General features: G+C 74.7%; 50 protein-coding genes (1 of these 50 only partly in view). 25 read left to right on the top strand and 25 right to left on the bottom strand.

Features of this window, described 5'->3' with window-relative positions; translation table 11 throughout:
- On the bottom strand, window positions 1–406 hold the 5' portion of the coding sequence (locus PUR61_RS42090; RefSeq protein ID WP_329885249.1) for an SAM-dependent methyltransferase. The gene continues 341 nt to the left of window position 1, outside the view; the window shows 406 of its 747 coding nt (coding positions 1–406); the start codon lies at window positions 404–406; its stop codon lies beyond the left edge, outside the window.
- 24 nt (window positions 407–430) lie between these two features.
- Window positions 431–1,570, bottom strand: coding sequence for a glycosyltransferase (locus PUR61_RS42085; protein WP_443035333.1), 1,140 nt, complete (start codon window positions 1,568–1,570; stop codon window positions 431–433).
- A gap of 57 nt (window positions 1,571–1,627) precedes the next feature.
- On the opposite strand from PUR61_RS42085, the gene PUR61_RS42080 reads away from it, so the two are divergent.
- Complete coding sequence (locus tag PUR61_RS42080; protein WP_329885247.1) at window positions 1,628–2,398, top strand: glutamate racemase; 771 nt, start codon at window positions 1,628–1,630, stop codon at window positions 2,396–2,398.
- Between the two features lie 99 nt (window positions 2,399–2,497).
- Here the strand turns inward: PUR61_RS42080 and PUR61_RS42075 are convergent, their stop codons facing one another.
- Window positions 2,498–3,691: a polysaccharide deacetylase family protein gene (locus PUR61_RS42075; RefSeq protein WP_329885246.1), complete on the bottom strand. Its 1,194-nt coding sequence runs from the start codon at window positions 3,689–3,691 to the stop codon at window positions 2,498–2,500.
- 588 nt (window positions 3,692–4,279) lie between these two features.
- On the opposite strand from PUR61_RS42075, the gene PUR61_RS42070 reads away from it, so the two are divergent.
- The 6 genes from PUR61_RS42070 (at window position 4,280) to PUR61_RS42045 (ending at window position 8,818) form a co-directional block, all read left to right on the top strand.
- Window positions 4,280–4,552: a hypothetical protein gene (locus tag PUR61_RS42070; RefSeq protein ID WP_329885245.1), complete on the top strand. Its 273-nt coding sequence runs from the start codon at window positions 4,280–4,282 to the stop codon at window positions 4,550–4,552.
- A gap of 232 nt (window positions 4,553–4,784) precedes the next feature.
- Window positions 4,785–5,627: a polysaccharide deacetylase family protein gene (locus PUR61_RS42065; protein ID WP_329885244.1), complete on the top strand. Its 843-nt coding sequence runs from the start codon at window positions 4,785–4,787 to the stop codon at window positions 5,625–5,627.
- Window positions 5,620–6,804 carry a glycosyltransferase family 4 protein gene (locus PUR61_RS42060; protein ID WP_329885243.1) on the top strand — a complete coding sequence of 395 codons (1,185 nt, stop codon included), beginning with the start codon at window positions 5,620–5,622 and terminating at the stop codon, window positions 6,802–6,804. The genes PUR61_RS42065 and PUR61_RS42060 overlap by 8 nt, the downstream gene beginning before the upstream one ends.
- A gap of 41 nt (window positions 6,805–6,845) precedes the next feature.
- Window positions 6,846–7,640 carry a sugar transferase gene (locus tag PUR61_RS42055; RefSeq protein ID WP_329885242.1) on the top strand — a complete coding sequence of 265 codons (795 nt, stop codon included), beginning with the start codon at window positions 6,846–6,848 and terminating at the stop codon, window positions 7,638–7,640.
- A 26-nt stretch (window positions 7,641–7,666) separates the two neighbouring features.
- Entirely contained in the window at window positions 7,667–8,299 is a 633-nt protein-coding gene (locus tag PUR61_RS42050) for a NeuD/PglB/VioB family sugar acetyltransferase (RefSeq protein ID WP_329885241.1), read from the top strand.
- A 30-nt stretch (window positions 8,300–8,329) separates the two neighbouring features.
- Window positions 8,330–8,818, top strand: a complete 489-nt coding sequence (locus PUR61_RS42045) for an NUDIX hydrolase (protein WP_329885240.1) — start codon at window positions 8,330–8,332, stop codon at window positions 8,816–8,818.
- Window positions 8,819–8,865: 47 nt separating this feature from the next.
- Here the strand turns inward: PUR61_RS42045 and PUR61_RS42040 are convergent, their stop codons facing one another.
- A complete protein-coding gene (locus PUR61_RS42040; protein WP_329885239.1) occupies window positions 8,866–9,795 on the bottom strand; it encodes an NAD-dependent epimerase/dehydratase family protein in 930 nt (309 codons plus the stop codon).
- Between the two features lie 246 nt (window positions 9,796–10,041).
- Complete coding sequence (locus tag PUR61_RS42035; RefSeq protein WP_329885238.1) at window positions 10,042–10,581, bottom strand: PTS-dependent dihydroxyacetone kinase phosphotransferase subunit DhaM; 540 nt, start codon at window positions 10,579–10,581, stop codon at window positions 10,042–10,044.
- Window positions 10,582–10,844: 263 nt separating this feature from the next.
- On the opposite strand from PUR61_RS42035, the gene PUR61_RS42030 reads away from it, so the two are divergent.
- The 3 genes from PUR61_RS42030 to PUR61_RS42020 all read left to right on the top strand — a co-directional run bounded on the left by PUR61_RS42030 (window position 10,845) and on the right by PUR61_RS42020 (window position 13,944).
- Entirely contained in the window at window positions 10,845–11,072 is a 228-nt protein-coding gene (locus tag PUR61_RS42030) for a DUF397 domain-containing protein (RefSeq protein ID WP_380363265.1), read from the top strand.
- A gap of 776 nt (window positions 11,073–11,848) precedes the next feature.
- Entirely contained in the window at window positions 11,849–12,343 is a 495-nt protein-coding gene (locus PUR61_RS42025; RefSeq protein ID WP_329885237.1) for a hypothetical protein, read from the top strand.
- A 374-nt stretch (window positions 12,344–12,717) separates the two neighbouring features.
- Entirely contained in the window at window positions 12,718–13,944 is a 1,227-nt protein-coding gene (locus tag PUR61_RS42020; protein WP_329885236.1) for an acyl-CoA dehydrogenase family protein, read from the top strand.
- An 18-nt stretch (window positions 13,945–13,962) separates the two neighbouring features.
- Here PUR61_RS42020 and PUR61_RS42015 read toward each other — a convergent pair whose 3' ends face one another.
- Window positions 13,963–15,177 (bottom strand): aminoglycoside phosphotransferase family protein, encoded by a 1,215-nt coding sequence (locus PUR61_RS42015; RefSeq protein ID WP_329885235.1) that lies wholly within the window; start codon window positions 15,175–15,177, stop codon window positions 13,963–13,965.
- A gap of 475 nt (window positions 15,178–15,652) precedes the next feature.
- Between PUR61_RS42015 and PUR61_RS42010 the strand changes: the two genes are divergently transcribed.
- Window positions 15,653–17,140 carry a DNA-binding protein NsdB gene (locus PUR61_RS42010; RefSeq protein ID WP_329885234.1) on the top strand — a complete coding sequence of 496 codons (1,488 nt, stop codon included), beginning with the start codon at window positions 15,653–15,655 and terminating at the stop codon, window positions 17,138–17,140.
- Window positions 17,141–17,351: 211 nt separating this feature from the next.
- On the opposite strand, the gene PUR61_RS42005 is transcribed toward PUR61_RS42010, so the two are convergent.
- Window positions 17,352–17,891 (bottom strand): hypothetical protein, encoded by a 540-nt coding sequence (locus PUR61_RS42005; protein WP_329885233.1) that lies wholly within the window; start codon window positions 17,889–17,891, stop codon window positions 17,352–17,354.
- Window positions 17,892–18,174: 283 nt separating this feature from the next.
- Here PUR61_RS42005 and PUR61_RS42000 point away from each other — a divergent pair, with 283 nt between their 5' ends.
- Complete coding sequence (locus PUR61_RS42000) at window positions 18,175–19,698, top strand: HEAT repeat domain-containing protein (protein ID WP_329885232.1); 1,524 nt, start codon at window positions 18,175–18,177, stop codon at window positions 19,696–19,698.
- Window positions 19,699–19,839: 141 nt separating this feature from the next.
- On the opposite strand, the gene PUR61_RS41995 is transcribed toward PUR61_RS42000, so the two are convergent.
- Together PUR61_RS41995 and PUR61_RS41990 are read right to left on the bottom strand one after the other, a co-directional pair.
- A complete protein-coding gene (locus tag PUR61_RS41995; protein ID WP_443035338.1) occupies window positions 19,840–20,685 on the bottom strand; it encodes an undecaprenyl-diphosphate phosphatase in 846 nt (281 codons plus the stop codon).
- Between the two features lie 294 nt (window positions 20,686–20,979).
- Complete coding sequence (locus tag PUR61_RS41990; RefSeq protein ID WP_329885230.1) at window positions 20,980–21,675, bottom strand: class I SAM-dependent methyltransferase; 696 nt, start codon at window positions 21,673–21,675, stop codon at window positions 20,980–20,982.
- Window positions 21,676–21,918: 243 nt separating this feature from the next.
- On the opposite strand from PUR61_RS41990, the gene PUR61_RS41985 reads away from it, so the two are divergent.
- A complete protein-coding gene (locus PUR61_RS41985; protein WP_329885283.1) occupies window positions 21,919–22,419 on the top strand; it encodes a DUF4396 domain-containing protein in 501 nt (166 codons plus the stop codon).
- 117 nt (window positions 22,420–22,536) lie between these two features.
- Here PUR61_RS41985 and PUR61_RS41980 read toward each other — a convergent pair whose 3' ends face one another.
- Window positions 22,537–23,070: a PadR family transcriptional regulator gene (locus PUR61_RS41980; RefSeq protein WP_329885229.1), complete on the bottom strand. Its 534-nt coding sequence runs from the start codon at window positions 23,068–23,070 to the stop codon at window positions 22,537–22,539.
- Window positions 23,071–23,177: 107 nt separating this feature from the next.
- Between PUR61_RS41980 and PUR61_RS41975 the strand changes: the two genes are divergently transcribed.
- A complete protein-coding gene (locus PUR61_RS41975) occupies window positions 23,178–23,948 on the top strand; it encodes an alpha/beta fold hydrolase (RefSeq protein ID WP_329885228.1) in 771 nt (256 codons plus the stop codon).
- A 37-nt stretch (window positions 23,949–23,985) separates the two neighbouring features.
- Complete coding sequence (locus PUR61_RS41970; protein ID WP_329885227.1) at window positions 23,986–24,912, top strand: aminoglycoside phosphotransferase family protein; 927 nt, start codon at window positions 23,986–23,988, stop codon at window positions 24,910–24,912.
- Between the two features lie 109 nt (window positions 24,913–25,021).
- On the opposite strand, the gene PUR61_RS41965 is transcribed toward PUR61_RS41970, so the two are convergent.
- Window positions 25,022–25,969: a helix-turn-helix domain-containing protein gene (locus PUR61_RS41965; protein WP_329885226.1), complete on the bottom strand. Its 948-nt coding sequence runs from the start codon at window positions 25,967–25,969 to the stop codon at window positions 25,022–25,024.
- A gap of 99 nt (window positions 25,970–26,068) precedes the next feature.
- Here PUR61_RS41965 and PUR61_RS41960 point away from each other — a divergent pair, with 99 nt between their 5' ends.
- Window positions 26,069–27,100, top strand: a complete 1,032-nt coding sequence (locus tag PUR61_RS41960) for a saccharopine dehydrogenase family protein (RefSeq protein WP_329885225.1) — start codon at window positions 26,069–26,071, stop codon at window positions 27,098–27,100.
- Window positions 27,101–27,183: 83 nt separating this feature from the next.
- Here the strand turns inward: PUR61_RS41960 and PUR61_RS41955 are convergent, their stop codons facing one another.
- From PUR61_RS41955 to PUR61_RS41935, 5 genes are all read right to left on the bottom strand, one after another.
- Window positions 27,184–28,071 (bottom strand): biotin-dependent carboxyltransferase family protein, encoded by an 888-nt coding sequence (locus PUR61_RS41955; RefSeq protein WP_329885224.1) that lies wholly within the window; start codon window positions 28,069–28,071, stop codon window positions 27,184–27,186.
- Complete coding sequence (pxpB, locus tag PUR61_RS41950) at window positions 28,068–28,865, bottom strand: 5-oxoprolinase subunit PxpB (RefSeq protein ID WP_443035332.1); 798 nt, start codon at window positions 28,863–28,865, stop codon at window positions 28,068–28,070. Before pxpB ends, PUR61_RS41955 begins: the two co-directional genes overlap by 4 nt.
- Window positions 28,862–29,638 carry a LamB/YcsF family protein gene (locus PUR61_RS41945; RefSeq protein WP_329885223.1) on the bottom strand — a complete coding sequence of 259 codons (777 nt, stop codon included), beginning with the start codon at window positions 29,636–29,638 and terminating at the stop codon, window positions 28,862–28,864. Before PUR61_RS41945 ends, pxpB begins: the two co-directional genes overlap by 4 nt.
- Window positions 29,639–29,713: 75 nt before the next feature.
- Window positions 29,714–30,268 (bottom strand): hypothetical protein, encoded by a 555-nt coding sequence (locus PUR61_RS41940; protein WP_329885222.1) that lies wholly within the window; start codon window positions 30,266–30,268, stop codon window positions 29,714–29,716.
- A gap of 231 nt (window positions 30,269–30,499) precedes the next feature.
- Window positions 30,500–31,546, bottom strand: coding sequence for an IPT/TIG domain-containing protein (locus PUR61_RS41935; RefSeq protein ID WP_329885221.1), 1,047 nt, complete (start codon window positions 31,544–31,546; stop codon window positions 30,500–30,502).
- 227 nt (window positions 31,547–31,773) lie between these two features.
- Between PUR61_RS41935 and PUR61_RS41930 the strand changes: the two genes are divergently transcribed.
- The 4 genes from PUR61_RS41930 (at window position 31,774) to PUR61_RS41915 (ending at window position 39,850) form a co-directional block, all read left to right on the top strand.
- Window positions 31,774–33,315: a hypothetical protein gene (locus PUR61_RS41930; protein WP_443035331.1), complete on the top strand. Its 1,542-nt coding sequence runs from the start codon at window positions 31,774–31,776 to the stop codon at window positions 33,313–33,315.
- Between the two features lie 193 nt (window positions 33,316–33,508).
- Window positions 33,509–34,384, top strand: a complete 876-nt coding sequence (locus PUR61_RS41925; protein WP_329885220.1) for a hypothetical protein — start codon at window positions 33,509–33,511, stop codon at window positions 34,382–34,384.
- A gap of 95 nt (window positions 34,385–34,479) precedes the next feature.
- Window positions 34,480–39,066, top strand: coding sequence for a hypothetical protein (locus tag PUR61_RS41920; RefSeq protein WP_329885219.1), 4,587 nt, complete (start codon window positions 34,480–34,482; stop codon window positions 39,064–39,066).
- A 19-nt stretch (window positions 39,067–39,085) separates the two neighbouring features.
- Window positions 39,086–39,850, top strand: a complete 765-nt coding sequence (locus PUR61_RS41915) for a metallophosphoesterase (protein ID WP_329885218.1) — start codon at window positions 39,086–39,088, stop codon at window positions 39,848–39,850.
- On the opposite strand, the gene PUR61_RS41910 is transcribed toward PUR61_RS41915, so the two are convergent.
- The gene (locus PUR61_RS41910) at window positions 39,826–40,269 is read right to left on the bottom strand and encodes a hypothetical protein (RefSeq protein ID WP_329885217.1); all 444 of its coding nucleotides are present in this window, start codon (window positions 40,267–40,269) and stop codon (window positions 39,826–39,828) included. The genes PUR61_RS41915 and PUR61_RS41910 overlap by 25 nt on opposite strands.
- Window positions 40,270–40,478: 209 nt before the next feature.
- On the bottom strand, window positions 40,479–41,174 hold the full coding sequence (locus PUR61_RS41905; RefSeq protein ID WP_329885216.1) for a FadR/GntR family transcriptional regulator: 696 nt from the start codon (window positions 41,172–41,174) through the stop codon (window positions 40,479–40,481).
- 221 nt (window positions 41,175–41,395) lie between these two features.
- On the opposite strand from PUR61_RS41905, the gene PUR61_RS41900 reads away from it, so the two are divergent.
- Together PUR61_RS41900 and PUR61_RS41895 are read left to right on the top strand one after the other, a co-directional pair.
- Window positions 41,396–41,950, top strand: a complete 555-nt coding sequence (locus PUR61_RS41900; protein ID WP_329885215.1) for a gluconokinase — start codon at window positions 41,396–41,398, stop codon at window positions 41,948–41,950.
- Window positions 41,947–43,335, top strand: a complete 1,389-nt coding sequence (locus PUR61_RS41895) for a GntT/GntP/DsdX family permease (RefSeq protein WP_329885214.1) — start codon at window positions 41,947–41,949, stop codon at window positions 43,333–43,335. Before PUR61_RS41900 ends, PUR61_RS41895 begins: the two co-directional genes overlap by 4 nt.
- A 331-nt stretch (window positions 43,336–43,666) precedes the next feature.
- Here PUR61_RS41895 and PUR61_RS41890 read toward each other — a convergent pair whose 3' ends face one another.
- The 5 genes from PUR61_RS41890 to mmuM all read right to left on the bottom strand — a co-directional run bounded on the left by PUR61_RS41890 (window position 43,667) and on the right by mmuM (window position 49,942).
- Window positions 43,667–45,262 (bottom strand): glycerol-3-phosphate dehydrogenase/oxidase, encoded by a 1,596-nt coding sequence (locus PUR61_RS41890; RefSeq protein ID WP_329885213.1) that lies wholly within the window; start codon window positions 45,260–45,262, stop codon window positions 43,667–43,669.
- Window positions 45,263–45,410: 148 nt separating this feature from the next.
- The gene (gene glpK / locus PUR61_RS41885; protein WP_329885212.1) at window positions 45,411–46,937 is read right to left on the bottom strand and encodes a glycerol kinase GlpK; all 1,527 of its coding nucleotides are present in this window, start codon (window positions 46,935–46,937) and stop codon (window positions 45,411–45,413) included.
- A 94-nt stretch (window positions 46,938–47,031) separates the two neighbouring features.
- Window positions 47,032–47,751, bottom strand: a complete 720-nt coding sequence (locus PUR61_RS41880; protein WP_329885211.1) for an MIP/aquaporin family protein — start codon at window positions 47,749–47,751, stop codon at window positions 47,032–47,034.
- 322 nt (window positions 47,752–48,073) lie between these two features.
- Window positions 48,074–48,838, bottom strand: coding sequence for an IclR family transcriptional regulator (locus tag PUR61_RS41875; RefSeq protein ID WP_329885210.1), 765 nt, complete (start codon window positions 48,836–48,838; stop codon window positions 48,074–48,076).
- A gap of 183 nt (window positions 48,839–49,021) precedes the next feature.
- Entirely contained in the window at window positions 49,022–49,942 is a 921-nt protein-coding gene (gene mmuM, locus PUR61_RS41870; RefSeq protein WP_329885209.1) for a homocysteine S-methyltransferase, read from the bottom strand.
- Window positions 49,943–50,096: 154 nt separating this feature from the next.
- Here mmuM and PUR61_RS41865 point away from each other — a divergent pair, with 154 nt between their 5' ends.
- The 3 genes from PUR61_RS41865 (at window position 50,097) to PUR61_RS41855 (ending at window position 53,863) form a co-directional block, all read left to right on the top strand.
- Window positions 50,097–51,101 carry an NUDIX hydrolase gene (locus tag PUR61_RS41865; protein ID WP_329885208.1) on the top strand — a complete coding sequence of 335 codons (1,005 nt, stop codon included), beginning with the start codon at window positions 50,097–50,099 and terminating at the stop codon, window positions 51,099–51,101.
- 40 nt (window positions 51,102–51,141) lie between these two features.
- Window positions 51,142–51,690, top strand: coding sequence for an NUDIX domain-containing protein (locus tag PUR61_RS41860; protein WP_329885207.1), 549 nt, complete (start codon window positions 51,142–51,144; stop codon window positions 51,688–51,690).
- A gap of 136 nt (window positions 51,691–51,826) precedes the next feature.
- Complete coding sequence (locus PUR61_RS41855; RefSeq protein ID WP_329885206.1) at window positions 51,827–53,863, top strand: acetoacetate--CoA ligase; 2,037 nt, start codon at window positions 51,827–51,829, stop codon at window positions 53,861–53,863.
- Window positions 53,864–53,985: 122 nt separating this feature from the next.
- Here the strand turns inward: PUR61_RS41855 and ptsP are convergent, their stop codons facing one another.
- Window positions 53,986–55,656 (bottom strand): phosphoenolpyruvate--protein phosphotransferase, encoded by a 1,671-nt coding sequence (gene ptsP / locus PUR61_RS41850; RefSeq protein ID WP_329885205.1) that lies wholly within the window; start codon window positions 55,654–55,656, stop codon window positions 53,986–53,988.
- A gap of 101 nt (window positions 55,657–55,757) precedes the next feature.
- Window positions 55,758–56,207, bottom strand: a complete 450-nt coding sequence (locus PUR61_RS41845; RefSeq protein WP_329885204.1) for a PTS sugar transporter subunit IIA — start codon at window positions 56,205–56,207, stop codon at window positions 55,758–55,760.
- Between the last annotated feature and the right edge of the window lie 721 nt (window positions 56,208–56,928).

Raw genomic sequence — 56,928 nt, 5'->3', positions numbered from 1 at the left:
CGCCCGGCGCCAGGTGTTCCCGGGCGGCGTCCAGCGTCGGCAGCAGCCCGCCGAACGCATGCGTGGCACCGACGTTCAGCACCAGGTCGAACCCCGCGGGATCGGTGAACTCCCGGGCGTCCAGGTGGTGCAGGCCGAGCCGCCGCTGCACGCCGAGCGCCTCCGCCGTCTGCCGGGCGCGGGTCAGCGCCGCCGCGTCCAGATCCACCCCGACCGCCTCCCAGCCGGTCCGCGCGGTCAGCGTACGGATCAGCCAGCCGCCCTCGCCGCACCCCAGGTCGAGGGCCCGGCCGTGCTCGGTGCGCGCCGTCGCCCGCGCCAGCAGCCGGGCCACCGACTCGTCGGCGACCGGTGCGGCGATCGGGTGGTGGGCATGCGCGAGGCGGGAGATCGTCCGACGGTCCATCCGGCCAGTCTGCCGCAGCCGGGCTCAGTACGTCCGGCCTTTCCAGGCGGCCCCCCTGCCCCGCCAGTGCTGCACCGCCGAGTCCACCGTCATCAGCAGGTAGAGCGCCGCCGTGAACGGCAGCAGCAGGGCAGCCGGCGCGGGCTGCCGGTAGTACCGGAGCATCGGCAGGAAGGTCCCCGTCATCAGCGCCCACGCGGCCCCGCCGACCGCCGCCACCAGCCACGCGCCGGTCGCGAGACCGGCCACGCAGGCGAGGGGCGGCACCAGGTACACCAGCGCCAGACCGAGCACCGTGCCGAGCAGCAAGAGCGGCGAGTGCCGCAGCTGGGCGTACGCGCTGCGCGACACCATCCGCCACAGCTGCGCCAGCCGCGGGTAGGGCCGCACGCTGTCCACCTGCTCGGCCAGGCCCAGCCAGATCCGGCCGCCGGACGCCTTCACCGCCCGCGCCAGCGACACGTCGTCGATCACCGCTCCCCGGATCGCCGCCACGCCGCCCGCCCGCTCCAACGCCTCCCGCCGCACCAGCGAGCAGCCGCCCGCCGCCGCGGCCGTCCGGGAGCCGGGCCGGTTGCTCCACCGGAACGGGTAGAGCTGGGCGAAGAAGTACACGAACGCCGGCACGATCAGCCGTTCCCACCCCGTCTCCACCCGCAACCGGGCCATCTGCGAGACGAGGTCCAGCCGGTTGCTCTCGGCGGCGGCCACGAGCTCGGCCAGCGACTCCGGGCCGTGCGCGATGTCCGCGTCGGTCAGCAGCAGGTACTCGGCGTCCGGCCCGGCCAGTTCGACGCCGTGCCGCAGCGCCCACAGCTTGCCCGTCCACCCCGGCGGCAGCGGGGGAGGCGTGGTCACCGTCAGCTCCAGCCCCTCCGGCGCGGCCAGCCCGGCCGCGAGCCGGCCGGTGCCGTCCGTACTGTGGTCGTCCACCAGGATCACCCGGGCCCGCCCCGGATACTTCTGCGCCAGCAGGCTCGGCAGGCTCACCGGCAGCACCTCCGCCTCGTCCCGGGCCGGCACCACCACCGCGACCTGCGGCCAGCGCGCGGGCGGACGGCGCGGCGGAAGCCGCACGTCGGTACGCCAGAACAACCCGTGGCAGCCCGCCAGCCAGAGCCAGACCAGCAGGGAGAGCGCAGCGATCCACAGCAGGACGGTCACCCGCGCAGTCTGCCGCACCAGGGGCCCGGCGGGGGGCATCGACTAAAGTCTTGACCCGTGAAGATCGCACTGATGGACTCGGGAATCGGCCTGCTGGCCGCCGCCGCCGCGCTACGGACGCTGCGTCCGGACGCCGACCTGGTGCTCTCCTCCGACCCCGCCTCGATGCCCTGGGGCCCGCGTACGCCCGAGGAGGTGACCGCGCTCGCGCTCGGTTGCGCGCGGGCGGTCGCGGCGCACCGGCCGGACGTGCTGGTCGTCGCCTGCAACACCGCCTCGGTCCACGCGCTCGCCGCGCTCCGCGCCGAACTCGAACCCGGCCTCCCGGTCGTCGGCACCGTCCCGGCGATCAAGCCGGCCGCCGCCCTCGGCGGCCCGGTCGCCATCTGGGCGACTCCCGCCACCACCGGCAGTGCCTACCAGCGGAACCTGATCCGCGACTTCGCCGGGGCGGCGGCCGTCACCGAGGTCGCCTGCCCGGGCCTGGCCGACGCGATCGAGCACGGTGACGACGTGGCGATCACCTCCGCGATCGCCGCCGCGGCCGAGCGCACCCCCGCCGGCACCGCCGCGGTCGTCCTCGGCTGCACCCACTACGAGCTGGTCGCCGACCGGATCCGGGACGCCGTCGCCCCGACGGCCGCTCCGGGGCTCACCCTGCACGGCTCGGCCGAGCCCGTCGCCGCCCAGGCCCTGCGCCGCGTCGCCGACCCGACCCGTCAGGGCGCGGGCACCCTCACCGTCCTCCACGCGGGAGCCCCCGCCGTGCTCCCCGCCGCCGCCCTCGGCTACCCCAGGGCCCTCCTGCTCGGGTCCCTGACCGTCTGACCCAGCCGCGCCCGTGCGCAGGACATCGGACGGGCCGACTTCCTGTGCGGGAGGGTGCGCGAGGGTGCGCGAGGGCGGGTGAGGGCGAACGGACGGGCGTCAGGCGGCCTGGCCGCGCCAGCGGCGGTAGGCCGGTTCGAGGCCGGACAGGATCGTGTCGAACCTGCGCGTACTCGTCGTGGAGTCCACCTGGAGACGGCTGATCTGGAGCGGGTGGTTGGGGAGGCGGGGGCCGAGACGGTGGTCGGAGAGGAAACCGAGCCGGTAGCCGAGTTCCTGCAGGACGGTTTCGGCGCGCGGGTCGTGGCCGCCGTCCGGGTAGGCGAATGCGGTCGGCGGCTCGCCGAGCCAGCGGGTGAGGGCCTCGTGGGCGCCGGTGATCTCGGCCCGGACGGTGGCGTCGTCGCAGCGCCCGAGGCACGGGTGCCCCTGGGTGTGGTTGCCGATCGCGACGCCGCCCTCGCGGAGCGCGAGCAGGTCGGCGGGCGTGAGCTGGTCCTGGCCGGGCGGTCGGCGGTCGGCGCTGACCCGCAGTTCCTGGAGGCTGCGCCGGCGGTCCGGGTCCGGCATCGCCTTGAGCCGGCGGAGCAACTGGGAGGGGTGTCCGCAGTCGAGTGACCGGGCGCGCCCGCCGTGCCGGGCGAGGAAGTCGGCCTCGTGCCACCAGAACGGCTTCTCCGTCCCGATCAGTTCGGAGATCACGAAGGCGGCGGCCGGGATGCCGCGCTCGTGGAGGGCGGGCAGCGCGTGGGTGAGGACGCTGCGGTCGGCGTCGTCGAAGGTCACCAGCACGCTGCGGGCGGGCAGCGGACGCCGTTCGGCGACGGCCTGCTGCACGGCGGCCAGCGAGACGGGTGTGGCGAGTCTTCGCAGCCGGTCCAGCTGGGCGCCGAAGGAACGGGGGTCGGTCACGCCGTGGTAGGCCAGCACGGCGAGCCGCTGCGCGGCCCGGGCCCGGAACAGCGGCTGGACGGGCGCGAAGCGGAGCCACGCCCCGCGTGCGTCCGCCGGACAAGCGGCGTCGGCGCCCCGGGCCGGGCGCGGCACCGGGAGGGGGGCGGGCCGTGGCACGGGCCGCAGGCTCCGGCCCGCGGCCGGGCCGGTGAGCGACTGCCCGCCGAGCGGTTGGCCGGTGAACGCCTCACCCGCGAGCGCCTCACCCGCGAGCGCCTCACCCGCGAGCGCCTCACCCGCGAGCGCCTGGCCCGCGCGTGCCTGCCCGGCGACCGGCTGCCCGTCGGTCGGCGAGGTGGTGGCGGGCCCGGTGACCGGAACGGCCACGGGCGTCGGCACGGCTACGGGGCCTGTGGGTTTCCGCCCCACGGATGTCCGCCCGGTGGCCGGGGTGCCGGCCGGCGGCAGCGGTCGCAGGCCCGGGCGGGCCCTGACCGTGGCCGCGGTCCGGGCCATGGAACTGGAGGTCGATGTCGTGGACTGGGACTGCGGCACGGTTCCCCCTCGGTCGCCGATGCGGCGTGGCGGTACCGCCGGAGGACGGAGCCCGGCCTCCGACTCCAGGGCACGGCGGCTCCGCCCCCTGGGTATCTCCGGTCCACGGCGGGGACTCCCAACCCGCACCGCGGACGGCTCCTGGATCGCTCAATGTAATGGAGACAGGTACGGCGCGTTGATGGTTGTACCGGACAGTCCAGGTTTTTTCGGTGATCGGAAACCCGGCGGGAACGAGGCCGGAATGCACGCTCGGGGCGTGCCCCGGACGGTGCACCGGAGTGTGGGGGAACCGACCGGGGACAGCCGGAATGGGAAGCCGCTGCCGGGTGGGGGAGCCGGCCGGCCGGCGCGCGTGATCGTCGCCCAGCGTGTCCGGGAAATGACGTCCTGCGTGCTGCCTCCGCCGCCGCACCGGGGTACCTTGGGCTCATGGCAGACGCGGAACGTGATCACGTCCACCCGCACGGCGCGACCCGGATGGACCGGTTCTGGCACGGAGGCGCGCTGGTCACCCACCAGGTGCCGCTGGCCCTGGTCGGCCTGGCCTGTCTCGCGCTGGGCATCGTGGTGGCCGTCGCGGTTCCGGACAGTGACGGTCCGGCGTGGGCGATGGCGGTGGCGGGCTGCCTCGCGGCCGGCGTCCTGCTGCTCGGCCGGATCGGGTTCGCGCTCTTCCGTCACCGTCGCCGCGCGACCGTCTGATCTTCCCGGGAACGGGCCCGGACAAACCCGATCGCAGAGTGAACGCCCGATCGAGCCCAACCGGTCAGATCGGCCGGTTTCGGCCCATCTGTCAGCTCCTTCTCGCTTCTTTCACAATTCCAGGGCACCAGCCCCACAGTTCCCCCTACTGTGATTCTCGTCCGGGCCGCCGACCGGCCCGGGTGCGAGGCCATTTGCCGACGCCGGGGAGGGTGTCGCAGAGGGGGGAACGATGAGCGGCACCGCCGTGCCCGGAACGGCCCCGGCCACCGGGGGGATCCGGATCCAGGTGAAGCGCCAGCTGGCCCGCCTGGTCGGAGCGAGCCCCGGCGAGGGGGCCACCGTCCTGATCTACCACCGCGTCGGCGGAGGCAGCCCGGACGAGCTGGACGTCACCACCGCGGAGTTCACGGCCCAGGCCGACCTGCTCGCCGAGCTGCCGCCCGGCCGGGTGGTGTCCCTGGACGAGGCGACCGACCGGATCGAGGCCGGGCGCCGCACCCCCGGCGCCGTCCTCACCTTCGACGACGGCTTCGCCGACGTGTACCAGAACGCCTGGCCGCTGCTGCGCGAGCGCCGCCTCCCGTTCACGATCTACCTGGCCAGCGGCCACGTCGGCGGCGAGATGCGCTGGGCGGGCTCGACGGCGAGGACCACCGGCGCCCCCGCCCTCAGCTGGGACCAGTTGCGCGAGATGACCGCCTCCGGACTCTGCACGGTCGCCAACCACACCCGCAGCCACGCCCGCCCCGAACTGCTCTCCACCGGCGAGCTCGACGCCTGCAACGACGACGTCGAGGAACACCTCGGCGTCCGCCCCCGGCACTACGCCTACACCTGGGGCGTGCCCGTCCCCCCCATGGAACCGGCCCTGCGGGCGCGGTTCCGGACCGCCGCGACCGGCGAGGTCGGCCGCAACGTACCCGGCGTCGACCCGGTCCGGCTGCGCCGGGTGCCCGTCCGCCGCACCGACCCCATCGACTTCTTCCGCGCCAAGCTCTACGGCCGGCTGATCCCCGAGCGCGCCTACGCCCGGATCGTCGCCACCGCGAAGGCGGTGGGCGCCCGTGCCTGAGGGCCTGCCCTTCCCGCGCCTGCGCGGCCCCGGTGGCCGCCCGCTGCGCGTCGCGCACCTCACCACCGTCGACATGAGCCTGCACCTCCTGCTCGCCACCGAGCTGAAGGTCGACCTGGAGGCCGGGTTCGCGACCTACGGGATCAGCGCGCCCGGCCCGTACGTCGCCGACCTGGAGGCGATCGGGGTGCGGCACGAGCCGCTGCACGCGCTCACCCGGGCCTGGCAGCCGCGCGCCGACGCCGCCGCCGCCCGCGAGCTGTTCGCCGTGCTGGACCGGATCCACCCGGACGTGCTGCACACCCACAACCCGAAGACCGGTGTGCTCGGTCGCGTGCTGGGCCGGCTCGCCCGCGTCCCGGTGGTCGTCAACACCTGCCACGGGCTCTGGGCGCAGGCCCACGACCCGCTCGCCAAGCGGGCCTTCGTGCTCGGTGCCGAGTCCTTCGCGGCCCGTTTCTCGCACGCCGAGCTGTACCAGAACGGCGAGGACCGCCGTACGCTGGCCCGCGCCGTCCCGGCCCGCCGCTCGCGGGTGGTCGGCAACGGCGTCGACCTCGCCCGGTTCGCCACCGACCCGGGTGACCGCGCCCGCATCCGGGGCCGACTGCGGGCCGAACTTGGCGTCGGACCGGACGAGTTGCTGGTCGGCGGGGTCGGCCGACGGGTCGCCGAGAAGGGCATCCGCGAGTACGCCGAGGCCGCCCGCGCGCTGGCCGGCAAGGCCCGGTTCGTCTGGATCGGACCGGACGACCCGGACAAGCCGGACGCCCTCGGCGCCGAGTCCGGGGTCGACTTCCCGGGCCCGCGCAGCGACATGCCCGCGGTCTACGCCGCCCTGGACGTCTTCGTGCTCCCCTCCTACCGGGAGGGGTTCTCCCGCTCCGCCATGGAGGCCGCCGCCGGCGGCCTGCCGATGGTGCTCAGCGACATTCGCGGCTGCCGCGAGATCGGCACCCACGACGAGCACCTGCTCCTCGCCCCGCCCGGGGACGCCCCGGCCCTCACCCACGCGCTGGACCGCCTCCTCACCGAGCCCGGCCTGCGCGACCGGCTCGGCGCCGCCGTCCGGCGCCGAGCCACGGAGCGCTTCGACCAGCGCGCCGTGGCAGCCGTCTCGCTGGAGACCTACGCGGCCGTCGCCCGCGCCAAGGGACTGCCCTGGACGGTCGGCTGAGCCGGCCCGCCCACCACACCGCATCAGGGGGAAGGACCGTCATGAAGCGAGGGGGGGACCTCGCGGTCACCGTCCTGGCCGGGATCGTCGCGATCCCGCTCGGCCTGGTGATCGCCCTGCTGATCCGCTGCACCATGGGCGGACCGGTGCTCTTCCGGCAGACCAGGACCGGGCTGCGCGGCGAGGAGTTCCAGATCCTCAAGTTCCGCACCATGCGGGACAGGTGGTTCCCCGAGGAGGAGGACGCGCCGCGGATCACCGGGCTCGGCGAGCTGCTCCGCAGGACCAGCCTGGACGAGCTGCCGCAGCTGTGGAACGTCGCGCGCGGCGAGATGGGCGTGATCGGGCCCCGGCCCACGCTGCCCGAGCAGGTCGTCCACTACTCCCGCCGCCAGCGCGGCCGGCTCGACGTCCGCCCCGGCCTCACCGGCTGGGCGCAGGTCCAGGGCCGCAACTCGATCACCTGGCCCCAGCGGATCGAACTCGACCTCTGGTACGTGCAGCACCGATCGCTCCGGCTCGACGTGCGGATCCTCCTGCTCACCGTCAAGGTGCTGCTGCGCCCGGCCGGCATCACCGCGGCCGGCGGGGTCAACCCTGGGTTCCCGGCGCCCACCGAGCCTGCCGAGGCCATCGCGCCCGCCGCGTCCGTCCCCGTCCCCGCCCCCACGCCCGCGTCCCTGCCCGCGTCCGCGCCGGTCCCCGCGCCGGCACCGCCCGCGCACCAGCCGTTCCCCGCCGGTATCGGCCTGCCCCGGCAGGCCACCGGCCCCCGGCGAGCGGTCGCCCAGCGACTGGCCCGGCCCGTCGTCACCGCCGTCGAGGAGGCGTCCTGACGCCGCGACCGGGCAGGATGGCCCGCATGCCTTCCGACACCGCCCGGCCCGGGCTCTGGATCGCCGGCGCCGGGGGCGTCGGCCGCGAGGCGCTGGACACCGCGCTCGCGGCCGGCGTCCCGGTCGCGGGCTTCCTCGACGACCACTCGCACGGCGCCACCGTCCGCGGACTGCCCGTCCGCCGGCCCGCCGACCTGGGACGCGGCGCGCCCTACCTGGTCGGCATCGCCGACCCGGCCGTCCGGCACCGGCTCGCCGCCCTGCTCGACGGGCTGGGCGGCGAGCCGGTGACCCTGGTCCACCCCCGGGCGCTGGTCGCCCCCGAGACGGTACTCGGGCCGGGCTGTCTGGTGATGGGCGGCGCGTACGTCTCCAGCAGCGTCCGGCTCGGCGCGCACAGCCAGGTCCACTACAACGCCACCGTCGGCCACGACACCGTGTGCGGCGAGCGGGTGACGGTCTATCCGGGCGGGAACGTCTCGGGGTCGGTGCTGCTCGCCGACGCCGTCACCGTGGGCTCGAACGCCGTGGTGCTCCAGGGCCGCAGGGTCGGCACGGGCGCCTTCGTCGGCGCGGCGGCGGTGGTGACCAGGGACGTTCCCCCCGGCGAGGTGGTGGCCGGCTCCCCGGCCCGACCGCTGCGGAGAACCGCGCCCTGAGGCCGGGACGGCCCGGATAGGCTACCGGGCATGGCCATTCCCGAGTTCCTCGCCGACCTGCGCGCCGTGGTCGGCACCCGCATGCTCTGGCTCAGCGCCGTCGTCGCGGTCGTGCTGGACGACGACGGCCGGGTGCTGCTCGTCCAGCGTGCCGACGACGGGCGGTGGACGCCGCCCGGCGGCATCCTTGACCCGGGGGAGCAGCCCGCCGACGGCGCGGTCCGCGAGTGCCTGGAGGAGAGCGGCGTGGTCGCCGTCCCCGAGCGGTTGGTCTCGGTCACCGTCTCGCCCGAGGTCACCTACCCCAACGGCGACCTGACGCGGTACCTGGAACTCGTCTTCCACTGCCGGCCGGTGGACGGCGAGGCGCGGATCAACGACGACGAGACGCTCGCGGTCGGCTGGTTCGGGCTGGACGAGCTGCCTCCGATGGAGGAGAAGGAGCTCGGGTGGATCCGCCACTCCCTGGCGGACCGCGCGGCGGCGGTCTTCACCTGGCAGGGCACCGAGCGCGTCTGACGCGGCGGCGGACCCCGAGCGGCGGGTGGCGGAGCGGCGGGCGGCGGCTACAGCGTGCGGAACCAGGCCGCCGTCTGCTCCAGACCCTCGCGCAGCGGCACCGGGCGGACGTCCGGGAAGAGCTCGCGCAGCCGTGCGTTGTCGGCCTGCGAGTCCCGGACGTCACCGGCCCGCGGCTCGGTGTGCGCGACCTCGACCGGGTGGCCGAGCACCGACTCCAGCTCGCCGACCAGCTCCAGCAGCGAGGTGCGGGTGCCGAACGCGAGGTTCACCGGATCGGCGTGCACCACCCGGCGGACGACCGCGTCGCTGATCACCTGGGCGACCGTGCCGACGTAGGTGAAGTCCCGGCTCTGCCCGCCGTCCCCGTGCACGGTCAGCGGGCGTCCGGCCAGTGCGGCGTCGAGGAAGGCCGGCACCACGGCCGCGTAGGCGTGGCCGGCGGGCTGCAGCGGGCCGAACACGTTGAAGAACCGCAGCGGCAGCACGCCCAGCCCGTAGCAGTGGTGGTAGGCCGCGAGGTACGCCTCGGTGGCCAGCTTGCTGACCGCGTACGGGCTCATCGGGGCGGTCCGCATGGTCTCCCGCTTGGGCAGCTCGCGGTTGGCGCCGTAGACGGAGGAGGACGACGCGGCGGCCACGTACGGCCCGCCGGCCCGGCGGGCGGCCTCCAGGACCTCCAGGGTGCCGGTGGCGTTGGCGTGGTGGCTGGCCAGCGGGTCGGCCACCGAGCGCGGGACGGACGGCAGCGCGGCGAGGTGGACCACCGCGTCGGCGCCGGAGAGGGCCTCGTCCAGCAGCGCGCGGTCCAGGACGGTGCCCTCGAAGAGGACCGCCCCCGTCCCGGCGAGGTTGCCCTTGTGACCGGTGGAGAGGTCGTCCACGACCCGTACCTGGCTCACCTCCGGCCGGTCCAGCAGGGCCCGGACCAGGTTGGCCCCGATGAATCCGGCTCCGCCTGTGACGACCACGCGCATGGCTGAGGTTCCCCCCTCCGACCACCGGGCCCGCTCGGCCGGTTCTGCGCCGATGGTAGCCGGGCGGTCACCGGCTGTGGGGTGGAACCCCGAGAACGGCCGGAACCGGCGGAGCGCCGAGAACGGCCGGAACCGGCCGGGACCGGGAACCGCCTGAACCGCTGGATCCGCCGGCGGATCCACCCGGGGCCGCACCGCTCGGGGCCGCCCGGGGCTGCTCGGGACCCCGGTCGGTCGGGGCGGCGCTCAGCCCTTGTGCTGGCGGTAGCCCTCCTCGGCCGCGTCCAGCACGGCCGCGAGGTCGCCCCCGGCCGTGGCGGTGGCCACCGCGGCCACCGCGCCCTCCACGAACGGGGCCTCGGCGAACCGGACGGGGAACGGCAGCCCGTGCTCGTCCGCGTCGGCGAGCAGCGCGCGGACGGTCGCGACCGCACTCCCGAGGTCGGCCAGGATCACCACGCCGTGCCCCTGGTCGACCCGGCGGGTGGCGGCGGCCACCAGCACCGCGCTGATGCCGGGACCGTCGACGAGGTCCCCGCCGGTCGCGGCGACCGGCGCGGGCGAGTCGGAGTCGGCGAGCGAGAGCGCCATGGCGCGGACGGCGGCGGCCAGCTCCTGGCTGTGCGAGACCAGGACGATCCCCACCCGGCCGTGTGCGGGCGGGCGGCCCGGAGCCGGCCGGGGCAGCGGCGTGCGGCCGGGCGGGGTGCGGGGCGCCGGAGGGTGGGCCGAGGGAGCCTCGGAGATGGGGATGACATCGGCGCGGGTGCCGTCCCGGCGGCTCATCGGCTGCTCCTGGGGGAGTGTGGCGGGGCGGGGGCGGTGGGGGCGTTCCACACTCTGGCAGCTCGCCCGCCGCCCGTCCGTGCGGGACACGCCCTAGCACAGCCGGGGCGGTGGCGGGCCCGCTGACAGGCTGTCGGCCCCGGCCGGAGGAGGTCCGGGCATCCCGCTGACCGGGGCGGCGACCGTGACTAGGCTGGGCCCGTCCAGGCCGTCGGGAGGAGAGACCAGTGGTGGCAGCCAACAGCGGGACCGAGGTGGATGCGGTGGAGCCCGTGGAGCTCGGCGTGAACGGGAAGCCGAAGGTGGACTTCGCGGGGGCCACCTGGCTGTGCAGCAGCCAGGGTGTCGGGGACGTCCAGATCGCCTTCGTGGACGGCTACATCGGGATGCGGGACGGCCGCCAGGAGGACGGCCCGGTCCTGGTGTTCACACCGGCCGAGTGGCGGGCCTTCGTGCTCGGTGCGCGGGACGGCGAGTTCGACCTCACCTGAGGTCCGGGCGGTTCCGGCCGGCGGCCGGACCGGTCCGGCCGCCGGGCGCCGCGACCGGGTGTCCGGCCCCTTCGGGGGAGGTCCGGAGCGCGTCCGGTGCCGGCCCGGACCCCCGGGTCGGCACCAAGGTCTCTGCTGGTCATCTTTCTGATCACATTTGAGCGCGCGCCGTCATAATTTCTGTTGACTGTTAGACAAACGCAGCTCAGAGTATGAGCACAGACAGACGCCGTGCCCACCGCCCCCACGCGGCCAGACACGGCGCCTGCTGTGTAACCCGACAGCGCTGCCGGGCTTCCTCCCAGTCATCCCCTGCGCACCGGGGTGCGTCGGCCGGTCCCGGCCCCGAAGGGCCGGCAGTCGCCGGGAGGTGTGGCGCCGGAACCGAGAGCTACTCGGAGACCGGTGCCTGTGCTCGGGACCCGCACGCCCCCACGCGGCGGCGTCCCGAGCAGGTCCACGGGAGCGACGGGCCGGGGCCCCGCGGACCTTGCTTGTGTGCATGGAACTGTTGGCTTGTGTGCTGTGCTGTGTGCGACGACGAAGCTGGGTGCTCGGCACTTCGGCACGACGGTGTGCACAGTGAGGGATACGCGTGTAGGGCCGCGTTGCGACATGCCGTCCCCCCGAAGGGTGAAACCCAGAACGGCTGTCGTGCTGAACCGAACGTAGCCCGGACGGTTGCTCAGAGTCAACATTGGTCTCTGAGCGTGGATCTCCGTCCGGCGCCCCACCCACCCCGTGAGCGTGGTGTGCTTGGCACGTACGATGTTCCCATGTCTTTTCTCCGCCGTCGCTCCGGCCAGCCCACCGGCCCGGACTTCGACGTGCTCGCCATGGATCCGGGCGACTGGCCCGGTGACTTCGGTGCGGCCATGATGACCGGTCCCGACGGCTCCTGCCAGGGGATTTTCCTGCGCTACGACCTGTTCGGCGGCAGAGGACCGGCGATGTTCATCGGCAATCTCCCCGAGGGATCGCCGGCCCGGGACACCGGGGACAGCGTGCCCTTCGAGGTCCGGCAGCTGCTCGCGGCCCTGGAGGACGAGGAACCGGTCGAGTTCGTCTCGGCGGAGGACTTCCCGGTCCTGCTCGGGGACGACCTGCTCATCGTGAAGAAGGTCAAGGTCAGCGAGGGCCGGGTGTTCTGCTCCCAGTTCGGCCGGAGCGACGGAGTGCAGGTCACCATCGCCTCCTGGGACCGACCGATTTCGGACGACCTCTACCAGTTGCTCAAGCCGCTGCCCGCGGACATGTTCCAGCAGGGCTGATCGGTCGCCGGAACCCTGCCCCGGAGGGCAGGGTTCCGATTCCCGTTCGGTGCACCGCCGGGTGGCCCGTTCCGGCCCACGGGCGCTGCTTGACGGTTTCGATCACGGCTTCGTACAGTCGCGAACATGTCGTGCCGTCTTCCGCTGCTGACCCGCCGCAGCTATCTCGACCTGCGGCGTACCGCCAGCGCTGCGTGTCCGGGCTCCTGAGGGGGATTCGTCCCCGAGGCGGCGGGCGGCCGGCCGGGCGGCCGGCGCCGATCCGGGGGCGGGCGTTCCGCTGACCTCCGGGGCCGCCCACCGGTACCGCGCGCCAGTCCGGCGTGCCGCCCGCAGATGCCGAGCCCACGCTGCCGCCCGGAGGCACCAGCACCATGACCACCACCGCTGCCGACCAGTCACCCGCCGCCCAGTCGCCTGTCGCGGCCGCGCTCGCCGGACTGCCCCGGGTCGTCGATCTGCTGGCCGCGCGGGCCGAGGAGCACGACCGCGACGCCACCTTCCCGTACCAGGGCATCGAGGCGGTGCACGAGGCCGGGCTGCTCACGCTGACCGTCGACCGGCGGTACGGCGGCCCCGGCGGCACGCTCGCCGACACCGTCCGGGTGCTGGCCCAACTCGGCCGGGGGGACGCCTCGGTGGCCGTGGTCACCGCGTTCACCCTGCTCCAGCACGCCGAACAGGCGCGAGTGGCGGGCTGGCCGACGGCCGGCTACCGGCGGCTTCTCAACGAGTCCCGACGCGGCCCGGCGCTGGTCAACACCCTGCGCGTGGAGCCCGGCGGCCGGACCGGGGCGCCGCCCGCCACGATCGCCCGGCGGGACGGTGACGGCTGGCTGCTCAGCGGCCGGAAGACCTACTGCACCGGCGCCGAGGCGCTGGCCTGGATGGCGGTGACCGCGCGGACCGACGAACCGGTACCCCGGATCGGCACCTTCCTGGTCCGCGGCGAGAGCGAGGGCCTGGAGATCGACCCGACCTGGGACCAGCTCGGCCTGCGCGCCAGCGCGAGCCACGACGTGGTCCTGGAGGAGGTGCACGTCCCGGCGGAACTCGCGCTGGGCCTCACCCCGCCGAAGGGCGGAACCGTGAAGGGCGGGGCCGCCGCTCCCGGAGCCGCCGCCGAGGCCGTACCGGCCGCCGAACTCAGCCGCGCCTGGCACGATCTGGCGCTCTCCGCGGTGGCCGTCGGGGTCGCCCGCTCCGCCCAGGACTGGCTGGTCCGCTTCCTGCACCAGCGCACTCCGGCCAATCTGACCGAGCCGCTCGGCAGTCTGCCCCGGTACCGTTCCGCGCTGGGGGAGATCGAGGCCCAGTTGATCGGCGCGGAGGAACTCGTCCACGGGCTGGCCCCGCGGGTGGACCGGGCCGAACCGGACGCGGTCGCCCGTACCGGGCCGGCCCATCTGCTGGCCTCCCGGGCCGCCATCTCGGCCGTCCAGCAGGCCGTTTCGCTCACCGGCAACCCGGGGCTGAGCCGGCGTCACCCGTTGGAGCGCTACCTGCGCGACGTGCTGAGCAGCCGGGTCCACCTGGCCCCGGACGAGGCCGTCCTGGAGGCCGCCGGCCGGGCGGCGCTGGAGCGCGGCGCCCGGCCCTGAGCAGGGGGACCGGCCCGCTCAGCGGGTGCCGACGGCCGCCCGGACCGCGCGGCGGGCCAGCGCGGCGTCGTCGTAGAGCCGCCGGATCATGATCCGCTGCTCCTCGCCGGCGCCCGGCACGTCGTAGAGCCGGATCTCCCGCATCAGCACGAGGACCAGGTTGACCAGGAACGCGTCCCGGGCCATCGTGCCGCCGCTCTGGGCGAGTTGGCTGATCTGGCGGCGGGCCGCGGTGTCCCCGGAGAGCACGCTCCACAGCACCGCCAGGTCGTACCCCGGCAGGTACCAGCCGGCCTGCTCCCAGTCGACCAGCACCGGACCGGAGGGCGCCAGCAGCATGTTGCTGAGCAGCGCGTCCCCGTGGCAGAGCTGGAGCGGGACGTGGCCGAGCCCGTGCAGGAGGCCGCGCAGGTCGCCGGCGTCCCGGTCGGTGAGCTGGCCCACCGAGTGGTACCGGGCGATCTCCAACTGGTAGTCCAGCCGTGGCTGGAACACGTCGGTCGGGGGCCGCCAGAGGTTGAGCGTCCGGACGGCGGTGAGCAGCGCCCGGACCTCGCCCGGGGTGGGCGCGTTGACCGGGTGGCGCTCGCGGGCGGCCGGACGGCCGGGAACGCGCTCCATGACGAGCACGCAGCGGTCGTGGTCGGCCGCCACCAGGCGGGGCAGCCGCACCGGCGGTCGGTGCCGGACGAACGCCCGGTAGACCGCGACCTCGTGGTGGAAGTCGCTCACCAGCTGTTCGAAGTGCTCGCTCCGCACGGCCTGCGGGGCCAGGCACTTGGCCACCACCGGCGCGCGGCCGATGGTGCCCGCCACCAGGATGTGGCGGCTCCCCTCACGCAGCACCTGGCGAGGGGTGAACGCGGGGCATATCCGGGCGACACCGGCGAGCGCGGCCCGCACGGCGGGGGTCTGCAGCGCCGCGGGGTCGATCCGTTCCTGGACGCCGGACTGGCCGGGGCGCAGCATCCGGCCGTCGCCGGGGCGGGCGGCGGGGATCCGCGCGCCCGGCGCCCGGGTGCCGACGGGGAGGGCGGAATCCGGCGCCCGCAGGCCCAGCGCGGTCCGGGCGGCCTGGCCCCGCGGGTCCGCGGACCGGCCGTCGGCGCCGCGGGGGGCGGCGGGCCGGGTCGGCGGCACCTGCTTCGGTCCGGGACGGCCGGTGGCTGCGGTGGGGGGGCGCAGCGCCGCGCGGGTCGCGGTCGGCGTCGGGGAGGTCGCTGAGGAGTACATGGGGTGAGGGAAGTTCCTTCCTGTCCGTCTGCGGGTGAGCCCCGCCGGTGCGGGGAGGGCCGGTGCCGCGTGCTTCCTGGCGTGACGGCGGCCCTTGCTCGGTCCGGTGGGTGGCGCGCGGGCTCCGGGCACGGACGCCGGGGTCGGAACCCCGTGCTGCGGCGGTGGACCGGCCGTCCGCACCCTGGGGAATGCGGTCGGCCGGTACTGCCGTGGCCGTGCCCGGCGCCCCCGCGCCACCCGGCCGCGCCACCCCCTCGGGTGAGAACCGGGGACGTTCCGCGACCCGAAGGGGGGAACCCCTCCAGGGCCTGGAACACCGCCCGACCCGGGGGTCGGGGTGGCGCACCTCTACATCACACCCGAATGCCGGTGGTTGGTAATGTGGCGGGCCCTGGCGAAGCCTGGCGAATGCTCGCCTGGCACATGACGGAGCCTCTAGCCTCGAACCAGCCGAGGAACCTGGGGGCTTCACGTGAGCAGGGGACCCAACACCCGACTCGCCGATCTGTTCGTCCTGACCGGATGGTCGAAGGGCGAGCTCGCGCGGCTGGTCAATCGGCGTGGTGCCGCGATGGGACAGCAGCAGCTGTCCACCGACACCTCGCGGGTCCGGCGGTGGATCGAGCAGGGCGAGGTCCCGCGCGACCCGGTGCCGAGGGTGCTGGCAGCTGTGTTCACGGAGCGGCTCGGCCGTGTCGTCACCACTGAGGACCTCGGTCTGGAACGACACCGGCCCACCAGGAACGGAGCGGCGCAGTCCGCCATCTCGTCGTTATGGGAGCCGGATCGAACGGCCGCGGTCCTCACCGAGTTCACGGGAATGGACCTCATGCTGAACCGACGTGGATTGGTGGGCGCGGGTGCTGCGCTCACGGCCGGGGCGGTCGTCGCCGACTCCCTGAAGGGCTGGCTGGGCGGGGACGCGGTCGCGTACGCGGCCTCGGCGCCCGGCCCGAGACCGGTGGTCGCCCAGGGCGGCGCCCGCCCGGTGGTGGACCTGTACGACGCGGGCCCGGTGGGGCCCGGCGAGGTGGAGGCGCTGGAGCGCTCGGTCCAGGTGTTCCGGGCCTGGGACGCGGCCCGGGGCGGCGGCCTGCAGCGGAAGGCGGTGGTCGGTCAGCTCAACGAGGTGGGCGGCCTGCTGACGCACCGCCACGGCGCCGCCGTGGAGCAGCGGTTGTGGCTGGTCGCGGCCAACCTCGCGGTGCTGGCCGGCTGGATGTCGCACGACGTCGGCCTGGAGCCGACCGCGCAGAAGTACTTCCTGCTCGCCGCCGAGGCGGCGAAGGAGGCGGGCGACCGGCCGCGCGCGGGGGAGGCGATCTCCCGGGCGGCCCGGCAGATGGTCCACCTCGGGCGGGCCGACGACGCGATCGACCTGATGGCGGCGGCCAAGTCGGGCGGCGGTGGCCGGATGCTGCCCAGGACCCGGGCGATGCTGAACACCGTGGAGGCCTGGGCGCACGCCTCGATCGGGCACGCGCAGGCGACCCGGCGGCTCCTCGGGGAAGCCGAGGACCTCTTCGCCGAGGAGGTCACCGGTCCGCCGCCGTCCTGGATGCAGGTCTTCGACGAGGCGGAGCTGCGCGGGATGCAGGCGCTGGTGCTGCGGACGCTCGCCGAGCACGATGCGTCGGCCGCGGCGGACGCGCGCCGGCACGCCGAGCGGGTGATCGTGCTGCGCGAGGGTACGGGGCAGCTGCGTTCGGCGCTGTTCGACCGCATCACGCTGGCCTCGGTGCACTGGATCACGGGGGAGCCGGACGCGGCGGACTTCCAGGTGAAGATGGTGATGAACCTGATCGGCCAGAACTCCTCGCACCGGACCTGGGACCGGTTGCGGGAGATGTACCGGCTGACCGCGCGCTACCGGGGGGTCCCGGCGGTGGACGAGCTCAGGGCCGAGCTGGGGCGGGAGCTGCGGTCGGCGGACGCGACGAACCGGCCGCGGCCCGCCTGAGAGCCACGCCGTCCGAGAGCCGGCCGCTTCAGGGCCGGATCGGCTGAGGGGCCCGCTGCCCCGACGGTCGCGCTGCCCGAGGGGCGAGTTGTCCCGACGGTCGCGCTGTCCGATGATCGGTCGGCCGGTGGGTCGCCGTGTCGGGTGCCTGCCCGCCGGCCGCCGTCTGCCGGGCGGGGGAGCGGACCGGAGCTTGTCCGACAGGCAAGCCCTAGGAGGAGTGCGCCCGGCGGAGCAGCATGCGCAGGGCGGTCACGGTGCCGTCGGTGCCGACCACGGGCTCGCCGGTGTACTCGACCGTGTCGTGCCCGCCGCCGGGGCGGCGGACCTGGAGGGTGCCGAAGGCGTGCCGTCCGTGGACCAGGGCGTCGGTCATCATCCGGCGCAGCTGGGGGCGGTCGGCCTCGTCCAGCCGGTCGGGCAGGCGGTCCAGGCTGAGCGGGCCGCGGCCCGGGTCGCAGCCGAGCAGCCGGTAGGCGTCGGCGGACCACCGGGCGTCGTCGGTGAGCAGGTCCCACTCGGCCGAGCCGACGGTGGCGGAGTCGGGCGGCGCCTGCGTGGTGCCGTCCACTCTCTCGCCCGCCGGGCCGTCGCCGCCCGGCTGGCCGTCCCCGTGCGCCGGGCCGTCCCCGCCGGGCGGGCCGCCGGCCGCAGTCCTCGCGCCGAGCGCTCCGGTCTCGGCCGTCACGGCGGCCGGCGTGGTGGCACCGGCGGCGCGGGGTGGGCGGGTGACGGTGTTCGGCATGATCATGGCAAGTCCAATGGTCCCGAGGTGATGGGCGGGCCGGCCGGATGGTGAAGTCGACTGTCGCACAGCGGCATCACCCTCGTGGGCGATTTGGACAGAACGCAGGCAAATTTCCCCCGGCATATGCCAGTGCGCACAAAGGGTCGGTCGCCCTGTGTGCGGCGGGGTGCCCGAGGCGGTAACCTTCGGTGATTCCGGCGCCCGGGCGCCCACCGCAGTACCCACCAGAGACCCCGGCGACGGAAATCCCGTTGCCACTACGACCGCCGCAACGGATGCTGACCTCATGTTCGAGCCAGTGATAGCACCTAGTGCCAGCCTCCTCGGCCTCCTTCAGCGAGGTCGCGGTGACGGGCAGCTCCATGCGCTGGCCGCCGACCGCACCGAGGCCATCGCCGCGTTGGAGGAGTGCGTCACCAGGGATCCGAGAGCCGACTGGCAGGTCGAGAACCGCTCCCTCTACTACGCGCGCCTCTACATGGAACTGGAGGCGCCGCTCGACGGCATCGAGGACCACCTGCACTCACCGGAGGACCTCCTCGACGAGGGCGAGTCCCGGACCGGCCTCGCGCTCTCCGTCCTGGGCCACCTCGCCGCGTACGGCCGGCGCGACGCGCTGCTGATGCTCCGCGAGTACGCCGCCACCGGCACCAACTGGGCCTGGGCCCTCGACGAGCTCGCGCTGCGCGACGACGACCGCGGCCTGCTGCTGCTCGGCACCGCCGTACTGGACCGCTTCGCGCCGGGCCCCGAGGGCGACGCCGAACTGCGGGAGACCATCCGGTCCGCCTACGAGCCCCGGCCCTGGCGGCTCTGGGCGGCGTACCACCCGCGGGTCGCGGCGGCAGGCGAGCAGTCCCCGTTCGACCTCTGGCAGCGCCAGCTGAACCGCAGCGGCGTCACCCCGGGCTGGTCCACCGCCGACGTGCTCGCCTGGGCCGACCAGGGCGAACTCGGCAGCCTGCGCGCCACCGCCTTCGCCGGCCGGCCGGACCGTACCGAGCCGGCCTACGACCTGCGGGACGGCCGTGACGCCACCGGCCCCGACGCCGTGGACCGCCGGGCCGCCGCCGCCGCCCGCTGCCTGACCGCCGTGGTCCGGCCCGAGGACCGCCCCGCCGTGCTGGAGGCCGCCCGCTCCGGACTGCCCGGCGCGCGCCGGGCCGCCCTGCGGCACCTGGTGGACCAGCGTGACCCGGCCGCGGCCGACCTGATCGAGGCGGCCGCCTCCGACGTGGACGACCGGCTGGTCCGGTTCGCCCTGGAACTGATCGGCCGGATGCGCGGCCCGGAGGCGCTGGTGCACGCCCGCCGCTGGGCCGACCCGGCGACCGGCGGCGCCGACAGCGCCCTCGGCGAGGCCGCCGTCCAGCTGCTGGCCGACGCGGGCGAGCCCGCCGACGGCCCGCTGGTGGTGGCCGGGCTGCGCCGGTGGATCTCGGTCCGCGGAGTGGCCGGCGCCGGTGCCGGGCTCGGGACGCTGGTCGACGGTGCGGGGCGGCTGACCGTCGCCGCCGCCGTCCCGGTCCTGCGCCACATCTACGGGGAGTCCGCCTCCTCCGACCTGCGCGGCCGCGCCGCCCGGGCGCTCGCCGTGACCGACGTGCACTTCCCCGAGGGGCCGGCCGTCGAGTGCCTCTGGGACTGCGAGGAGTCCACCCGGGAGCTCGCTGCGAGGCACGTCGCCACCACCGGCGACGCCCGCGTGCTGGAGCGCCTGCGCCGTCTCGCCGCCGATCCGGCCGAGGAAGCCGAGGTCCATGCCGCCGTCCGGGGCAGGCTGACGGCCGCCCGGGAGCGGAGCCGGTAGGCGTCGGTGACGACGAGTTCGTCACGACCGGTTCGTCATGACGGAGCGGGCCGGTCCACCTGGTGAGGTGGACCGGCCCGCTCCGTCGTTTCGTCGGTGGAACGCGGTTCTACCTGCGGCCGCGACCCTGCCGGTGGGGGGTCACTTGGCCACCACGCCGGCGTCGGGCGTCAGGGTGCCGACGGACACCAGGACGATGATCAGGATCCCGAGCGCGATGCGGTAGACCACGAACGGCATGAAGCTGTTGTTCGAGATGTACTTCAGGAACCAGGAGATCGCCGCGTAGCCGACCACGAAGGCGATCGCGGTGGCCAGGACGGTCGGTCCCCAGGCCGGGGCCGGCCCCTCGCCGATCTTGAACAGCTCCAGCACGCCGGAGGCCAGCACGGCCGGGATCGCCAGCAGGAACGAGTAGCGCGCCGCCGCCTCGCGGCTGTAGCCGAGCAGTAGACCGGCGCTGATCGTGCCGCCGGAGCGGGACACACCGGGAATGAGCGCGAGCGCCTGGGCCAGGCCGTAGCCGGCCGCGTGCGGGAGGGTCAGGTCGGTGATCGGCTTGGCGTGCCGGACGGCCCTGGTCCGGTCTGCGATCGCCAGGACGATGCCGAAGACGATCAGCGTGGTGCCGATGATCCGCAGGTCGCGCAGGTCCTTCTCGATGGTGTCCTGGAAGAGCTTGCCCAGGATGCCGATCGGCAGGGTGCCCATGATCACGAACCAGCCCATCCGGGCGTCCTGGTGCGAGCGGAGCGCCGGCCGGAACAGCGAGAGCGTCCAGGTCTTCACGATCGAGGCGATGTCGCGGCGGAAGTAGATCAGCACCGCGGTCTCGGTGCCGAGCTGCGTCACGGCGGTGAACGCAGCACCCGGGTCCTGCCAGCCCAGCAGGGCGGGGAAGACCCGGAGGTGGGCGCTGGACGAGATCGGCAGGAACTCGGTGAGCCCCTGGATCAGGCCGAGGACGGCCCCGTGGAACCATTCGATCACCGGACACCCGCCAGGGGTATCCGTCGCTCGATGCGCATTCAGCGGTCCTTGTTGGTCGGTGCGGGAACGGGCCCCTGCGGTGTGCGGCCGGCGCATGCGAGTGGCACGGTCCGATGGCAGGCGAACCACCGGTCCCGCCCGGCGCTCGGGCCGCGCGCGGGCCCGGCGTGCGCCTGATGCTACGCCGTTCAGGTGACGGGCTGACGCTCGCCCCCGCCGCTGCGTGCAGCGCCCCGGCCGACCTCCGCCCGGGTCGACCTCCGCCGGGCGCCGCACGCGGCGGGCTGGCGTTCAGCCGGCGACAGGACGGGCCCGAACCCAGATCCGGTCCTCGGTGAGGTAGGACTCGACGGCCAGCCCGGCCTCGGCGAGGGCCCCCTCGAACTGCGCCGTGTCGAGCGGCCGGGAGAGGAAGGTCTGGGTCCACCGCGCGTCCGGGAACTCGTACTCGACGTGGACGGAGGCGACGCCGTCCCCGACCGGGGTGGCCGAGGCCACCCGCACCAGCCCGTCCGGGGGGAGCGGCCGCTCGCGGGGCACGTCGCGCTGCCAGTCCTCGCCCTCGCGCTGGAGCAGCACGCAGCCGTCCGCCGCGACGTGCCGCCGGCAGGTGTCCAGCAGTCCGCGGCGGACCGCCGGGTCGCCGGCGTGCACCAGGAACGACGCGAGCAGGACGACGTCGAACCGCTCGTCGAGGTCCAGCCGCTCGATCGTGCTGCGGACGGTCCGCGCTCCGTGCACCCGGGCCAGCATCTCGGCCGACTCGTCCACCGCCGTCACCCGGAACCCGAGGTCCAGCAGCGGATGCGTCATCCTGCCCGCGCCGCAGCCGAGTTCGAGGATGCTCGCGCCGGCCGGAACGGCGCGCCCGATCACCTCCGGCTCGCCGTTGGGCAGCAGTCGCCCGTACATCTCGACCGCGCAGCCGTCCGGCGTGATCGCCCCCGGGCCGGTCCCGTCGTATCCCGTGCGTCGTTCGTCAGCCATGCGATCCATCCGAACACGATCGGGCGGGGGCGGGAAGAGGGTGGGTCGATCCGTGGTTGTCCTATACCCCTAGGGGGTATAAATTCACCGGCGGAACCGGGAAGCGCAGAGCGACCGAGCACAGCGGAGGACGACATGACACACCCCGCCCGGCACGAGCACCCGCGGCACGTGGACCACGAGCACCACGGGCACCGCGACACCCACCGGGTCGGCGAAGGCGGCCCGGGTCACACTGGAGAGATGGACCACTCGGCACCCGCCGGGCACGCGGGTCACGCGGGGCACGCGCACGGCGCCGGTGGCGCGAGCTGGCGGACCGCCGCCCGGGCCACCCTGCACTGCCTCACCGGTTGTGCGATCGGCGAGGTCCTCGGCATGGTGATCGGCACCGCGCTCGGCCTGCACAACGGCGCGACCGTGGCGCTCTCGGTCGCGCTGGCCTTCGTCTTCGGCTACGCGCTCACCATGCGCGGCGTGCTCGGGGCCGGCCTCGACGTCCGTGCCGCGGTGAAGGTCGCGCTGGCGGCCGACACCGTGTCGATCCTCGTCATGGAGCTGATCGACAACACCGTGATGATGACCGTCCCGGGTGCGATGGACGCCGGCCTCGGCGACGTCCTGTTCTGGCTCGCACTGGCCGGCGCGCTGCTCCTCGCCTTCGTGCTGACCGTCCCGGTCAACAAGTGGATGATCGGCCGGGGCCGTGGCCATGCGGTGGTCCACGCCCATCACGGGCACTGACGTGCGCCGACGGCGCTGACGGCGCCGCCCGGTCGGACGGCTGCGGCCCGCACCTCCTCCCGGGAGCAGGTGCGGGCCGCGGCCGTTCCGCGCGGTCGGCGGTCGGCGCCGGGTCGGTCAGTGGGCCCGGTCGAGCTCCGAGAGGGTGGCGTGCAGCCAGTCCAGTTCGGCCGCGGTGGTGGCGCGGGCGATCAGCAGCATCCCTCGGCGGAACGGGTCGTCGACCTCCTCGGCGCCGACCGGGCGGGTGCCGTCGTAGAAGAAGCTGGCCGGCTCGCCGAGGAAGGCCAGGCGGCGGCGGAGCACCGCGGCCTGCGCCGCCGGTTCGGCGTCGAGGTGGCGCAGGAACGCCAGGGTGGCGAACCAGCGGTTCTCGTCGCTGATGTCCAGCTCCTCCGGGGTGCGGAGCCGGTCGAGCAGGGCGGCCCGCCCGGCGTCGGTCAGCCGGAGCGTGTGCCGCGGGGCGGCCGCCGCGCCGGGCTCCGCGGTGCGTACGAGCAGGCCGTCGGCCTCCAGTCGCTTGATCGCCGGATAGAGCGTGCCGTCGCTGATCGGCCGCACGTGCCCGGTGAGGGCCGCCAGGTGTCGGCGCAGTTCGTAACCGTGCAGCGGCCGGTCGTGGAGGAACCCCAGGATCGCGAGTTTGAGCATGGGGCCACTCTCTCAGACACGGGTGCAGATATATCGGTGTCGCTATACCTCGACTCCGAGGTATGGTCTGTCTCGTCACGCCACAGAACCGAGCGAGGAGCACGATCGTGCGCGAAGCCACCGTCACCCCGAACGGCGACCGGATCCGCTGGGTCGAGGTCCCCGGCGCCGAACCCGCCCGCCTCTACCTGCACGGCCTCGGCTCCAGCTCGCCCGTCTACTTCGCCGCGGCGGCGGCCCACCCGCTGCTCACCGGCCGCCGCTCGCTCCTGCTCGACCTGCTCGGCTTCGGGATCAGCGACCGGCCCGCCGGCTTCGCGTACACGATGGAGGACCACGCCGACGCGGTCGCCACGGCGGTCCGGGCGGCGGGCCTGACCCGGGTCGAGGTGGTCGGCCACAGCATGGGCGGCGCGGTCGCGGTGGTGCTGGCCCACCGGCACCCCGGGCTGGTCGCCAGCCTCGTCCTGGTCGACGCCGCCATCGACCCGGCCGCTCCCGTGCGGGGCCCCGGCAGCAGCGGCCTCGCCAGCTTCACCGAGGAGGAGTTCCTGGCCGGCGGCCACGAGCAGGTGGCCGAGTGGGCGGGCCCGTTCTGGTGGGCGACCATGCGGCTGGCCGGTCCCGAGGCGCTCCACCGCAGCGCCGTCCACCGCTCCCGGGGCACCGTCCCGACCGTCCGCGAGCTGCTGGTCGGACTCGACCTGCCGCGCACCTTCCTCCACCCGGCCGAGGACGGCCCCTACCCCGGAGCGGATCGACTCCGCGAGGCCGGGGTGGTGCTCGCGGCCGTCCCGGACTGCGGGCACAACATCATGCTCGATAATCCGGAGGGGTTCGCGGCCGTCGCCGCGGCCGGGCTGGCGCGCCGCACCTGAGCGCCCGGCCGTCCTCCGACCGAGGGAGTCGTCCGACATGGTGATGATCCGCGTCCCCGAGGCCCTGACCGCCTCGCTCGACGGTTTCCTCGGGGAGCCCGGCCGCAGCTGGGCGGCCGGGCTCCCCGCCCTCGCCGACGAGCTCATGGACCGCTGGTCGCTCCGCCCCGACGGGCCGGTCGCGCACGGTGCGGTCGGCCTCGTCCTCCCGGTCCGCCGCGCCGACGGCACCCGCGCCGCACTCAAGCTCCAGCCCGTGGACGAGGAGACGGCCGGCGAGCCGGTCGCCCTCCGCGCCTGGGACGGGCGGGGCGCCGTCCGGCTGCTCGACCACGACCCGACGACCGGGTCGATGCTGCTGGAGCGCCTCGACCCGGCCCGCTCGTTGCGCACCGAGCCCGACGACCTGGTCGCCGTCGGTGAGATCGCCGCACTGCTCGCGGAGCTGACGAGCCATCAGGCACCGAACGGCATCCGCACCTTGGCGGACGTCACCGACGCGATGCTGGCCGACGTCCCGGCGGCGCTCGCCGGACTCGCCGACCCGGCCGACCGCCGGTTGCTCGCCGACTGCGCCGCCGCCGTCCGCGAGGTCAGGTCCGAGCCCGGCGACCGGTTGCTCCACTGGGACCTGCACTACGACAACGTGCTCGCCCCGTCCGGGCCGGACGGCCGCGCGGCCTGGCTCGCCATCGACCCCAAGCCGCTCGCCGGCGATCCCGGCTTCGAGCTGCTCCCCGCCCTCGGGAACCGCTGGACCGACCTCACCGCCACCGGCGACCTGCCGCGTGCGCTGCGCCGCCGCTTCGACCTGATGACGGACCGCCTCGCCCTCGACCGCCCGCGCGCCGTCGGTTGGACGCTCGGCCGGGTCCTCCAGAACGCCCTGTGGGACGTCGAGGACGGCGAGGACGTCGTCGCCCCGGTCCAGCGGGCCGTCGCCGAGACGCTGTTGGCCCGGTAGCCCGGTAGCCCGGAAGGTCGGTGCCTCCGGACGCCGGTGGGGCTCCCCGCGCCGCGGTCGGGCCGACCCGCCGCGGCCGACCCGCCCTGCCGCCGCGCGCGTCCGCCGGTCAGGCGGGTCGTGCGCTGCGGAACGAGTGCCGGTAGCTGGCGGGCGGGACCCCGACGACCCGCTTGAACTGACGCCGGAGCGTCGTCGCCGTGCCCATGCCGGTGGCGACGGCGATCGCCTCGACGCTCTCGTCGGTGGACTCCAGCAACTCCTGTGCGCGGCGGACGCGTTGGGTCAGCAGCCACTGGATCGGGCTCTGTCCGAGTACGGACCGGAACTGGCGTCCGAGGTGGCGCGGGCTGGTGTTCGCCCGGCGGGCGAGATCGGTCACCGTCAGCGGCTGGTCCAGCCGCTGCTGCACCCAGGCGAGCAGCTGGGAGAGCGTGTGGTCGCCCGAGGACTGGACCGGCGTGGCCACGAACTGGGCCTGGCCGCCGGGGCGGTGCGGCGGCATGACGAGACGGCGGGCGACGGAGTTGGCGATCGCGGCGCCGTGGTCGAGGTGCACCAGGTGCAGGCAGAGGTCCACGGCGGCGGCCTTGCCGGCGGCCGTCAGTACGCTGCCGTTGTCCGTGTAGAGCACGTCCGGGTCGACCACCGCCAGCGGGTGACGGGCGCTCAACTCCGCGGCGTGTGCCCAGTGGGTGGTGGCGCGCCGGCCGTCCAGCAGGCCCGCGGCGCCGAGCACGAACGCCCCGGTGCACAGGGACGCGACCCGGGCGCCCGCCGCGTGGGCGGCGCGGACGGCCTCGACGACCTCGGCGGGCGGCGGCTCGTCGACGTCGGCGCACGCGGGCACGATCACCGTGTCCGCGTCGGCCAGCCGCTCCAGCCCGTGGTCGGGCTCGACCAGGAACGGGCCGACCCGCAGCGGGCCCGGCCCGCAGAGCAGGACGTCGTACCAGGCGTCCGCGGCCTCGCGCGGGGGATTGCCGAAGATCTCGTAGGCCACCGCGAGTTCGAAGTGCAACAGGTGACCGGCGGCCAGCAGTGCGACAGTCGGCATGTCCGAAAGTGTACGGGCGATGTCGTTCCGGACCCTCACGCTCCGGACCCGCCGACGGTGAGACTTGGTCCGTCAGCACGTCGAGAGCGGGGGGGAACCATGGGTACAGCGGGTGCGGTAGTGGTCTACGGGGCGACCGGGCACACCGGGCGCTTCGTCGTCGCCGAGCTGCGGAGGCGCGGTCTCACCACCGTCGCCTCCGGCCGGGACGCGGCCCGGCTGGAGGAACTCGCCGCCGAGTGGGGCGACGTGGCGGTGCGCCCGGCGACCGTCGACGACGCCGGCTCGCTGGACCGGGCGCTCGCGGGTGCGGCGGCGGTCGTCAACTGCGCCGGACCGTTCGCCGTGACGGCGGGCCCGTTGGTCGAGGCGGCGCTGCGCGCGGGGATCCCGTACGTCGACGTCGCGGCGGAGATCGAGGCGAACGTCCAGACGTTCGCCGAACACGCGGACGCGGCCCGGGAGGCGGGCGTCGCCGTGGTGCCGGCGATGGCGTTCTACGGCGGGCTGGGTGATCTGCTGGCGACCGCGGCGATGGGCGAGTGGACGACGGCGGACGTGGCGCACGTCGCGTACGGGCTGAACAGCTGGCACCCCACGCCGGGCACCCGGGTGGCCGGCCAGGTCTCCCACCAGCGGCGCGCCGGCCGCCGGGTGCGGTTCGCGGAGAGCGGGCTCCGGTACCACGACGACGAGGTGGTGGAGCAGGACTGGGACTTCCCGGCGCCGCTGGGCGAGCGACGGGTGATCGCCGAGTTCACCATGGCCGACGTCGTGACCCTGCCCAGCCACCTGGCGGTGCCGGAGGTCCGCACCTACATGACCGTCGAGGCCGCGAGGGACCTGGCGGCGGAGGCCACCCCGGCGCCGGAGGCGGTCGACGCCCTGGGACGGTCGGACCAGACCTTCGTCGTGGACGTCGTCGTCGCCGCGGGCGGCGTCGAGCGCCGCGCCACGGCACGCGGCCAGGACATCTACGCGATCACGGCGCCCCTGGCGGTGGAGGCCGTCCGGAGGATCCTCGCCGGGGAGACGCGGACGACGGGCGTGGCCTCGGCCGGTGCGATGTTCGACGCGGCGGACTTCCTCCGGGCCCTGAGCCCGTACCTGGCGGTCGAGCTCCCGCACTGACCGGCCACCCGGCCACCCGGCCACGGCCACGCGTTCCGCAGCGCCGGGCCGCCGCGCCGACCGTCCCGGCCGGGGACCGGGCGCTACCGCCCCCGGTCCCGGCGCCCCCGGACCACCGTGAAGCGGACCGGGGTGCCGGGCCGGGCCTGGGCGGCGGCGGCCAGATCGGCGGGCGGGACGACACCGACGACCGGGTACCCGCCGGTGGTCGGATGGTCGGCCAGGAAGACCACCGGGCAGCCGTCGGGCGGGACCTGTACGGCGCCCAGCACCATGCCCTCGCTCGCCAGTTCGTCGTCCCGCGCCCGGCGGACCGGCGGGCCCTCGGTCCGCAGCGCGATCCGGTTGCTGGCCGGGGCCACCCGGTAGGGGTCGCCGGCGAGCCGTGTCAGGGCCTGCGGGTCGAACCAGTCCGCGCGCGGGCCGGGCCTCAGCCGCAGCACCAGCGCGTCCGGAGGCGCGGGCAGCGGGACCAGCTCCGGCACCGGCCGGTACGGCGGAGGCGGGCCGACCGGCAGCCGGTCGCCGGCGGACAGCGGAGCCGGCCCTAGCCCGGACAGCAGGTCGGCCGACCGGCTGCCGAGGACCGGCGGGACGGCGATCCCGCCCGCCACCGCCAGGTAGGCGCGCACGCCGTGGGTCGCGGCGCCGACCTCGACCACCGCCCCGGCGGGTACGGCGACCGGCGCGCCCCAGGCGGAGGCCCGGCCGTCCACCCGGACCGGCGACGGTGCGCCGGTGACCGCGAGGACCAGCGGCCGGAGCGCGCGCAGCGCGACGCCGCCGAGCGTGGTCTCCAGGGCCGCCGCGCCGGGCTCGTTGCCGGCCAGCCGGTTGGCCGCGCGCAGCGCGGGCTCGTCCAGCGCGCCCGCCCGGGGCACGCCGAGGTGGGCGACACCGCGCCGCCCGAGATCCTGCACCGTGGTGAGCGGTCCGGGCCGGAGCACCAGCAGCCCGTCGGCCGGGGTCACGCCGCACCGCCGGGGCGTCCGGCCCTGGCGCCGCGGCCACCGCTCGCCGGTTCCGCGCCGCCCGCCTCCGCGCCGCCGTGGGCGGTCGGCAGGCCGGGTCCGTCCGCCGGCGGGGTGAACAGGCCGGGTCCGCCCGTCAGCGGGGCGAAGCGGACCCGCACCCCCGGCGCGAGGAGCGCCGCCGGCTCGCGGGCGGTGTCCCACAGCGGTAGCGAGGTGTGTCCGAGGAGCTGCCAGCCGCCGGGGGAGGAACGCGGGTAGATCCCGCTGTAGGGGCCGGCCAGGGCGACCGAGCCGGCCGGGACGGCGCTGCGCGGGGTGGCGCGGCGCGGTACCTCGTACCGGGGCGGCAGGCCGGTGAGGTAGCCGAAACCGGGGGCGAAGCCGCAGAACGCGACGACGTACTCGGGTTCGGTGTGGATCCGGACGGCGGCCTCCGGGGAGACGCCCCAGAGCGCGGCGACCTCGGCGAGGTCCCCGCCGTCGTACACGGTCGGCACCTCCACCAGCGGGCCGGTCGCGGTGTCGGCGGCCGTCGGGCGCGCGCTTCGCAGCAGGGCCGCCAGCGCGGGGACGTCGGCCACGCCGTCCAGCAGGACGGTCCGCGCGGCGGGGACGATCTCCTCGACCTCGGGCAGCTCGCCGGCGGCCTGCCGTTCGCGCAGCCACGCGTAGAGGGCGGTGGCAGCGGCGGGGTCGGCCGGTTCGGCCAGCAGTGCCCGGTCGCCGACCGGTCGGACCGCGATCGGCCGGTGTGCGGCCGGACCTCCCCCGTCGGGCACGGCCCCGGTCACGCGAAGGGCTCCACCCGGACGCCCGCGGAGGCGAGCGCGCCGCGGATGCGCCAGGCCAGTTGGGCGGCGCCGGGGGTGTCGCCGTGGACGCAGAGGGAGCGGGCCTCGACGGTGATCGGCTCGCCGCCGACGGCGTCCACCGAACCGTCCCGCGCGATGCCGACCGCGCGGGTGATCACCGTCGCGGGGTCGTGCACCACGGCGTCCGGCTCGCGGCGCGGGACGAGCGTGCCGGCCCAGGTGTAGGCGCGGTCGGCGAAGGCCTCGGCGACGACCGGCAGGCCGACGCCCTCGGCGACCGCCAGCAGCCGGGAGCCCGGCAGGCCGAGGACGGGCAGCGGGCCGTCGCAGACGGCCCCGGCCCGAAGGATGCCGGCGACCACGGCCTCGGCCTGTTCGGAGTCGGCGACCACCCGGTTGTAGAGGGCGCCGTGCGGCTTGACGTAGGAGACCCGGGAGCCGGCCGCGCGGGCGAAGACCTGGAGGGCGCCGATCTGGTAGGCGATCTCGTCGGCCAGTTCGTCGGGCGGGACGTCCATGGCGCGGCGGCCGAAGCCGGCGAGGTCGCGGTAGGAGACCTGGGCGCCGATCCGTACGCCGCGCTCGGCGGCCAGGGAGCAGACCCGGCGCATGGTGGACGGGTCACCGGCGTGGAAGCCGCAGGCGACGTTGGCGCTGGTGACGACGGAGAGCAGGGCCTCGTCGTCGGTCAGCGTCCAGCGTCCGAACCCCTCACCGAGGTCCGCATTGAGATCGATCACCGCGTCGGCCACGCCCGTCCCGCCTCCCAGCAGCTGTTGAGCCAGATGGTAGGGCCTGCGGGTGAGGGCGGGGTGACGCCCGCCCGGTCAGCCCACTGCCGGGGCCGGTCGGCTCTCCGCCCGCTCGACGAGGGGCCGCAGCGCGCGCAGCACGATCAGCAGCGGCACCACGCCCACGACCCCGAACGACATGTCGACAAGGCTCCAGTACGGGGGGATGCCGCGGAGCGGTCCGCAGACCAGGGCGAGGGGGATGATCCCGGCGCAGGCGAGGACCGCCCAACGGATCACCCAGACGTTGCGGACCGGGTCCTTCAGCGGGCCCAGGAAGGCCGCCGCGATCACCAGGTGGGCGAAGGCCGGCCAGTCGGTGCCGTAGGCGAGGAAGGGGTGGCGGGCGTTGGTCTCGGCGACGCCGTCGCGGACCCGCTCGATCCACTCCAGCAGGGCGGGGAACCGGTCGGTGACGGGGGCGCCGGGGCCGGCGGCCAGGTCGGCGAGCCATCGGGTCTCGCTCTCCAGGGGGAAGGCGGTCAGTCCGCTCAGCACCAGGCAGACCACGAAGACCCACAGCCACCGCCGGACCCGTCGCAGGGTCGCCCGTTCGGCTGCGGTCCCAGCGTCTCCGGTCGCGTCGCTCATGGCGGAAACCCCCGTGTCGAGGCGGCAGGCCGGGCTGTTCCCGTCTGCGCGGACGTGACTCTAGACCTCGAATTGAACGTGTTCAACTCGCCGGCGGGCCTGCCCGGAGCGCTGCCCCCGGGCCCGGGAGGGAGGGAGCTCCGCTCCCTCCCTCCCGGGCCCGGAACCGCCGCCGAACGCAGCGGGGCCCGGCACCGCAGCGGGTGCCGGGCCCCGTCGGGGGTGCCGTCGTCAGGGCGTGTAGGTGAACCGGCCCGCGGTGACGGGCGCGCTCGTCCCGCCGGCCGTCGTCACCGTCACGTCGACCACGCCCGAGCCCGCCGGGGCGGTCGCCGAGCAGAGCGCCGGGCCGCAGGAGTAGCGGGTGGCCGGCACTCCGCCGAAGCGCACCGTGCCGTTGGCCAGGCCGGTGCCCTGCACGTAGACCTGGGTGCCGCCGGCGGCCGGTCCGGTGCTGGTGGTCAGGCCGGTGACCGCCGGTGCGGCCGGCGCCGGCGGAGCGGCGCCGGTGTAGTCGAACGGGGTGGCCGCGGTCGCGGAGCCGCCGGGGGTGACCACGGTGACCGGCACGCTGCCCGAGCCGCCGGGCGCGGTCACGGCGCAGCCCGTCGCGGTGCAGCTGCCGGCCGCGACCGAGTCGCCGAACAGGACGAAGCCGTTGTCCAGGCCGGTCCCGGTCAGTGTGACGGGGGTGCCGCCGGTGCCCGGGCCGGTCGTGGTACCGAGGGCGGCCACCGCGGGGGCGGCCTGGGTGGCCGGGGCCTGCGGGCCGCTGCCGAGCAGGTGGGAGGAGACGTTGTCCGACGGGTCGGCGTCGTTCCGGTTCGCGGCCGTCACCTTGATCGTCCCGGACGGGCTGGTGCCGTGGGAGGCGACGGTCACCTTCATGAACTCGCTGCGCCCCGGCGCGCGGTTCCCGGTGAAGTAGGCGTCCAGCCGGCGGCCGTCGGGGGAGACCGTCTGGGTGAAGGTGTAGTCCTGGAAGGAGGTGATCGTCGCACCGTCGGTGGTCAGGCCGGGCGGCAGTTCGACGGTGAGGTGGGTGACGCCGGTGAGGTCGGCGGTGCCGGCGGACTTCCAGGTCACCGAGATGTTGGTGCGGTCGACCGGGAAGACCGGGTAGTTCCCGGCCTGCGTCACGGTCACGTTCTGGCCGGTGACCGCCGTCTTGGCGACGGTGCCGGTGGTGGTCGCGGCGGTGGACACGGCGGCGCCGGTGGTGAGGGCGGCCACGGCGAGGGCGGCGGCGAGGCCACCTCGTACCAGTCTGGTGATCATATGGGAAATCATGGCGGGGGCGGTTCGTTCGTGGGGCCGTTTCTCGAAAGCGGGTTCTATTCGCCCCCGGCTTGTCGGGAGCCGTTCTCCTCGCCGTTCCCTCCCCGGTGCCGCGCGCCCCCGTCCCGCGCCGCCGTCCCGCACGTCCGCCCCGGCCGGTGGGCCGGCGGGACGTCCGTAAGGTCCGTTTCGGTCGATGTCGGCGCCTACCTCTAGTCTTGTCCACCGTGACCGTCATCGCTGACCAGCCCACCGAGCACGGCTCCCGGCCGCCCGCCGGGCCCGCCGCCGCCGCGCGGCCCGCGCCCGGCCCCGCCGCCGACGAGGGCCTCGCCCGCCGGCTCAAGGCACTGGCCTGCACCGCGCCGCTGCACGACCTGGACAGCCGCAAGGTCATGCTCGCCGGCGAGTACGGCGGCTACGCGATGGCCGAGGTCGGGCTCGCCGCGATCGACCTGGTCACCCTCAACATGGACTTCGACACCGGGGCCGACCGCGAGATAGTGCTGGCCCGGCTGCTGCCCCGGGTCGCCGCCCAGGCACCCGCCCGGTCCGCCGCCGAGCACCAGCGCGTCGGCCGGTGGGTACTGGAGTCGCTGATCAACGTCGGCAGCGTCGACCGCGGCTTCCGCGCCGTCTACGGCACCTTCGACGCCGAGGGCGCGTACGTCCGCCGCGACTACGACTTCAAGCTGATCGAGGAGGTCCCGGGCCCCGACGGCGGCGTCTACCTGCGGACCACCGACGAGGCGGTCAACGTCCTCGTCGGCGCGCTCGACACGGACGTCACCTCCGCCCAGATCGCCGCCGAGGTCAAGCTGGAGGTGCTGATCCGGCGCGGCCGCCTGGCCGACGCCCAGCTCGCCGCCGAGCAGGCCCGCTACCGCACGGTCCAGTACGCCGAGACGCTGCGCCGCGCCCTCGACGCCACCCGCCGCAACGTCCGCGCGGTCGACTGGATGCAGGCCGTCCCCGACCTCATCGACGAGGCCCTCGACCACATCGCCGACCGCTACCGGCACGAGAACGCGATTCTCACCAACATCCGCAAGGCTCGGGACGAGGCCGAGGACCAGGAGCACAAGCGTCGCGCCGCCGAGCTGGTCGACATCGTCAAGGACTGCATCCGCCGCCACACCCAGCTGCAGACCAGGCTGCTGGAGGCCGGGCCGCTGTTCCGCGCCGAACAGGACCGGCAGGCCTTCTCCGCCCCGCGCGCCCGCAGCGGCATCGACCTCTACGGGCAGCTGCTCGCCCCGGTGCTCCGGCTGCCGATAGAGCAGGCCGTCGGTCCCACCGGCGCGTTCTTCGCCCGCGGCACCGGTCTGCGCACCCCGGTCTCGGTCCGGGTCGCCGACCTGGTCGACCTGCTGCTCACCCCGCCGGTCGAGCGCGAGCACCTGGGCGCCGAGATGCCCGACCCGGACCTCGTCGCCACCCCGGACGACAGCCGCTTCTCCGAGGCCCAGCTGGAGGCCGCGCTGGAGCTGCTCGACCTGCCGGCCGACGCGCCCCGGCGGCTCTCCGGCCTGCTCGCCGAGGCCCGCGCGCAGGATCCGGAACTCCCCTACCTGGTCGCCCTGCTGGCCGTGCACGCGGCCAGTCCGCCGGTCGGCACCGCCTACCGGCAGGGGGAGGAGCGGCTGCTCTTCGCGGTCGACGACGGGACGGTGCTGCACGACCGGGAGTTCGGCGGCGCCGACCTCGTCGTCGGCAGCGCCCTGCTCGACGCGGCCGGCATGGCGGCCGACCGCAAGGAAGCCGGCTGATCCGCATGCCGACGCGCCACCGGACCACTCACCGGACACCCACCCGCCGGCCGACCGGACACCGGCCCCCCGCCGGGCCGGAAACCCGCCCGGAAACCGGCCCGGTCGGACACCCCGCCGCCCGCCGGACCACCCGCCCGGCCGGTCGGCAGACCCCCCGAACCCCCAGCAACGCCCCCGAGGAGCACCGCCCGTGACGACCCACCACGACACGTCCTGGGCGCCCGAGACCGAGCCCGCCGCGCCCGCGCCGATCACCCCGGCCGACGTGGCCGACGCCGCCCGGCTGGTCTCCTTCGGCCTCCAGGCCAAGCTGCTCCCGGCCCGCGACGCCGAGTACACCGAACTGGTCCGCCGCTACCGCGAGGACCCGGCCTTCGCCCGCCTCGCCGACGCCGTCGCCACCGGCATGGGCCTGGTCGTCCTGGAGGTCTCGCCGCGCGCCGGCATGGCCGTCGCCGCCGCCGAGGAGTCCGTCTTCGCCGTCCGGATGGGCGACTACTCCCGGCGCGCCGCCTCCGAGTCCACCGACCGCTTCCTGCACGGCCTGGCCCACCTCGCCGTCGCCGCGATGGCCTTCCCCCGGCCCGAGGACCTCGCCGACGACGGCTACCTCGGCCGGATCACCGTGAACGGCGTCGACGCCTTCGTCCGCCAGGCCTGCCGCCGCCTGGAGGAACAGGCCACCGTGGACGGCGCCAACACCGACCCGCACAGCGACGCCCCCGGCCTGGAGGCCGCCTGGCGGGTCTGGGCCCGGCGCACCGCCACCGGCGCCACCAAGGACGCGCGCCGGCTGTCCGGCTCCACCATCGGCATCGTCGCCAAGGCCGTGCTGTTCCTGGTCGACTCCGGCTTCCTGCAGAAGGTCGCGGACGACGCGGGCGGCACCTACCGCACCACTGCCCGCTACCAGCTCCAGGTCCGCGACCTGGCCGGCAGCGCCGCGATGGCCGAACTGCTCGACCTCGGCGTCGTCCCGGTCTCCGACGGCACGGCCACCCTGCTGCCCCCGGACACCGGTGACGAGCTGGTCGCCGACGCCGGCCTCCCGTTCCACTCCCTCTGACGCCCCCACCCCCCGCCCGCTCCTCCGGCATCCGCCCCGACCCCAGTCGTCCGAACCAGCCCCCCATCCACCCGTCTCCTGGAGAACCGCCGCACATGTACGAGCTCAACCGGGTCCGCCTCTACTCGATCGGACCGGCCGGCGCCCGCTACGCCGACACGGTGCTCGACCTGCGCGGCGTGGGCGAGCCCGTCGCCGATCCGGCCCCCCAGCAGATCGGCCTGTTCGGCGAGGAGCCCGACGGTCCGGTCCGCCGCCCGGCGCCCGCCGGCGTGCTCTTCCTGGAGAACGGCGGCGGCAAGTCCGTCCTGCTCAAGCTGATCTTCTCGGTCATGCTCCCCGGTCACCGCAACACCCTCGGCGGCGCCAGCTCCGGCGTGCTCCGCAAATTCCTGCTCGCCGACGACTGCGGCCACGTCGCCCTGGAGTGGCAGCACACCGTCACCGGCGAGCCGATCGTGGTCGGCAAGGTCAGCGAGTGGCGCGGACGCCAGGTCTCCTCGGACCCGCGCAAGTTCGCCGAGACCTGGTACTCCTTCCGCCCCGGCCCCGGCCTCACCCTGGACTCCCTCCCGGTCTCCGAGCGGGTCAGCCTGGCCGGCGACCAGAAGGCCCGTGGCCGCCGCCGCACCATGAAGGGGTTCCGAGACGCCCTCACCGAGGCCGGCAAGGCCCACCCGCACCTCGACCTGGTCTTCGAGGACGGCCACGACCGCTGGACCGAGCACCTCGGCGAACTCGGCCTCGACCCCGAACTCTTCCGCTACCAGCGCGAGATGAACGCCGACGAGGGCGAGGCGGCCGGCCTCTTCGCGGTCAAGCAGGACAAGGACTTCACCGACCTGCTGCTGCGCGCCGTCACCGACACCCGGGACACCGACGGCCTCGCCGACCTGGTCCACGGCTTCGCCGCCAAACTCGGCCTGCGTTCCGAACTCACCGCCGAACGCGACTTCACCGCCGGTTCGCTGGAGCTGCTGGAGCGCATCGCCGAGTCCACCACCGCCCGCGAGTCCGTCCGCGAGGCCCACCGCACGGCCGAGCGCCGCACCCGTCGGCTCGCCCACGCCCTGAGTTCCCGGGCCGCCGCCGAACGCGACCGCGCCCACGACCTGGCCGTCGAGGTGGCCGCCGCCGAGGGCGCCGTCACCGCCGCCGAGACCGACCGCACCCGGCACACCCTGATCGCCGCCGAGCTCACCCACCGGCACGCCACCCTCGCCCTGGCCGCCGCCACCGCCGAGGCCGCCGCGCTGCGCCGCGAGCTCACCGACGCCCGCACCCTGCACTCCGCCTGGCAGGCCGCCGAGACGGTGCTCCGCCAGCGCTCCGCCGCCGACCGGGTGGCGCGGGTCGCCGCCGCGATCCGTGAGGCGGAGCTGGACGCCGCCCCCGCGCTGGCCGCCCGGGCCCGCGCCGCCACCGCGCTGGCCCGCGTCCTGGAGAGCGCCGCCGCCGCCGCCGAGCTGCGCGCCGACACCGAGGAGGAGCGCGCCGCCGAACTCCAGGCCGACGGCGCCAAGTCCCAGACCGACGCCACCGAGGCCGCCACCGCCGCGCAGAAGGCCCGCAGCGAGGCCGACCACCTGCGCCAGCGGCTCGCCGAGGTCGAGCAGGAGACCGAGGCCGCCGTCGAGGCCGGCTGGATCGACCCCGACACCGCGGAGCCGGACCCGGCCCGCGCCGCCCTGCACGCCGCCGACGTCGAGAAGTCCGCCGGCGACGCCCTCGCCCGGGCCCGTACCGCCGCCGAGGCCGCCGCCGCCCGGCTGCGCGAGGCCGCCGCCGCCACCGGCCGCGCCGAACTCGCCGACGCCCGCGCCACCGACGCCCGCAAGGCCGCCGTCCGGGCACTCGCCGCCGAGCAGCGCACCGCCGCCCTGCTCGCCACCGAGCCCCGCCTCGCCGATCTGCTCTCGCTCACGCCCGCTCCCACCGACTGGCACGAGGAGGGGACGGGAGCCGAGGAGGACGCCGGCTTCCTCACCCCCGCCGTCCTCGACCGCAACGCCGAGTACCTGCGCGAACTCCTCGACGAGACCATCGCCGCCGCCGAGCGCACCCTCTTCGACCTGCGCACCGCCGCCGCCGACGACTCCCGGATCCTCGCCGCCCTCGGCGACGGCGGCCTGCTGCCGCCCGGCCCGGACGTCCTGGCCACCGTCGAGTACCTCGCCGAGCACGGCATCCCCGCGCTGCCCGGCTGGCGCTACCTCGCCCAGTCCGTCGACCCGGCCGACCACGAGGCGATCCTCGCCGCCCGCCCCGAACTCGTCGACGGCGTCGTCATCACCGACCCCCACTCGCTCGACCGGGCCCGCGAGGCCCTGCAGTCCGCCGCGCTGCTGCCCCGCTCGACCGTCGCCGTCGGCGCCGCCGCCGCGCTGATCGCCCCGATCACCGACGAGCCGGCCTTCTTCCTGGTCCCGCCGAACCCGGCCATGCACGACGAGTCCGCCGCCGACGACGAGCGCCGCGAGCTGCGCGCCCGCGCCACCACCCGCGAGGAGCACATCCGCGAACTCGCCGGCCGCCTCGGCGGCGACCGCGCGCTGGCCGCCCGGCTCGCCTCCTGGCACGCCAGCTGCCCGCCCGGCACCCTCGCCGAACTGGCTGCCGCCGCCGAGGCCGCCCGCGAGCACGCCGAGCACGCCGCCGCGGCCCTGGCCACCCTGCGGGCCGAGCACGACGAGGCCGAGACCGACCACGCCACCGCCGCCGTCGCCCACGAGGAGCACCGGGAGGCCGCCCAGCAGGCCCGGCGCCGCGCCGACGCCCTCTCCGGCCTCGCCTTCCGCCTGCGCGAGCGGGCCAACTGGAGCCGCCGCCAGCGCGAACTCGCCGAGGACGCCGCCGAGTGCGACCGCCGTCAGGCCGTCTGCGCCGAACGCGCCCGCACCTGCGACGAGGACCGGCGCGCCGCCCAGCGCGCCGCCGACGACGCCCGCCGGACCGCCCGCACCCTGCGGGCCGAACGCGCCGAGATCCCCGCCGCCGAGCAGGACGACGAGCCCGTCGAGGCGACGTCCGTCGCGCTCCCCGCACTCCGCGAGGCCTACCGGGCCGCGTCCCAGCTGTACGAGAAGGTCGGCGTCGGCGCCGACCTGCGCGCCGAGCAGGCCCGCGCCGAGGGCGACGAGGCCGCCGCCGCGACCGAGCTCGACCGCCTCACCAACAAGGTCCGCACCCGCGCCGAGGAGCTGCTGGGCAGCCCCGACGGCGCCGACGGCCCGGCCCGTCAGGCCGCCGCCGCCCGGGCTGAGGAGCTGGTCGCCACCATCGAGACCCGCGCCGCCGTCGCCAGCGAGCAGCTCGGCCGGCTCCGCGGTGACGCCGAACGCTCCGCCCCCGTCGACGGCGAGGCGCACACCGAGCTGCCCGAGGAGCTGGTCCCCACCGACCCCGAGCACGCCCAGGTCCTGTTGCGGACCGCCACCGGCCGGCTCGCCGACCGCCGCGAGGCCCTGGACACCGCCCGCACCGTGCACGCCGACCTCCGGCGCACCTCCGACGCCGCCCAGGCCGCCGCCGCCGACTTCGACGAGCACGCCGGTCAGCTCCGCGACGGCCTGCGCGAGCACCAGGACGACGCGGACCGGCCGGTCGAGCCCTACCTGGGCTCGATCGTCGACGCCCGCGCCGCCGCCGCCGAGGCCCGCCGTGCCCTGCGCACCGCCGCCGGCGAGCTCTCCTCCGCCGAACTCGCCGTACGCGACGCCTCGGACACGCTGGTCCGGCACGCCAACGCGGCCCGCTTCGAGGCCGTCCGCACCCCGGCCCGCCAGCAGATCCGCGAACTGCCCGCCTCCGCCCTGCCCGACCACGCCGCCGCCTGGGCCGTCGCCTTCGCCCCCCGGCTGCGCGTGCTCACCGACGAACTCGCCCAGCTGGAGCGCAACCGAGGCTCGATCGTCGACCGCCTGCGCGGCCTGGTGGAGTCCTCGCTCACCACCCTGCGCGCCGCCCAGCGGCTCTCCCGGCTGCCCGAGGGCCTGGGGGAGTGGTCCGGCCAGGAGTTCCTCCGGATCCGCTTCGAGGACCCGGACCACGCCACCCTGGTCGAGCGGCTCGGCGAGGTCATCGACGAGGCCACCCGCGCCGCCGTCCGGAAGAACAGCGACCTGCGTCGCGACGGCATGTCCCTGCTGCTGCGCGGCGTCGCCGCCGCGATCGGCCCGCGAGGGGTCTCCGTCGAGATCCTCAAGCCCGACGCGGTGCTGCGGGCCGAACGGGTCGGCGTCGGCCAGATGTCCGACGTCTTCTCCGGCGGCCAGCTGCTCACCGCCGCCATCGCGCTGTACTGCACCATGGCCGCGCTGCGCGCCAACGACCGGGGCCAGTCCCAGCTGCGGCACGCCGGCACCCTGTTCCTCGACAACCCGATCGGCCGGGCCAACGCCACCTACCTGCTGGAGCTCCAGCGCGCCGTGGCCGACGCGCTCGGCGTCCAGCTGATCTACACCACCGGGTTGTTCGACACCACGGCGCTCGCCGAGTTCCCGCTGGTCATCCGGCTGCGCAACGACGCCGACCTGCGGGCGGGGCTGAAGTACATCTCGGTGGAGGAACACCTGCGGCCCGGCCTGCCGGCGCCGCAGGACCCGGACGGCCCGGCCGTCCACGGCGAGATCACCGCCACCCGGATGTTCAAGCGGCCGGCGGAGGCGCCGGCCTCCTCGTGACCGTCGTACGGTGGGGCGCATGTTGACGATCGTTCACTTCAGCGACATCCATCTGGGCCAGGACCACCACGGGGACGGCGGTGCGCGGGCGCGCGGGCGGGCCGAGCGGGTGATGGCGTACCTCGACGCCCTGCCCGGCGCGCCGGACGCCGTCCTGGTCACCGGCGACCTCGCGGACCACGGCCTGCCCGCCGAGTACCGCGAGGTCGCCGAGGCGCTGGTCTCCCGCCACCCGGTGCTGTTCTGTCCCGGCAACCACGACATACGCGGGCCCTACCGGGAGGTGCTGCTCGGCGAGGGGCCCGCCGACGGCCCGGTCAACCGGCTGCACCGGCTGCCCGGCGCCGACGTGCTGATGCTGGACTCCTCCGTCCCGGGCCGGCACGACGGCCTGCTCGACGAGGAGACCCTCGGCTGGCTGGACCGCACGCTGGCCGAGGGGGCGCCGGACCGCCCCGCGCTGGTGGCCTTCCACCACCCCCCGGTGGTGCTGCACCTGCCGTACGTGGACCCGATCCGGCAGTTCGGCGAGGAGCGGCTCGCCGAGGTGCTGGGCCGCCACCCCCGGGTCAGGGCGCTGCTCTGCGGTCACGCCCACACCGCGGCGGCCACCACCTTCGCGGGACTGCCGCTGCTGGTCGCGCCGGGCGTGGTCTCCACCGTCGCGCTGCCCTGCGAGGGCGGGGCCGAGATCACCTACGACCAGCCGCCGATGGTCGCCTTCCACGTGCTGGACGACACCGGACGGCTCACCACCCACTACCGGGTGGTCACCTCCGGCTGACGCGGCCCGTGGCCGGCCGGCGGGTGCGGGGGCGGGTACACCGGCGGGTACGTCGCGGCGCGTGCCTGCGGCCGCGGCTGGCCGGCCGGCGGGGGAGCGGTTCCCGGCGGCCCCGGCCGCGGCGCCGGTCGTGGCCCCGCCGGGGCCCGGCTGCCGGCCATCGGCGAGGCGGAGTCCGGCCCGCGCATCCGCTGCGCGGCTACCTGACGCGAGATCAGGATCTCCAGCAGGCACCACATCGTGCCGAACACCCCGAGCCCCATCGCCATCAGGGCCGGTGTCATCAACCAGCTGTCGGCGTAGGAGGACAGCGCCGCGAGGACGATGCCGACCAGGGTGAAGGCGAGACAGAGCACCGCCCGGACGACGGTGGTCCGCACCTCGTCGGGCAGACGGCGGCGACGGCGTGCGGATGACATCGAGCGACCCCCAGGCGCGGTCACGGCGGCGTACGCGGGCGGACACGGGTGGAACCGGTCGGGGCGGGCAGGGTTCCGGAGTGACCGGCGGCCGGGAGCGCGCCCCTCTGCACCACTCTGCCCTGTCGTACCCGGACTATGCGCACGAATCCCCCGAACTGACACCAAATCGTGTGATCAGGGCCGGAGCGGCCGAAACCTCCGGGCGCTCAGCCCAGTTGACGACCGAGCTCCTCCAGCGCGCCCGTCACGATCGTCCGCATCGCCCGCTCGGCGTGTTCGGCGTCCCCCGCGCAGACCGCCTCCGCGACCTCGCGGTGCAGCCGGATCGCGTACGGCTCGGGCTGATGGGGCATCAGATGGTACTCGGTCCGGCCGGTGAGCACCGCCCCCACGGTGTCACCGAGGTGCGCGAACATCTCGTTGCGGGAGGCGCGCAGCACGGTGGCGTGGAAGTCGATGTCGTGCTGGAGGAAGGCGGCCAGGTCGGCGGCGCGCGCCGTCACCGTCAACTCGACGGCCAGGGAGCTGAGTCGGCGCCGCTCGTCGTCGGTGGCGTGGTGGGCGGCGAGGGCCGCCGCGGCCGGCTCCACGGCCAGCCGGAGCGAGCCGAGCGAGCGCAGCTGCGCGGGGCGGTCGGCGCCCGCCAGCCGCCAGCGGATCACCAGCGGATCGAAGACGTCCCAGTCCGACTTGGGCTGCACGGTGATCCCGACCCGGCGGCGGGAGGCCACCATGCGCATCCCCTCCAGGATCCGCACCGACTCGCGGACCACCGTCCGCGACACCCCGAACCGCTCCTCCAGCTCCTCGGCCCGCAGCACCGCGCCCTCGGGAACCTCCCCGGACGCGATGGCCGGCCCCAGCTCCGCGAGCAGTCGGCCGGGCAGCCCCTGGATCTCCATCCGCCCAGCCTAGACGCCCGCCCCCGGCCCGCACCCCCGACCTGCACCCGGGGCCCTGACCTGCACCCCCGGTCCGGCCCGCGTTCCCGGTCCGGCCCGCGCCCCCGAACCCCGCGGTGCGCCCCGGCCGGGGACAAAAGTATGACGATTTGATTTCCAGCACTTGAATACGTCATATCTTTGAGAAACAGTGGCGGCCAGGCAACGAAGGAGCACCACCCATGGCTCTCAGCGTCGAGAACCACGACACCCCCGCAGCACCCCTCACGGTCGTCGTGATGGGCGTCTCGGGCGTCGGCAAGACCACCCTGGCCCGTCTGCTGGCCGACCGCCTCGGCCTCCCCTTCGCCGAGGCGGACGACTTCCACCCGCCCGCCAACATCGCCAAGATGTCGGCCGGCACCCCGCTGGACGACCGGGACCGGGCCCCCTGGCTGCGCGCCGTCGGCGCCTGGCTCAAGGAGCGCACCGAGGCCGGCACCGGCGGTGTGGTCACCTGCTCGGCGCTGAAGCACGGCTATCGCGACACCCTCCGCGAGGCCTGCCCGGACGCCTGGTTCCTGCACCTCAGCGGCGGTCACGAGCTGGTCGGGGACCGGCTCGCCCACCGCACCGGCCACTTCATGCCGACGTCGCTGCTCGACTCGCAGTACGCGGCCCTGGAACCCCTCGGTCCGGACGAGCGGGGCGCCGCCCTGGACGTCGGCCCGTCCCCCGAAGACCTCGTCGAGAAGGCCGTGGCGCTGCTGCGGCCCGTCCATGGAGACCTCGCGTGACCACCCTCCTCGCGGCCGCCGCACCGGCCCTGCCGCACACCGACAACGACCTCCGGCTGTTGATCGCGGTGCTGCTCAGCATCGGCGCCATCGTGCTGCTGATCACCAGGTTCAAGCTGCACCCGTTCCTGGCCCTCACCCTCGGCTCGGGGCTGCTGGCGGCCGTCGCGGGCGCGCCGTTCGACAAACTGCTCGGCAGCTTCTCCACGGGCTTCGGCGCCACCGTGGCGGGCGTCGGGCTGCTGATCGGCCTGGGCGCGATGCTCGGCAAGCTGCTCGCCGACTCGGGCGGGGCGAACATCATCGCCGACACCGTGCTGGCCCGCTCCGGCCCGAAGGCGCTGCCCTGGGCCATGGCGCTGATCGCGGCCGTGCTCGGTCTGCCGCTCTTCTTCGAGGTCGGTGTCGTCCTGCTGATCCCGATCGTGCTGCTGGTGGCGCGCCGGGGCAACGTGCCACTGATGCGGATCGGCATCCCGGCCCTGGCCGGCCTCTCGGTCCTGCACGGCCTGGTGCCGCCGCACCCGGGCCCGCTGGTCGCCGTCGACGCACTGAAGGCCGACCTCGGCATCACCCTGGCCCTCGGCCTGCTGATCGCCGTTCCGACCCTGATCGTCGCCGGCCCGCTGTTCGCGCGGGTCGCCGAGCGCTGGGTCGGCCCGCTGGAGATCCCGGAGAACACCGCCCCGGAGGGAGCCGTCGAACGGCCGGAGCGCACGCCGTCCTTCGGCGCGGTCCTGGCGACCATCCTGCTGCCGGTGGTGTTGATGCTCGGCAAGGCGCTGGCCGACGTCGTGGTCGACGACCCGAAGGCGCTGCCGCAGCGGGTGTTCGACTTCATCGGCTCGCCGCTGATCGCCCTTCTCGCCACGACCCTGCTCGGCATGGTCACCCTCGGCCGGGCGGCCGGTTTCGACCGCGACCGGATCTCCGACACGGTCGGCAGGTCCCTCGGCCCGATCGCCGGCATCGTCTTCATCGTCGGTGCGGGCGGCGGCTTCAAGCAGACCCTGATCGACGTGGGCGTCGGCAACGCGGTGAGCGAGTGGTCGGCCAGGTGGCACATCTCGGCGCTGCTGCTCGGCTGGCTGATCGCCGTCCTGATCCGGCTCGCGACCGGCTCCGCGACGGTGGCCACCATCACCGCGGCCGGCATCGTCGCCCCGCTGGCCGCCGACATGTCCTCGACCCACGCCGCCCTGCTGGTCCTGGCGATCGGCGCCGGCTCGCTCTTCTTCTCGCACGTCAACGACGCCGGCTTCTGGCTGGTGAAGGAGTACTTCGGGATGAGCGTCGGCCAGACCCTGAAGTCCTGGTCGGTGATGGAGACGGTGATCTCGGTCGTCGCGATCGCGCTGATCATGCCGCTCAGCCTGATCATCTAGCCCCGGTAGCGGTACTCCGGGACGGCGGACGGACGGTCCGCGGAAACGACGGACGGGCGGGCGTTCCCCAGGGGGAGCGCCCGCCCGTCACGTTCGGGAGGTCACTTCAGCAGGACCCGCCAGCCGTCCTCCCCGCCCGTCACGTCCGGGCGGAGCGTCAGCTCCTTCCCCCGGGCCGGGCGGGGATCCGATCGTGACGCACCGTGTGCGTGCGACCGCGACAACGTGGTGGCAAGGTTGGGGAGCCCCCGGCCGTGGCGCCGCCCCGGCACGCCGGAGGGCGGGCACCCCCAGCTCTGGGGTGCCCGCCCGGCACGGCTGCGCCGTGGCGCTACTTGCCCTGGCGCTTGCCCAGGAACGCCTCGACCTCGGTGCGGATCTCCGGGGTGTCCAGGCCGCGGACGGTCATCGTGGTGCGGCGGCGCAGCACGTCGTCCACGGTGTACGCCCACTCGCTGTCGGCCGCGTAGGCGACCTGCGCCCAGACGTCCGGCCCGTCCTCGTGGATCGGCCGGCCGAGCTCCGGGTTCTCGTCGATCATGCGGGCGATCTCGAAGGAGAGCGTGCCGTAGTGGCTCGCCAGGTGCTTGGCGACCAGCGGCTCCATCCGGGAGCCCGGCTCGCGGTCGATCAGCAGACGGTGCGCGACGGCGTTCGGCGCGCCGACGCCCGGCAGCGGGACGGTCGGGGCGATCGGGGACATGTCCTCGCCGAGGGAGGTGCCGGGCACGTGCGCCAGCTTCTCCAGCACCGTCCGGCCGATGTGCCGGTAGGTGGTCCACTTGCCGCCGGCGACCGACAGCATGCCGCCCCTGCCCTCGGTGACGACCGTCTCGCGCTTGGCCGCGGCGGTGTCGCCCGGGCCGCCGGGCAGCACCCGCAGGCCGGCGAAGGAGTAGGTGATCAGGTCGCGGTCGAGGTGCTCGTCGCGGATGGCGTGCGCGGCCTCGCCCATGATCTGGTCGATGTCCGCCTCGGTGGCCCGGACGTCCTGCGGGTCGCCCGTGTACTCCTCGTCGGTGGTGCCGAGCAGGACGTGGTCCTCCCACGGGATGGCGAAGGAGACGCGGTACTTGTCGATCGGGATGGTCAGCGCGGCACGCCACGGGGCGCGGCGCTTGACGACGACGTGGGCGCCCTTGGAGAGGCGGATCGACGGCGCTGCGCCGGCGTCCTCCATCTTGCGCAGGTGGTCCACCCACGGGCCGGTGGCGTTGAGCACCAGGCGGGCGTCGACGCCGAACTCGGTGCCGTCCAGGCGGTCCCGCAGCTCGGCGCCGGTGACCCGGCTGCCGGTGAAGCGCAGGCCGGTGACCTCGGCGTGGTTCAGCACGACCGCGCCGGCGTCGACGGCGGCGCGCACCGTCATCACCGCGACGCGCGAGTCGTTCATCTGGTGGTCGCCGTAGACGGCGACCGAGCGCAGGCCCTCGCTGCGCAGCGCGGGCACCTGCTGGGCGGCGTGCGCGGCGGTGGAGACCCGGCCCATGCCGTCGCGGAAGGCGGAGAGCGCGGAGTACAGGAAGACGCCGGCGCCGAGCTTGGGCGCGCTGTGCGGGCCGCCCTTGTAGACCGGCACGAAGAAGGTCAGCGGGTTGACCAGGTGCGGGGCGACGTCGGTGGCGAGCGCGCGGCGCTCCTTGTGGTTCTCGGCGACCAGCTTGACCGCGCCGGTCTGCAGGTAGCGCAGACCGCCGTGGACCAGCTTGGAGGAGGCGCTGGAGGTGGCGCCCGCGAAGTCGCCGGCGTCGACCATGGCGACCTTCAGACCGGCCTGGGAGGCCGTCCAGGCGACGGCGGTGCCGAGGATGCCGCCCCCGATCACCAGCAGGTCGTAGGTGGCCTTGCCCAGCAGCTCGCGGGTCTCGGCACGGGATGCGGTGTGGCCGGCGGAGCGCTCGGCGCCCAGGGTCGGGATGGTTGCCATGGTGTGTGTACGGCGCGCGGGTCGGGCTGCGCCGTTACTCCTCTCGGTGTGCGTACGGCCCCTGGGGAGAGGCCGGGTCGGCCCGGTGCGGCGGGCCGGTGAAACGGGAGCGGGCCGGCCGGGGCTGCTGCCCCGACCGGCTTCGCGATCAGTTGTTCTCGTCCTCCTCCACCCAGCCCATGGTGCGCTCGACGGCCTTGAGCCACTTCTTGTACTCGCGCTCCCGGGTGGCCTCGTCCATGCGCGGGGTCCACTCGGCGGCGCGGTGCCAGTTGGCCCGCAGGGTGTCGAGGTCGTTCCAGAAGCCGACCGCCAGACCGGCCGCGTAGGCGGCACCGAGGGCGGTGGTCTCGGCCACGTACGGGCGCTCGACCGGGGCGTCCAGGACGTCGGCGATGTTCTGCATGAGCAGGTTGTTGCTGGTCATGCCGCCGTCGACCTTGAGGGCGGTGAGCTCGACGCCGGAGTCCTTCTGCATGGCGTCGACGACCTCGCGGGTCTGCCAGGCGGTGGCCTCCAGGACGGCCCGGGCCAGGTGGCCCTTGGTGACGTACCGGGTGAGGCCGGCGATCACACCGCGGGCGTCGGAGCGCCAGTACGGGGCGAAGAGGCCGGAGAAGGCCGGTACGAAGTAGGCGCCGCCGTTGTCCTCGACGGTGTTGGCGAGGGTCTCGATCTCGGCGGCGGTCGAGATGATGCCGAGCTGGTCCCGCAGCCACTGGACGAGCGAGCCGGTGACGGCGATCGAGCCCTCCAGCGCGTAGACCGGCTTCTGGTCGCCGATCCGGTAGCCGACGGTGGTCAGCAGGCCGTGGTACGAGTTGACGATCTTCTCGCCGGTGTTCAGCAGGAGGAAGGTGCCGGTGCCGTAGGTCGACTTGGCCTCGCCCTCGTTGAAGCAGGTCTGGCCGAACAGTGCGGCCTGCTGGTCGCCGAGCGCCGCCGCGACCGGCACGCCGGCCAGGTCGCCGACGGCCTCGCCGTAGACCTCGGCGGAGGAGCGGATCTCCGGGAGGACGGCCATCGGCACGCCCATCGACTCGGCGATCTTCTCGTCCCAGGCCAGCGACTGGAGGTTCATCAGCATGGTGCGGCTGGCGTTGGTCACGTCGGTGACGTGCTTGCCGCCCTCGACACCACCGGTGAGGTTCCAGATGACCCAGGTGTCCATGGTGCCGAACAGGATGTCGCCGGCCTCGGCGCGCTCGCGCAGGCCCTCGACGTTGTCCAGCAGCCAGCGGATCTTCGGGCCGGCGAAGTAGCTGGCCAGCGGGAGGCCGGTCTCGCGGCGGAAGCGGTCCTGGCCGACGTTGCGGCCCAGCTCGCGGCAGAGGGCCTCGGTCCGGGTGTCCTGCCACACGAGCGCGTTGTGGACCGGCTCGCCGGTGTGGCGGTCCCACAGGACGGTGGTCTCGCGCTGGTTGGTGATGCCGATCGCGCGGATGTCGTCCTTGGTCAGTCCGGCCTTCTCCAGCGCGCCGCGGACGACCGACTGCACCCGGGTCCAGATCTCGGCGGCGTCGTGCTCGACGTAGCCCGGCTGCGGGAAGATCTGCCGGTGCTCCTGCTGGTCGACGGAGACGATCCGGCCGTCCGCGCCGAAGATGATGCAACGGCTGGAGGTGGTGCCCTGGTCGATCGCGGCGATGTAGTTGCCAGTGCCAGTGGAGGTCATGAGGGTCCTCGGCTCGTTCAGCGGAATTCGGGGGTGGGTGGGCCTGACTCTCAGGTCAGTCCCCGTGCTCGGGCTGGGTGGAAACCCGGGGGCGTCAGAACGCCGCGTGGTACAGGCCGCCGGCGAGCAGGCCGCCGATGACCGGGCCGACCACCGGGATCCAGGCGTAGGACCAGTCGGAGCCGCCCTTGTTCGGGATCGGCAGCAGTGCGTGGACGATGCGCGGACCCAGGTCGCGGACCGGGTTGATGGCGTACCCGGTCGGGCCGCCGAGTGACAGGCCGATGCCGACCACGGTGAAGGCGACGATCAGGATGCCGGTGCCGGAGAGGCCGAGGCCCTTGGTGAGGCCCTGGGTGAGGATGCCCAGGCAGAGCACGAAGGTGCCGATGATCTCGGTGAGCAGGTTCTGGACCGGGTTCCGGATCTCGGGGCCGGTCGAGAAGATACCGAGGGTGGGCTCCTGGTTGGCCTGGAACTGGCCGAGGTAGGTGAGCCACACGAAGACGGCGCCGATCATCGCGCCGAGCAGCTGGGAGCCGAGGTAGAGCGGGACCGTGCTCCAGTCGCCGCTGTCCACCGCGAGGGCCAGGGTGACCGCCGGGTTCAGGTGCGCGCCGGACTTCGGGGCCGACATGTAGGCGGCGATCATCACCGCGAAGCCCCAGCCGAAGGTGATCGCCAGCCAGCCGGCGTTGAGGGCCTTCGACTTCTTGAGCGTCACGGCGGCACAGACGCCGCCGCCGAGAAGTATCAGCGCTGCGGTGCCGAGGGTTTCGCCGACGAAGATGTCGCCGTTGGAGAACGCGGACACAAAGACTCCCTTGTCCATATGGCCCGGAGGTGCGGGTGGGGGCAGGGGCCGGGCGATCGGGGGGCGGGTGAGCGCTCTGTGGGATCGTTTCGCACGGCCATCGTTCGACAATGTCGACCGTCATGCGGAAGCTTCCTCCCCGGGTCGCCCTCACGTCAAGGCCGGGTTACGCAGCTGTGACCCTTTGCTCGGTCCGCTACCCGGCGTCACCGACTGGATAGTCGCAATTTTGGACAAAACGGTAAGGCGCGGACAGGCGACTCGCCTGTCCGCGCCTCAGCGTGAACGTCGTGCATCCGGGGCGGCGCCCCGGCACCCCGGGTCAGAACCGGCCGGCGCCCAGGTCCCGGGAGATCGCCCGCGCGGCGCTGCGCACCGACGCGACCAGCGACGGCTTCACGAAGCCGTCCTCGCAGACCCGCTCCACCGGGCCGTTGACGCAGACCGCGCCGACCGGGTTGCGCCGCCGGTCCTGGATCAGTGCGCCGATCGAGGCCACGCCCTCCCAGGTCTCCTCGACCGCGTCCGCCCAGCCGCGCTCGCGGGTCAGCGCCGCCTCGGCGTCCACGTCGGCCGCCGAGGTCAGCGTCCGCGCCGTGTACGGCTCGTACGGCCCGTCGCCCAGCTCGCCGCGCGCCACCGGGTCGTACGCCAGCAGGACCTTGCCCAGAGCGGTGGAGTGCAGCGGCTGCATCGAGCCGACCTCCAGCACCTGCCGGGTGTCGTCCGGCCGGAAGACGTGGTGCACGATCAGCACGCCCTGGTGGTGCAGGACGCCCAGGTAGACGGTCTCCCCGGCCGCCCTGGCCAGGTCGTCCGCCCATACCAGGGCCCGCGCGCGCAGCTCGTGCACGTCCAGGTAGCTCTGGCCGAGCCGCAGCAGCTCCGCGCCCAGCTGGTACTTGCCGCTCTCCGGGTCCTGCTCCACGAAACCCTCCTGCTGGAGGGTGCGCAGGATGCCGTGTGCCGTCCCCTTGGCCAGGTCCAGCGCCGTCGCGACCTCGGACAGGCCCAGGCGGCGCTCGCCGCCGGCCAGCAGGCGCATGATCGCGGCGGCCCGGGAGAGTGACTGGATCGGGCCGGGCATGTGTACCTCCGGGCTGACAGGCGGTCGACAATGTCGACCGCAGTGGTAACGGGCACGAGTCTGCCAGGCCGTGCCCGGTCCGTGCACCTTCCCCCTCGGTAACCCCGCGCCTCCGACCCGTCCCGGGCGGCCCCGGGGCCGCCCCGGCGCGCCCCGGCCGCGGGGCCGGCCCTTCGCCCGGCCTCAGGACCGGAAGCGGGCCACCTCGGCGGCCAGCTCCCGGATCTGCGCCGGCCCCACCCGGCAGCAGCCGCCCACCAGCCGCGCCCCGCCCGACAGCCAGCCGGCCACCCGCTCCGCCGCGAAGGTCGGACCGCCCGTCCAGTCCCGCGCCGCGGCATCCCAGCCCTCGCCGCTGTTCGGGTACACCACGACCGGCTTGCCGGTCACCCGCGCCGCCAGCGCCACCGCCCCGTCCACCTCCTGCGGCGCGCAGCAGTTCACTCCCACGGCCACCACCTCGTCCGCCTCCGCCGCCGGCGCGAACGCCTCCGCCAGCGGCTGCCCCGCCCGGGTGCGCCCGCCCGCCACGCTGAACGACAACCAGACCGGCACCCCCAGGCCGCGCACCGCCCGCAGCAGGGCCCGGGCCTCGTCGGCGTCCGGCACCGTCTCCAGTGCCAGCACGTCCGGCCCGGCCGCCGCCAGGGCCTCCAGCCGGGGCCGGTGGAACGCCTCCAGCTCGGCCGTGCTCAGCCCGTACCGTCCCCGGTACTCCGAGCCGTCCGCGGTCACCGCGCCGTACGGCCCCACCGACGCCGCCACCCAGCGCCGCCGGCCGGGCAGGCCCCCGGCCGCCTCCCGGGCCAGCTCCACGCCGAGCGCCAGCAGCCGCGCCACCCCGGCCCGGCCCACCCCGCGCCGGGCGAAGCCCTCGAAACTCGCCTGGTAGCTCGCCGTGATCGCGACCTCGGCCCCCGCCTCGAAGTACGCCCGGTGCACCGCCCGCACCGCCTCCGGCGCGTCCAGCAGCAGCCGGGCCGACCACAGCCCGTCCGCCAGGTCGTGGCCGGCCGCCGCCAACCGGTCGGACAGCCCGCCGTCCAGCACCAGGGGGCCGGCCGCCAGGGCCGTGGCGAAGTCCGGCGGGGGAGTGCTGGGCATGACGGCCTCCTCGCGACGAAGCTCCTGGTCACACCCTAGAAGCAGAGCGGTCCCCGGATCCCCGGAAAATCATTTGCCGCAGAGGCAAAGGATCGCTACGTTGTGCTCATTCCGAGAAGGACGGGCACGCACCGCGAGCGGAGAGGAGCGCGCCGTGACCACCCCACCCGACACCCCGGGTCGCACGGCCGCCGAGCAGGAGTGGCTCGCCTCCTACGACCCCCGTGCGTACACCCCGGTCGCCGTCACGGTCGACGTCGTCGCCCTGACCCTGCGCCACGGCTGCCTGCACGTCCTGCTGGTCGAGCGGGCCCTGCCGCCCTACCAGGGCCGCTGGGCGCTGCCCGGCGGCTTCCTGCGCGCCGGCGAGGAGAGCCTCGACGAGGCCGCCGCCCGCGAGCTCGCCGAGGAGACCGGCCTGCACGGCACGGTCGAGGCCGCGGCCGCGCTCAGCCGTATCCACCTCGAACAGCTCGGCACCTACGGTGCCCCCGACCGCGACCCGCGCATGCACGTGGTCGGCGTCGCCTACCTGGCCTTCGCCCCCGATCTGCCCGACCCGCAGGCCGGTACGGACGCGGCACGAGCCGCCTGGCACCCCGTCACCGACCTGGACCTCCGGCCGCCCGGCCGGTCCGAGACCGCCGGTGCACCCGCCGACACCCACGGGGGTGGCGTCGGCAGGTGCACCGGCACCCACATCCGGGCGACGGAGACGGCCGGACCCGCACCGAGCGGTCCCGCCGACGCCGCCCTCGATCCGGGCTACGCCTGCCGGGGCGGCGCCCGGCCGGGCGCCGCGGCCCCGATCGCGCTGGCCTTCGACCACGCCCGCATCCTCGCGGACGGACTCGACCGCGCCCGCGCCAAGATCGAGTACAGCCCGCTGGCCACCGCCTTCCTCCAGCACGACTTCACCATCCCCGAGCTGCGCGCCGTCTACGAGGCCGTCTGGGACGAGAAGCTCCACCCCGGCAATTTCCACCGCAAGGTGCTCTCCGTCCCCGGCTTCGTCGAAGGCACCGGCACCACCACCAAGCACGGCGGCGCCCGCGGCGGCCCGCGCGCCCGTACCTACCGCTCCGGCGACGCCCGCCTCCTCCACCCGGCCCTCCTCCGACCCGCCCGGGAGGAAGAGGCGGGGGAACGGATCCACTGACCGGGCCCCACCTCCGGCCGGCCCCCACTAGCATCCGGCCATGACGATTCACGAGGCCGGCACGGTGCGCCACCGCCCCAACTCCCACTGCCACTTCTGCGGCACCCCCTACCCGCCCGGTACCGACGGCTGGCCCCGCGTCTGCCCGCAGTGCACCGAGATCAGCTACCGCAATCCGCTCCCGGTCGTCGTCACCCTCCTCCCCGTCACCCAGGACGACACCGCCGCCGGCCTCATCGTCATCCGCCGCACCATCGAGCCCGGGTACGGCGAGCTCGCCCTCCCCGGCGGCTACGTCGACTACGGCGAGAGCTGGCAGCAGGCCTGCGTCCGCGAACTCCGCGAGGAGACGGGCATCCTCGCCGACTCCGTCGACATCACCCTGGTCGCCACCGACTCCGACACCCACGGCGGCTTCCTCTGCCTCTTCGGCCTGCTCCCGGCCCGCCCGCTCACCGAACTCCCGGCCTCCGTGCCCACCGAGGAGACCGACGGCTGGCAGCTCTCCACCCCGGACACCCCGCTCGCCTTCCCCTTCCACACCCGCGTCTCCCGCTCCTGGTACGACGGGGAGTTCACCCGCCCCTGACCAGGGCCTGACCGCGCCGGGCAGACCCTGGCGCACCGGCCGATCACGTGGCAGGGTCTGCACCGACAGCCCCCAACCGGACGCGGGCCCTGCCACGAGCAGCCCCGTCCTTACCACCGGCCGGGAGACCACCACCGTGAGCACTCCACCCCAGGATCAGCCGCTCTGGCGCCCCACCCCCGCTCGCGCCGCCAGCACCGGGATCGTGGCCTTCCAGGCCTGGGCCGCCCAGCACCACGGCGCCCCGGCCGCACCGCTCGCTCCCACCGCCTCCGACGCCGAGGCCGCCGCCCGCTACGCCGCCCTGCACGCCTGGTCCGTCGAGGACCTCGACCGCTTCTGGACGGCCGTCACCCAGTGGTTCGACGTCCGGCTCACCACCGAGGCCGGCACCGACGAACCGCTCGGCGTCCTGGCCGACCCCGCCATGCCCGGCGCCCGCTGGTTCCCCGGCCGCAAACTCAACTACGCTGAGCACGCCCTCCGCCACGGCGAGGACCGGGCCAACGCCGACAAGCCGGCCGTCCTCCACCTCGACGAGACCACCGAACAGCCCGTCACCCTCACCTGGGCCGAACTCCGCCGCCAGGTCGGCTCCCTCGCCGCCGCCCTCCGCGCGCGCGGCGTCCGCCCCGGCGACCGCGTCGGCGCCTACCTGCCCAACATCCCACAGGCCGCCGTCGCCCTCCTCGCCACCGCGGCCGTCGGCGCCGTCTGGACCAGCTGTGCCCCGGACTTCGGCGCCCGCAGCGTCCTCGACCGCCTCCAGCAGATCGAGCCCGTCGTCCTGTTCGCCGTCGACGGCTACCACTACGGCGGCAAGGACCACGACCGCACCGACGTCGTCGCCGAGCTCCGCCGCGAACTCCCCTCGCTGCGCACGGTCGTCCACGTCCCCCTGCTCGGAGCCCCCGCGCCCGAGGGCGCGCTGCACTGGGACGACCTGGTCGCCGACGACGCCGAGCCGGTCTTCGAGGCGGTCCCGTTCGACCACCCGCTCTGGGTCCTCTACTCCTCCGGCACCACCGGCCTGCCCAAGGCCATCGTCCAGAGCCAGGGCGGCATCCTCGTCGAGCACCTCAAGCAGGCCGGCCTCCACCTCGACCTCGGCCCCGAGGACCGCTTCCTCTGGTACACCTCCACCGGCTGGATGATGTGGAACTTCCTCGTCGCCGGCCTCCTCGTCGGCTCGACGATCGTCACCTACGACGGCAGCCCCGGGCACCCCGACACCGGCGCCTTCTGGTCCGTCGCCGCCCGCACCGGCGCCACCGTCCTCGGCACCTCCGCGGCCTACGTCATCGCCGGCCGCAAGGCCGAACTCCGGCCCGGCCACGATCTCGACCTCTCCGCCGTCCGGTGCATCGGCACCACCGGATCCCCGCTGCCGCCGGACGGCTTCCGCTGGATCTACGACGAGGTCAAGGAGGACGTCTGGCTCGCCTCCGTCAGCGGCGGCACCGACGTCTGCTCCTGCTTCGTCGGCGGCGTCCCCACCCTCCCGGTGTACCTCGGCGAGATCCAGGCCCCGTGCCTCGGCGCCGCCGTCGAGTCCTGGGACGTCCAGGGGCGCCCGCACACCGACGAGGTCGGCGAACTCGTCGTCACCAAGCCCATCCCGTCGATGCCCACCGGCTTCTGGAACGACCCCGAGGGCACCCGGTACCACGACAGCTACTTCGACACGTACCCCGGAGTCTGGCGCCACGGCGACTGGATCACCGTCACCTCGCGCGGCACGGTGGTCATCCACGGCCGCTCCGACTCCACCCTCAACCGGCAGGGCGTCCGGATGGGCTCGTCCGACATCTACGAGGTCGTCGAGCGCCTCCCCGAGATCGCCGAGTCCCTGGTCATCGGCCTGGAGGAGCCCGACGGCGGCTACTGGATGCCGCTCTTCGTGGTCCTGGCCCCGGGCGCCGAACTCGACGACGCCCTCGTCGGCCGCATCCGCGTCGCGCTGCGGACCGAACTGTCCCCGCGCCACGTCCCCGACGAGGTCATCGCCGTCCGCGGCCTGCCGCACACCCTCACCGGCAAGCGCATCGAGGTCCCGGTCAAGCGCCTGCTCTCCGGCACCCCGCTCGACCAGGCCGTCAACCCCGGCTCCGTCGACAACCTCGACCACCTGCGCTTCTTCGAGCAGCTCCGCCGCGACCGCCAGGCCGGGTAGCCGGTACGCCGCCCCCCGGCGCGTCCCCGCCACCCTCCCGGACACGCCGAAGGGGCCCTTCCACCGCCACGGTGGAAGGGCCCCTTCTTCGGAGGAACGCGCGGTCTCGACCGCCTGTCCGGCTACTCGCCGGACAGCACCTGCTGCGCCGCTGCCCGCGCCTCGTCGGCGCTGTCCGTCGCACGGGCGGCCTCGGCGGCCCGGCGGCACTGCGCCAGCGTGTACTTGCCCAGCGTGGTGCGCACGTAGGGGATCGACGCCGCGCCCATCGACAGGCTGGTCACCCCGAGACCGGTCAGCACCACGGCCAGCAGCGGGTCGGAGGCAGCCTCGCCACAGACGCCGCAGCTCTTGCCGGCCGCGGCGGCGGCCTCGGCGGAGAACGCGATCAGGTCCAGCAGCGCCGGCTGCCACGGGTCCTGCAGTCGGGCCAGCGCGCCGACCTGCCGGTCGGCGGCGAAGGCGTACTGGGCGAGGTCGTTGGTTCCCAGCGAGAGGAACTCGACCTCCTGGAGGATCGAACGCGCCCGCAGCGCCGCCGACGGGATCTCGACCATCGCGCCGAACTTGGCGTTGAGCCCCGCCTCACGACACGCGTCGGCGAAGTCCTTGGCGTCCTTGCGGTCGGCCACCATCGGGGCCATCACCTCAAGGTGCACCGGCAGGCCCTCGGCCGCCGTGGCCAGCGCACGAAGCTGGGTCTGCATGACCTCCGGGTGCTCCAGCAGCGTCCGCAGACCGCGCACACCGAGTGCGGGGTTCGGCTCGTCCGCCGGGGTCAGGAAGTCCAGCGGCTTGTCCGCGCCCGCGTCCAGCGCCCGGACCACGACCCGGCCCTCCGGGAACGCCTCCAGCACCTTGCGGTACGCCTCGACCTGCTTCTCCTCGCTGGGCGCCTTCGCCGAGTCGTCCAGGAAGAGGAACTCGGTCCGGAACAGGCCGACGCCCTCCGCGCCGGCCTCCAGCGCGGCCGGCAGGTCGGCGGGTCCACCGATGTTGGCGAGCAGCGGGACCTTGTGCCCGTCCAGGGTCTGGCCCGGACCGGAGGAAGCGGCCAGCGCGGCCTTGCGCTCGGCGGCGCTCCGGCGAAGTTCCTCCTGCTTCTCCTCGGTCGGCTCGACCAGCACGTTGCCCGAGCTGCCGTCGACGGCGACGACGGTGCCCTCGGCGACGTCGGCCGCTCCCGGGAGCGCGACCACGGCCGGCACACCCATGGCCCGCGCGAGGATGGCGCTGTGGCTGGTCGGCCCGCCCTCCTCGGTCACGAACCCGAGCACCAGCGTCGGGTCGAGCAGCGCGGTGTCGGCCGGCGCCAGGTCCCGGGCGAACAGCACGTACGGCTCGTCGCTGTCCGGGACGCCCGGCATCGGCACGCCCAGCAGGCGCGCCACGATGCGGTTCCGCACGTCGTCGAGGTCGGCGACCCGGCCCGCGAGGTAGTCCCCGGCCGAGGCCAGCAGCGCGCGGTAGGCGGCGAACGCGTCGTAGACACCGCGCTCGGCGCTGCTGCCGACGGTGATCCGGCGGGCGACGTCGGCCATCAGCTCCGGGTCCTGCGCCATCAGGGCTTGAGCTTCGAGGACGGCCTGCGCCTCGCCACCGGCCAGGTTGCCGCGGGCGATCAGGTCCGCGGCCACCGCCTCGACGGCTGCCTGGGCGCGGGCCTGCTCACGCGGGGCGTCCTCGGTGGGGATCTGGGTGGCCGGCGGCTCCAGCACCGCCGTACCCATGTGCCGCACCTGGCCGATCGCGACCCCGTGGCTGACACCCACGCCGCGCAGCGTCTTCTCCATGTATGTCTCCGCTGAGGGAAGCGGCCCCGCCGGGTACCGCTGTGTGCCGGGCCGCCCCGTCCGGTGCGGAGGGGCGGATCTGTCGGGAAGGTAGAGAGGGGTCAGCTCCAGTTGAACAGGGCGTCGCCGACGGCGACCTCCCCGTCCTCGCGGACGTCGCCCAGCGCGTCGGCCGAGGCCTCGAGCGCGACGATCGGCGAGATCGGCGACTTGCCGGCGGCCTCGACGGCGGCCGGGTCCCACTTGATGACGGCCTGGCCGCGGGTGACGGTGTCACCCTTGTTGACGAGGAGCTCGAAGCCCTCGCCGTTGAGCTGGACGGTGTCGATGCCCAGGTGGGTCAGCACGCCGTGGCCGTCCGCGTCCACGACGACGAACGCGTGCGGGTGCATGGATACGACCACGCCGTCCACCGGGGCGACGGCCTCGGTCGGGCGACGGACCGGGTCGATCGCGGTGCCCGGACCGACCATCGCGCCCGAGAAGACGGGGTCCGGCACGCCGGCGAGCCCGACGACCTTGCCGGTCAGCGGCGACATCACAGTGGTCATGGTTGAGCCTCCCAAGTGCGCAGTACAGGCGAGCGGCCGCGAACAGCGGCAGGATGATCGAGCGCAGTGATCGTCTGAAGCCTAAATCATGTCAACTTCGGACATCAGCTGACATTCCCAGGCGAAGTGACCTGCCTGTCCGCCCTCACCAGCCGGTCATCTTGCCGACCGCTGGTGGTCTAGTCCTCTTGGCCGATGCGCCGCACTCTACAGGCATCTTGGCGAATCGGGACCATTGCTGTATATGCTCGCGAGAGCAACAAATCACTCCTCCGACCGGGTGACGGCCGGCGCGGCCCGATTCGCGCTCCGGCGGACGACCCGCTATGGTTGGTCGAGTCGCCGCGAGACGACGGTTAACGCCAGGTTTCAGATACGAAAAGCGCCGGTTAAGAACTGGCAAACGGATCTGCTAGGCTGGAAACACGAAAGAACGAAGCGCCCGGAGGGCCGGTGTGAAAGCCGCCTGAAGGAAGTGTCCGTTCCTTGAGAACTCAACAGCGTGCCAAAAGTCAACGCCAGATATGTTGACATCCCCGGCCTCGGACTTGTTCCGGGGTTGGAGATTCCTTTTGAAGTAGAACACTAGCGAGGACGCAGTGCGCGGGGCCGCCCTATTCCGGTGGTTGCCGTGCCGCTCAACGCGGGTGTCGACCGGTTCTGATTGATTTCGGGGCCGAGTAAACATTCACGGAGAGTTTGATCCTGGCTCAGGACGAAC

Source organism: Streptomyces sp. BE20, assembly GCF_036322525.1.
Lineage (GTDB): Bacteria > Actinomycetota > Actinomycetes > Streptomycetales > Streptomycetaceae > Kitasatospora.
This window is presented reverse-complemented; position numbering and strand designations above follow the sequence as displayed.

Coding starts and splice junctions, on each gene's coding strand:
- PUR61_RS41960 (WP_329885225.1), top strand. CDS start 26,069: ATGGGTACAGCGGGTGCGGTAGTGGTCTACGGGGCGACCGGGCACACC.
- PUR61_RS42005 (WP_329885233.1), bottom strand. CDS start 17,891: ATGATCATGCCGAACACCGTCACCCGCCCACCCCGCGCCGCCGGTGCC.
- PUR61_RS42070 (WP_329885245.1), top strand. CDS start 4,280: ATGGCAGACGCGGAACGTGATCACGTCCACCCGCACGGCGCGACCCGG.
- PUR61_RS41845 (WP_329885204.1), bottom strand. CDS start 56,207: ATGACCACTGTGATGTCGCCGCTGACCGGCAAGGTCGTCGGGCTCGCC.
- PUR61_RS42025 (WP_329885237.1), top strand. CDS start 11,849: ATGTCTTTTCTCCGCCGTCGCTCCGGCCAGCCCACCGGCCCGGACTTC.
- PUR61_RS41980 (WP_329885229.1), bottom strand. CDS start 23,070: ATGCTCAAACTCGCGATCCTGGGGTTCCTCCACGACCGGCCGCTGCAC.
- PUR61_RS42065 (WP_329885244.1), top strand. CDS start 4,785: ATGAGCGGCACCGCCGTGCCCGGAACGGCCCCGGCCACCGGGGGGATC.
- PUR61_RS42020 (WP_329885236.1), top strand. CDS start 12,718: ATGACCACCACCGCTGCCGACCAGTCACCCGCCGCCCAGTCGCCTGTC.
- glpK (WP_329885212.1), bottom strand. CDS start 46,937: ATGACCTCCACTGGCACTGGCAACTACATCGCCGCGATCGACCAGGGC.
- PUR61_RS41985 (WP_329885283.1), top strand. CDS start 21,919: ATGGACCACTCGGCACCCGCCGGGCACGCGGGTCACGCGGGGCACGCG.
- PUR61_RS41900 (WP_329885215.1), top strand. CDS start 41,396: ATGGCTCTCAGCGTCGAGAACCACGACACCCCCGCAGCACCCCTCACG.
- PUR61_RS42000 (WP_329885232.1), top strand. CDS start 18,175: ATGTTCGAGCCAGTGATAGCACCTAGTGCCAGCCTCCTCGGCCTCCTT.
- PUR61_RS42015 (WP_329885235.1), bottom strand. CDS start 15,177: ATGTACTCCTCAGCGACCTCCCCGACGCCGACCGCGACCCGCGCGGCG.
- PUR61_RS41970 (WP_329885227.1), top strand. CDS start 23,986: ATGGTGATGATCCGCGTCCCCGAGGCCCTGACCGCCTCGCTCGACGGT.
- PUR61_RS41965 (WP_329885226.1), bottom strand. CDS start 25,969: ATGCCGACTGTCGCACTGCTGGCCGCCGGTCACCTGTTGCACTTCGAA.
- PUR61_RS41905 (WP_329885216.1), bottom strand. CDS start 41,174: ATGGAGATCCAGGGGCTGCCCGGCCGACTGCTCGCGGAGCTGGGGCCG.
- PUR61_RS41875 (WP_329885210.1), bottom strand. CDS start 48,838: ATGCCCGGCCCGATCCAGTCACTCTCCCGGGCCGCCGCGATCATGCGC.
- PUR61_RS42035 (WP_329885238.1), bottom strand. CDS start 10,581: ATGAGCCGCCGGGACGGCACCCGCGCCGATGTCATCCCCATCTCCGAG.
- PUR61_RS42050 (WP_329885241.1), top strand. CDS start 7,667: ATGCCTTCCGACACCGCCCGGCCCGGGCTCTGGATCGCCGGCGCCGGG.
- PUR61_RS42055 (WP_329885242.1), top strand. CDS start 6,846: ATGAAGCGAGGGGGGGACCTCGCGGTCACCGTCCTGGCCGGGATCGTC.
- PUR61_RS41940 (WP_329885222.1), bottom strand. CDS start 30,268: ATGAGCGACGCGACCGGAGACGCTGGGACCGCAGCCGAACGGGCGACC.
- PUR61_RS41990 (WP_329885230.1), bottom strand. CDS start 21,675: ATGGCTGACGAACGACGCACGGGATACGACGGGACCGGCCCGGGGGCG.
- PUR61_RS41935 (WP_329885221.1), bottom strand. CDS start 31,546: ATGATCACCAGACTGGTACGAGGTGGCCTCGCCGCCGCCCTCGCCGTG.
- PUR61_RS42040 (WP_329885239.1), bottom strand. CDS start 9,795: ATGCGCGTGGTCGTCACAGGCGGAGCCGGATTCATCGGGGCCAACCTG.
- ptsP (WP_329885205.1), bottom strand. CDS start 55,656: ATGGAGAAGACGCTGCGCGGCGTGGGTGTCAGCCACGGGGTCGCGATC.
- mmuM (WP_329885209.1), bottom strand. CDS start 49,942: ATGCCCAGCACTCCCCCGCCGGACTTCGCCACGGCCCTGGCGGCCGGC.
- PUR61_RS41860 (WP_329885207.1), top strand. CDS start 51,142: ATGACGATTCACGAGGCCGGCACGGTGCGCCACCGCCCCAACTCCCAC.
- PUR61_RS41915 (WP_329885218.1), top strand. CDS start 39,086: ATGTTGACGATCGTTCACTTCAGCGACATCCATCTGGGCCAGGACCAC.
- PUR61_RS41910 (WP_329885217.1), bottom strand. CDS start 40,269: ATGTCATCCGCACGCCGTCGCCGCCGTCTGCCCGACGAGGTGCGGACC.
- PUR61_RS41890 (WP_329885213.1), bottom strand. CDS start 45,262: ATGGCAACCATCCCGACCCTGGGCGCCGAGCGCTCCGCCGGCCACACC.
- PUR61_RS41920 (WP_329885219.1), top strand. CDS start 34,480: ATGTACGAGCTCAACCGGGTCCGCCTCTACTCGATCGGACCGGCCGGC.
- PUR61_RS42045 (WP_329885240.1), top strand. CDS start 8,330: ATGGCCATTCCCGAGTTCCTCGCCGACCTGCGCGCCGTGGTCGGCACC.